Genomic DNA, 40,784 nt, shown 5'->3' on the forward strand with positions numbered 1-40,784 from the left:
TCGACGCTGGCGAGGGTGACGATCGACCCGCGCTCACCGTCCACTCGCGGTTGTTCGATCATCTTCGCCACCGCGGCAGCAGCTACAACGCCGCCAAGGGTGGCGTCGTGTTGCTCACCAAGAACATCGCCGTCGATTACGGCCCGAGCGGCATCCGCGCGAACGCAATCTGCCCCGGCTTCATCGACACCCCGATGCTGCAGAGCGTGATGGGATTCGACGGTATGGAAGCTCCGCTGCGTTCCATCACCGAGGAGCACGCTCTACAGCGGCGCGGCCGAGCCGATGAGATCGCCGCCGTCGCAGCGTTTCTCGTCTCCACCGACGCGTCCTTTGTCACGGGCCAGGCGATCGCGGTCGACGGCGGCTACACCGCCGGTCGCGACCACGGGGTGGTCAAGCTGTTCGGCTTTCCCGAATGAACCTCACGGGTTGATCGTCAGCTCGCCGACCTGTCGGCCCCACACGTACTCGATGAACAACGGCTGACCCAGTTCGACATGGTTGTACGGCGCGATGCTCGCGCCGGTGTCCATCACCAGATACGGCGCCGGGAACAGGTCGCGGCTGACGTCCTGCCAGCAGCCCGGCCGGCCTTCCGGTCCGCCGGTGGCGTTGACCCGCGGCAGATTGTCGGGATAAATGTACGGGTTGCCGGCGCCGGCCAGGACACCACCGCCTCCGGTCAGCGAATATCCGTTGCCGCCCAACGTTTTCGCGACCCGGGGCTGCACCTGGTTGAAGTTCTGGATCGTGCAGAACAACGCGGGACTGTGGTAGTCGAGCAGCTTGGACGTCGGAACCAGGTCGGCAGCACCGCGCACCAGATACGGGCCGCCACGTTCGAAGGTGTCGGCTCCGGCGTCGGCGAAGCCCAGGGCGCCCATCAACGCGGCGTCCAGGTCGGTGCGGTGCTCGTTGAACGTACGGGTGGTCGTCACCGCGTTCCGCAGACCGTCCCAGAGGTCTTTCGACCCGTCGGCGTACACGTCGGCCAGATCGGCGAGCAGCGTGGTGTCGGAGCGGATCTGCGGCATCCGGGCGTTGAGGTCGTCGAGGATGGCGTTGCCGTTCGTCAGCGACTCGCCGAAACGGCCGCCCAGCCCAGTGAGAGCCTCGGCGGTGGCGGCCAGCGTCTGATTGAGCTTGATCGGGTCGACCTGCTCGGTGAGCGCGAGGACCGTCTCGAACACCGTGTTGAACTCGGTCGTCACCGCTGACGCGTCGATCACGGCTCGACTCGAGATATGTTGGGGCGAAGCATCTTCCGGCGAGGTGAACGAAATGTACTTGTTGCCGAACACCGTCGTGGCGCGGATCTCGGCGGTGACGTTGGCCGGAATGCGGTCCAGATAGCGGGGATCGACCTCGAGCGTGAGTTCGGCCTGGCGGCCGTCGCCGGCGTCGACGTGGGCGATGCGGCTGACACGCCCGATCTGCACGCCGTTGTAGGTCACCTTCGCGCCCCGTTCGACGACCAGGCCGGCGCGCGACGCCAGCAAGGTCAACTGCGTCTTACGCGTCAGGTCGCCGCGGAACTGGAGGTAGATCAGACCGGTCGCGACGATCGCGCACACCAGGAGGACCGCGCCGGCCACCTTGTACGGCGGCTGATGGCGGTCGACGAACATTTTGAGACAGTAAGTTATGGCCGCCCGTCCTACTGCCGATCCGGTGAAGACCCGCGCCGCGGTCGCGGCGCTGGCCGGCTGGTTGCGCGACGAACGGCAACCTGCACCGTCCAGAACCGAACTCGCCGAGGCGGTTCGGTTGACGGCACGCACGCTCGCGGCGGCGGCTCCGGGCGCCAGCGTCGAGGTCCGCGTGCCGCCGTTCATCGCCGTGCAGTGCGTCGCCGGTCCGGCGCACCGGCGCGGCAACCCGCCGAATGTGGCGGAGACCGACGCGCGCACCTGGTTGTTGCTCGTCTCCGGGATGGTTTCGATGGACGACACCGTCTCCGACGGCCGGTTGACGCTGTCGGGGTCGCGCGCCGGAGAGATCGCAACCTGGCTGCCGCTGGTCGACCTCGACAGTTAGTTTCGCCACACTCTCCGAGCGGCGAAATGGACGCGCCCGCGGGATTGTTGTCCCGACCGGCGGCGACACCCTCGTCGCATTCGGTGATCGACCCGTGATGTACGTAGACTGGCAACCGTCTACCCATTCCGCCCTGGGAGCAGCCATACCGTGACCGGCCCGCAGACCGATCCAGAACCCCGTGAAGAGTGTGGTGTGTTCGGCGTGTGGGCGCCGGGCGAAGAGGTCGCCAAGCTCACCTATTACGGCCTGTACGCACTTCAGCACCGTGGTCAGGAGGCCGCCGGCATCGCCGTCGCCGACGGCTCGCAGGTGCTGGTGTTCAAGGACCTCGGCCTGGTCAGCCAGGTCTTCGACGAGCAGACGCTGGCGGCCATGCAGGGCCACGTCGCGATCGGGCACTGCCGGTACTCGACGACCGGGTCGACGACGTGGGAGAACGCGCAGCCGGTGTTCCGCAACACGTCGGCGGGTACCGGGGTCGCGCTCGGGCACAACGGAAACCTTGTCAACGCCGCCGAACTGGCCGCCCGCGCCCGCGAAGCCGGGCTGCTGGGCACCAGGGGTGCCTTGGCGGCGACCACCGACTCCGACATCCTCGGCGCTCTGCTCGCCCACGGCGCGGCGGACGCGACCCTCGAGCAGGCCGCACTCGAACTGCTGCCGACCGTGCGCGGCGCGTTCTGCCTGACGTGGATGGACGAGAACACGCTCTACGCGGCGCGTGACCCGTACGGGGTGCGCCCGCTGGCGCTGGGGCGGTTGGACCGCGGCTGGGTCGTCGCCTCGGAGACCGCGGCCCTCGACATCGTCGGCGCCTCGTTCGTCCGAGACATCGAGCCCGGCGAACTGCTGGCCATCGACGCCGACGGCGTGCGCTCCACCCGGTTCGCCAGCCCGGAACCCAAAGGCTGCGTCTTCGAATACGTCTATCTGGCCCGGCCGGACAGCACCCTGGCCGGCCGTTCGGTGCACGCGGCGCGCGTCGACATCGGCCGCCGACTGGCCCGGGAGATGCCGGTCGACGCCGACCTGGTGATCGGCGTTCCGGAGTCCGGCACACCCGCCGCGGTGGGTTACGCGCAGGAGTCCGGCATTCCCTACGGCCAGGGGTTGATGAAGAACGCCTACGTCGGGCGCACGTTCATCCAGCCGTCGCAGACCATTCGCCAACTCGGTATCCGGCTCAAGCTCAACCCGCTCAAGGACGTGATCCGCGGCAAGCGCCTGATCGTCGTGGACGACTCGATCGTGCGGGGCAATACCCAACGCGCACTGATCCGGATGCTGCGGGAGGCCGGCGCCGTGGAGGTGCACGTCCGCATCGCGTCGCCGCCGGTCAAGTGGCCCTGCTTTTACGGCATCGACTTCGCCACCCCGGCCGAGCTGATCGCCAACGCCGTCGAGGACCAGGGCGAGATGCTCGAGGCGGTGCGGCACGCCATCGGCGCCGACACCCTCGGCTACATCTCGCAGCAGGGCATGATCGCCGCGACCGAGCAGCCCGCGTCGCGGCTGTGCATCGCCTGCTTCGACGGCAACTACCCGATCGAGTTGCCTGGCGAATCGGCGTTGGGCAAGAACGTGATCGAGCACATGCTGGCGACCGCCGCCAAGTCCGGTATCCCGCTGCAGCCCGACAACGACAACGCATCCGCGCTGCGCAGGCCGTAACTACCGGCCGACGTGCGCCCAGTGCGGGTCCGCGGGTAGCGGTCCGTTGCGCAGCGCTTCTGACACCGCGTCGCGGTAGCTCCTCAGGCCGCGCTCTGGTCGCGCGATCACAGCGTCGATGTCGTGATCGGCCATGACCGCGTCGCATTCGAGGGATTCGACCAGCGGACGGGCCAGCGCGCCCGGAAGCGGCGTCACCAAGCCGACCCACCAACTCGCGAGAGCCGGTGTCAGCCAAGGGATTACGACGATCAAACGGCGACGCAGCCCCTTCACCTCGGCATAGGTCTGCATCGCGTCACCGTACTCGAGCACATCGGGTCCGCCGATGTCCCACGTGCGCGATGCCGGCACCGCAGCCGTGGCAGCCTCGGCGAGATAATGCACTGCGTCGTCGATCGCGATCGGCTGGATCTTGTTGTGCACCCACTTCGGCGTCGTCATCACCGGCAGCCGGTTGGTCAGATGCCTGATCATTTCGAACGACGCCGATCCCGAGCCGATCACGATCCCGGCCTGCAGCACGACGGTCTCGATGCCCGACTCGAGCAGGATCTCACCGACGTCGGTACGGGACTGCAGGTGAGCGGACAACTCCGCGTCCGGCGGGTGCAAGCCGCTCAGATACACCAACCGCTTGACGTGTGCGTCGCGTGCGGCGGCGACGACGTTGCGAGCCGAGCGGGCCTCTTCCTCGACGAAGTCGGGCGAGCTGCCCATCGAGTGCACCAGGTAGTAGACGACGTCCATGCCGTCGAACGCGCTGCGCAGTGAGTCCACGTCACCCAGATCACCGGCCACCACCTCGACGCGGTCACGCCATGGCACGTCGTCGAGCTTGTCGGGATCGCGCGCCAGCGCACGCACGGCGTGGCCGCGGTCGAGCAGGGCGGGCACCAACCGGCCGCCGATATAACCGGTCGCCCCCGTCACCAGGCAGCGGATCTCGTCAGTCACGGGGGCGGGATCGCCGCTTTTGTGGTCAGGCAAACCCGCAGCCGGGATCGGGGGCGTCGACGGCCAGCGGCGTACCCGCCGGCTTGATGTAGAGGACCCACATCACCAGCGGAACCGGACCCAGGTTGCGGCCGATGTGCACGTTGTCCGGACCGCTCGCCTCCGTGATCGGCGCGCCGGCAGGGTAGATGCCGTCGGGCGCGCAGTTGCGGGCCGCGTCGTGGGTGAGCGTGCCCGCGCGGATCAGCCCGTACACCGGGCCCTCGTGGTAGTGCCATCCGGTGCTGCCGCCGGGCGCGATCGTGATCTCGCGGGTGATGTAGTCCACTCCGTCGACCGACGACTGCGAGATGGTGCGCGCCTCCACGCCACCGGCCGACGTGGCGGACGCTCCGGCGGCACCGAACAGCGTCGCCGCCGGCAACGTGATCGCGAGCAATGCCGAGAGGGAGCAGCGAACCGCTGTCATGACCGGTCACGTTGTCATATCGGCGGGATTCGCGTGGCGTTCCGACTCGGATACACGAGGCGGAAGGCGGTTACCGCGGCGCGGGAAACACCGGTAGCCTTTATCGCGATGACCGAACGCGCCGAACCCGTCGGCATGTCCTATGCGTCAGCCGGGGTCGACATCGAAGCCGGCGACCGGGCCGTCGAACTCCTCAAACCGCTCGCCGAGAAGGCCACCAGGCCCGAGGTGCGCGGCGGTATCGGCGGCTTCGCCGGATTGTTCGCGCTGCGCGGCGGCTACCGCGAACCGGTGCTGGCGTCCTCGACCGACGGCGTCGGCACGAAACTGGCGGTCGCCCAGGCCATGGACAAACACGACACGGTCGGCATCGACCTGGTCGCGATGGTCGTCGACGACCTCGTGGTGTGCGGCGCCGAACCCCTGTTCCTGCAGGACTACATCGCGGTCGGCCGCACGGTGCCCGAACGGATCGGCGAGCTGGTGGCCGGTATCGCCAACGGCTGCCTGCAGGCCGGTTGTGCGCTGCTCGGCGGTGAGACGGCCGAGCACCCGGGCCTGATGGCGCCGGACCACTACGACATCTCGGCGACCGGGGTGGGCGTGGTGGAGGCGGACGACGTGCTCGGCCCCGATCGGGTCAGGCCGGGTGACGTGTTGATCGCGATGGCCTCGACGGGTCTGCACTCGAACGGCTACTCGCTGGCCCGCAAGGTACTGCTGGAGATCGACCGGATGAACCTCGCCGGTTACGTCGAGGAGTTCGGCCGGACCCTCGGCGAAGAGCTGCTCGAACCCACCCGCATCTACGCCAAGGACTGCTTGGCGCTGGCCGCCGAAACGCAGGTCCGCACCTTCTGCCACGTCACGGGAGGGGGGCTGGCCGGCAACCTCGAGCGCGTGATCCCGCACGGCCTGGTCGCCGAACTCGACCGCGGGACGTGGACTCCGGCACCGGTTTTCGCGATGATCGCGCAGCGCGGACGGGTCGATCGCGTCGAGATGGAGAAGACGTTCAACATGGGTGTCGGCATGGTCGCGGTCGTCGCGCCCGAGGACACCGACCGCGCGCTGGCGATCCTGACCGCCCGGCATCTGAACTGCTGGACGCTGGGCACCGTCAAGAAGGGCGGCAAAGACAGCCCCCGAGCCAGGCTCGTGGGGCTGCATCCGCGCTTTTAACTGATCAGCGGCGCCAGTCGTCCTCGTCGGCCCAGTCGTCGGCCACCGGGTCGGCGCCGGTCAGGTCGTCGTCGGAAGCGCCCGACAGCTCGCGCTGAAGCCGCTCGAAATCGGTCTGCGGTGAGCTGTACTTGAGCTCACGAGCAACCTTGGTCTGCTTTGCCTTTGCCCGGCCGCGGCCCATGGGGGGACCCCCTCGCGCAATAACGGAGCGGCCCGATGTGCAGGCGGCTCCGATCTGATCTGTCTTTTATCGTCCTGCCGACACTTTACCGTGCCTGGCTGCGGTGCGCTGCCAGGCCCTCGGCGATCAGCGGTTTCCGCCCCGCAGTTGTTCGACCGCGCGCCGCCCGGCACCTGCGACGTCGGGTGGCGGCATCGAGTCCGCGTCGATGGCGGCCGGCATCCCCGCGACGGTCAGTTCCGTGTCTGCCGGCAGCCCCCGCTTCAGCAGCGCCAGCGCGACAGGGCCTTCGTCGACGTGATCGACCACGGTGCCGAGGCGTCCGACGGTCCGGCCGCCCGCGAGCACCGGCTCACCGGTCGCCGGCCGGTCCGCCGAACCGTCGAGGTGCAGCAGCACCAGCATCCGCGGCGGCTTACCCAGGTTGTGCACCCGCGCGACCGTCTCCTGGCCGCGGTAGCAACCCTTGTCCAGGTGCACGGCTGGGCCGATCCAGCCGACCTCGTGCGGAATCGTGCGCTCGTCGGTGTCCACGCCGAGCCGCGGCCGAAGCGCGGCCACCCGATGGGCCTCGTACGCCCACATCCCGGCGGGTCGCACGCCGGCGTCGCGCAGCCGCTTCAGCCAGCGGTCCACCTGATCGCGGGGGACGACGAGGTCGAGTTCGACTGCAAGACTGCGGAGTCGGCGCACGAAGCCGCCGTCGGGAAGTGCGACGGCTGTGTTCTCGGCCGGCAGGGAGCCGACGCCGAGCGTTTCACGCACGGGATCGTCACACGACGCCGGTCCGAGGAGTGACAACACCGCCAGCTCCGCGGGTTCCACCGCAACGTCGGACCAGAAGACCATCTTGCGCAGGTAGCTCAGCAGCGCCTCGCCGCGCGCCGCTTCCGTGTCGAGGTAGGTGACCCCGCCGAGTTCGGTTTGCACCCAGTGATCTTCGACACGACCCTGCCCGTCGAGGCTCAGATTCTCGGTGACCGCGCCGTCGGGCAGATCGCTGACATGCTGGGTGGTCAAGCTGTGCAGCCAGGTCCTGCGGTCGGCGCCCGTGACCGTGAGCACGGCTCGGTGCGAGCGGTCCACGACGACGGCCGCGTCCGTCGCCGCGCGCTGCTCACCGAGCGGATCGCCGTAATGCCAGACGGCCCCGGCGTCCGGTCCGGTGTCGGGAGCAGGGACGGCCGGCCCAGAGAATGTCACAGGTCAACTCTACGTTCGGCAGCGCCGCGCGCCGCGGCTACGCTGTGGGCCCATGGCTGGCGAACCCGGGGTCGTGGTGACGCTCGACGGGCAGTTGCACGATCCGGCGGCGCCGCTGCTGCACGCCGACGACCTCGCGGCGGTTCGCGGTGACGGCGTCTTCGAGACCTTGCTGATCCGCGACGGCCGGCCCTGCCTGCTCGAAGCGCACCTGTCCCGGCTCAGCCAGTCGGCCAGGATGACCGATCTGCCCGCACCTGATCTGCCCGCGTGGCGGACGGCGGTGTCTGTCGCGGTCTCCGAATGGACCGCGCGTACGAGCGACGAGGGCGTGCTGCGGCTGGTGTACAGCCGGGGGCGCGAGAGCGGGTCGCCCCCCACGGCGTACGCCACCGTCGGTGCGTTGGCCCCGCGGGTGGCCGAGGTGCGGCGCCATGGGCTCGCGGCGCTGACGCTGGCTCGCGGACTGCCCGCCGAGGGCACCGCCGAGATGCCGTGGCTGCTGGCCGGCGCGAAAACACTCTCGTATGCGGTCAACATGGCCGCGCTGCGGCATGCCGAGCGGCACGGCGCGGGCGACGTCATCTTCGTCGGCTCCGACGGTTTCGTGCTCGAGGGGCCGCGTTCGACGGTGGTGATCGCCGCCGAGTCCGAGCCGGGCGCCGGTGACCTCGCGCTGTTCACCCCGCCGCCCTGGTTACCGATTCTGCGCGGGACCACACAGCAGGCCCTGTTCGAAGTGGCGCGCGACAAGGGCTACGACTGCGACTACCGAACGTTGCGGCCCGCGGATCTGCTTACCGCTCAAGGGGTTTGGCTGGTGTCAAGCATCACCCTCGCCGCGCGCGTGCACACGCTCGACGGCCGGGCGCTCCCGCCGAGCCCGTTGGCCACGGAGTTCGCCGAACTCGTCGACGCCGCGATCCTCAGCGATCGCTGAGCGCTTAATCGGTTGTCGCCGTGTGCATGCGCGGGTACCGTCGCTCGTACACAGGAGAGGAGGTGGTCCGAGATTTTGAGTGACTTATGGACTTGTGAGGTGGCTGCGAGCTAGCAGCGCCAGGGGAATGAGCTGACGGCTCTTCGCGTCCTGCGCGCGCTGGCGAATTCCCCGCAGTCACCCGGCCCCCGAGCCCCTCGGTCTTGTCCGCCAGGAACACACGGCTCGGGGGCCGCCCCATCTCTCGCGGTGCTCAATTGGCGGGTCCAGGCGCGAACGACGCGCAGGCCTGCATGGCCTCGTGCCACGCGGCGGGATCGACACCGGGTGGCGGCCCGCCGCCGGGGCCCGGCGTGGCCGGAACCCCGTGCTCGGTAAGGCAGTGCGCCAACGATCCGTGGCCCGTCGACGTCGTGGTCTGCGGCTCTCCCGGTGGGTTGGAGCCCTCAGACGCGCACGCCGACAGCAGCGCGGCCGCGGCGACGGCCACGGCGAACTCGAATGCGCGCATCAGCCGACGAACCTCGACAACCGCGCCGACAGGTGCGGGACCAGACCGCCGTCCGCGTCGACCCGCTCCTCGACGTACGCGAGATCGCCGCCTTCGACGATGCCGTACAGCCGTTTGGCACCGCCGACCAGCATCCCGGACTTGCTGCGCGCCAACGCGTCGGTGACCAGTTCCCACGATGACTGGGTCAGTGGCCGGCCGTAGAACAGTTCGATGTAGCCCGCCGAATGGGCGAGCAGGAGCTCGATGGCCTGGGACTCGGACGGATCCGCCGGGTCGTTGATGAATCTCCAGAAGCCCGACTCGCGCAGCGACGGTTGGTCGAAGTCGCCGGATTCGGTCAGCCGCCAGGAGCGCGCTTCCCAGATCAGGTAGTCCCCGCCGTCATGGGAGACCACGATCTGCTGGCCGAAGCGATAGTCGCCGTCGGTCCCGCGGCCCTCACCCTCACCGCGCCAGACGCCGACCAGCGGCAGCAGGGCCAGCAGGGCGTCGCTGAGATTGACCCCCTCGCGGAGGTTGGCGGTGTCCGACGGGGCGGGCAGATCGCCGAAGACCGGGATGTTTCGCGCGGCGGTCGTCTTGGCGCGTTCGGCTGCGGCCGCTACTGCGTCATCGCCCGACGTCACGACTCGTCGGTCACCAGTCGGTACAGCGCGTACAACGCGAACCAGGTGATCACCACGACGGCTGCCACCAGCAGGATTTCGTAGAACAACACCACGGGCAGGAGTCTAGTCGCCGCCCGTCGCCCTGGCGCGCCGGCCTTGGCCGTGCAGGTCCTAGGCGACCTTGACGTCGACCTCGTGGATGCCGGCTCCGGACGGCGCAACGACGGCGTCGCCGTTGCCGACCTTCGACAGCGCGCGCAGCGTCCACGTGCCGGGCGCCGCGAAGAACCGGAAGTCGCCGGTGGCCGACGCGACCACCTCGGCGGTGAACTCATCAGAGCTGTCCAGCAGCCGCACGAATGCGCCGCCGACCGCCTGGCCCGACCCGTCCACGACGCGGCCGGTGATCACCGTCTCCTTCTCCAGGTCGACGCTGGCGGGCAAACTCAGGCCTTGTTTGGGGGCAGAGCACATATCAACTTCCCAACTCGATCGGGGCACCCACGAGGGAGCCGTATTCGGTCCAACTGCCGTCGTAGTTCTTGACGTTCTGGTGTCCCAGCAATTCCTGCAACACGAACCAGGTGTGCGACGAACGCTCGCCGATGCGGCAGTACGCGATCGTCTCCTTCTGGCCGTCCAGCCCGGCGTCGGCGTACAACTTGGCGAGAGCCTCGTCGGACTTGAACGTGCCGTCGTCGTTGGCCGCCTTGCTCCACGGGACGTTGATGGCGCCGGGGATGTGCCCGGGGCGCTGGCTCTGCTCCTGGGGCAGATGCGCAGGCGCCAGGATCTTGCCCGAGAACTCGTCCGGCGACCTGACGTCGACGAGGTTCTTGGCGTTGATCGCGGCGATCACCTCGTCACGGAAGGCGCGGATGCTGTTGTCGGGCGCCTTGGCGGTGTAGCTGGTCGCCGGACGCGCGACGGTCTCTGTCGACAGCGGACGCCCGTCGAGCTCCCACTTCTTGCGGCCGCCGTCGAGCAGCTTCACGTTCTGGTGCCCGTACAGCTTGAAGTACCAGTAGGCGTAGGCGGCGAACCAGTTGTTGTTGCCGCCGTAGAGGACCACCGTGTCGTCGTTGGCGATGCCGCGCTCGCTGAGCAGCTTCGAGAACTGTTGCTGATCAACGAAATCCCGGCGCACGGGATCTTGCAGGTCGGTCTTCCAGTCGATCTTGACAGCGCCCTCGATGTGGCCGTCGTCGTAGGCGCTGGTGTCCTCGTCGACCTCGACGAAAACGGTGTTCGGCGCGTTGAGATTGCTCTCGGCCCAGTCAGCTGTGACCAGGACGTCGGAGCGTGCCATGGAGGAGATCCTTTCGTTTGCTTCGGTGTCGAAGTTCTATGCGGTTGACGGAGCGCTCGCGTTCCGTCGGAAACGTGCGACGAGCGGGTAGAGCTGGCAGCCCAGGCAGATGCCGAAGGCCGCGTTGAGGAAGGCCGCGACGAGCGCGAAGCCCGTGGCGATGAGGCCGAGCAGCGCAAGGCCGGTGGCAAACCCCGCGAGACCGGCTACCGCGAAGACGAAGCCGACGAGCTGCGCGAACTTCAGCGGCGCGACGGGCTCCTTCTCGGTGACGGGTCCGAGCCGCGGCGCGATCAGCCGGCCGAAGATCAGCCCGTAGGGATGCGAGCGCGGGCCGCGCCACGCGCCGATGGCGAACACCACCGCCTGCACGCCCAGCAGCGCTGCGGCGGCGACCGGGCTTAGCGGCCACGCCAGCAGCGTTGCCACGAGCACCCCGGTGGTCAGCCAGGCGGCGAACCGCGGACCACGCACGTCCACCTGATCGGGTGTCTGGATTGTCGTTGTCGGCATACCTGTGCTCCTGTTGCTGTCGAAAGGCTGGGGAAGGGATTGACCACAGAGGTCGCTCCCGAGTGCGGCGCGAACGAAGGCGCGGCTACTCAGCAGCTACAACAACAACAGCAGGAACCCGCGACGCGGCACAGGTCGACTGCGCGGCGCTTGGTGAGCATCGGCTCGAGGCGGGCGGACACGCCGGACAGCTTACCAATGGACACGGCGATCAAGCCAACAGCGGTGCAAGAGCCGAGCGCAGGTCAGCGGCCTTCGGAACGCCGTGGGTCCGGTATCTCGGCCGGCCGTCCCTGTCGAACACGATCGTGGTGGGAAGCGACAGCACCGAAAGCCGGCGCGCAGCGGCCGGGTTGGCATCCATGTCGATCTCGACGTGCGCGACCGCCGGCAACTCGGCGCACACCTCGTCGACGACCCGGCGCACCGCTGCGCAGGGGCCGCACCACGGCGCCGAGAAGTGCAGCACCGTCGGTCCGGTGGACGACAGGCCGAGGTCGCTGGTGTCGACGTTTGCCGCGGCCTCACCTGCCGTGCGCAGCCCCGCCCGCAGGGCGAGCAGCCGGCTGATCACATAGGCCACGCCGAACGCCGCGACGAGCACGGTGACCACCAAAACCCACGATGAGCTCATGACAGATTGAACCCGTCGAGGGGGACGGTTACTCCCTCGGCGATCCCTTCGATGATGATGTCGGAGCCGCGGGCGCCCTGCGCTGTGGGTGTCAGTCCGAACGGCAGCTGCTGCCCGGGCAGGCTCGCGCTGAACGCGGCGAGTACCGCGTCCTTCTTGTCGTCGGGCACTTCCTGGTCGGCGGTGTTCGGGCCTGTCAGCACGCCGGTGGCCGCCATCACCAACGTCGTGTGGTCCGGCCCGGCCACTTCGAGGTCCACCGCGATACTCACCCTGCTGTGAAAATCCGCCTTCGTGGGTGTCCCGGTGAACACCACGCCCCGGTTGCTCGAGATACCCGATTCCGTGGTGCCGCCGGTGGCGTCGTTGCTCTCTCGCGTCGGAGCCTCGACCAGCAGGTCGGTGATGCCCATGAACCGGCCCAGGTGCGTCGAGTCGATGATGATGCGGCTCTCGGCCTTGCCGACCGGGAGTTTGGCGTCCGGCCCGATCAGCCAGGAGTTGTCCGGGAGATCGACCTGGTGGAGCGTGGCCTCCAGCGATGCCTTCCCGACGACCGGGTGGTCCACGCCGGCGGCCCGTATCTCGACCTCGGCGTAGTGGTGGTCGACGGCCTGGGTGACGAAGGGGAATCCGAGGATGGCCACCGACGGGTCGTGGTGCAGGCCGGCGGCGCTGCGCACGCTTCTGGCCAGCCGGTATTCGGCGTAGATCGCCGCACCGAAGTCCGCGCCGACCGCGCAGACCGCGACGACGAGCACCGTCGCGACCACCCCGATCAGCAGCTTGCGCACCCGCACATTCTGGCGCACTGCCACCGCGCCGGTGCGTTCGGCGCAGCTGACGGGCAGGTTGCGCGCTATCGTTAGAGCACTATCGGCCGAGTAACGGCCAGATGGCGAGCATGAATCTGGGAAGTCACCGACCGACAGAGTTGTCCAGGCGAGGTCCCTGTGGCTGTTGGAGGGCCAGTTGGATCTGTTGCTACTGACCGTCGACCCGCACCCGGAGACCGTGCTGCCCGCGTTGTCGCTGCTCGCGCACACCGTGCGGACCGCCCCGACCGAGGTGTCTTCGCTACTCGAGGCCGGCAGTGCCGACGTGGCGATCGTGGACGCGCGCACCGACCTCGCGGCCGCCCGCGGCCTGTGCCGGCTGCTCGGCACGACCGGTACCTCGGTGCCCGTGGTGGCCGTGGTGAACGAAGGCGGCCTGGTGGCGGTGAACGTCGAGTGGGGTCTGGACGAGATCCTGCTGCCTGGCACCGGCCCCGCGGAGATCGACGCGCGACTGCGGCTGCTCGTCGGCCGCCGCGGCGGGGCAGCCAATCAGGAGAACGCCGGCAAGATCAGCCTCGGCGAGCTGGTGATTGACGAGGGCACCTACACCGCTCGGCTTCGAGGCCGGCCCCTCGACCTCACCTACAAGGAGTTCGAGCTGCTCAAGTATCTGGCGCAGCACGCGGGCCGGGTGTTCACCCGCGCGCAGCTGCTGCAGGAGGTGTGGGGCTACGACTTCTTCGGCGGCACCCGCACGGTCGACGTGCACGTGCGACGGTTGCGCGCCAAGCTCGGCCCGGAATACGAGTCGCTGATCGGCACGGTGCGCAACGTCGGCTACAAGGCGGTCCGCCCGGCGCGCGGTCGCCCGTCCGTCCCCGGCGCCGACGTGCCCGACGACGTCGACGGTGCGGACTACGAAACGCCTGCCGCAATTCCCGAAGCACTCGCCGACCCGTTGCGCAGTTCGTGACGGAATTCGTCTGGCGCACTGGCCTTTCCAGCGACGAACAGGGTCGCATCGAGGACGTGGTCCGAACTGGGACTGCCGCGGATGGCGTCGCTCCCGTCGGCGAGCAGGTGCTGCGCGAACTCGCGCACGACCGGACCAGACACCTGCTGGCGCGCGACGGTGAGGACGTCGTCGGCTACTTGAACCTCGCCCTCGGCGAGGCTTCGGCGATGGCCGAACTCGTTGTGCACCCGCGTTTCCGGCGTCGCGGAATCGGTTCGGCACTGGTGCGAGCGGGGTTGGCCGAAGGTGGCGACGCGACCCGGGTGTGGGCGCACGGCAACCTGGAACCGGCTCGCGCCACCGCAGAATCACTGGGGCTGGCTGTGGTGCGGGAACTGCTGCAGATGCGGCGTCCGCTGACCGACCTGCCGCCGACGCCGGTGCCGGACGGAATTCGCATCACGACCTACTCGGGTCCTGCCGACGATGCCGAGCTGTTGCGCGTCAACAACGCCGCATTCGCCTGGCACCCCGAGCAGGGCGGGTGGACCGAAACAGAGATCGCCGAGCGCCGAGGCGAAGCGTGGTTCGACCCCGAGGGACTGTTTTTGGCCGTCGACGAAGACACCGACGAGGTGCTCGGGTTCCACTGGACGAAAATCCACGGCGCCGACCTCGGAGAGGTGTACGTGGTCGGCGTCGACCCGGCGGCCCAGGGCCGCGGCCTCGGCGCGGTGCTGACGTTGACCGGCCTGCACCACCTCGCCGAACGGCTGTCGCAGAGCCCACGCCCGGTCGTGATGCTCTACGTCGAGTCCGACAACTCGGCGGCGGTGAAGACCTACCAGAAGCTCGGCTTCGAAGTCTTCTCCGTGGATGCCGCGTACGCGACGCACTGAGCGTGTTCACCCGGCGTTCACCTGCGATGCGGAGAGTGTCCACACCCGCCGAATACGTTGCCAGGGAATTCGCAGCCGTCCATAACCGGAAAGTGGGATACGTGAAGCTCAGCCTCGGCAAAACACTCGCCACCACCTTGTCGATCACCGCGTTGACGTTGACGGCGTGCGGTAGCGACAACAACGTCGCCACGCCCGCCCCCGGTGGCAACGGGTCGGCGTCATCGGCCGAATGCGGAGGCAAGAATTCGGTCACCGCCGAGGGGTCGACGGCCCAGCAGAACGCGATCGCCGAGTTCAACAAGGTCTGGAGCCAGCAGTGCGCGGGCAAGAACCTGTCGTACAACCCGACGGGGTCGGGAGCGGGCCGCGAGCAGTTCATCGCCAAGCAGGTCGACTTCGCCGGCTCGGACTCGGCGCTCAAGGGCGACCAGATCAAGAAGGCCGCCGAGCGCTGCGGCGGCAACCCGGCATGGAACCTGCCGCTCGTCTTCGGGCCGGTCGCGTTGGCCTACAACCTGAAGGGCGTCGACAAACTGGTGCTCAACGCCGACGTGCTCGCCAAGATCTTCCAGGGCCAGCTGACCAAGTGGAACGATCCTGCGATAGCTGCGCTCAACGCCGGCACCAACCTGCCGGACACCGCCATCACCCCGATATACCGGTCGGACTCCTCGGGCACCACCGACAACTTCCAGAAGTACCTGGCGACAGCTGCCCCGCAGAGCTGGACCAAGGGCGACGGCAGCGAGTTCCAGGGCGGCGCGGGTGAGGGCGCGCAGAAGTCGGCGGGTGTCGTGCAGGCGGTGCGGGCCACAGACGGCGCGATCGGCTACGTGGAGAAGGGCTTCGCCGAGCAGGCAGGCACCCCGTTCGCCCAAATCGACAGTGGTGCAGGCGCAGTCGAGCTGACCGACGACTCGGCGAAAAAAGCGATCGACGCCGCGAAGTTCGCCGCCGAGGGCAACGACCTGACGCTGGACCTCAACTCGCTGTACGGGACGAAGGAGCCGGGCGCCTATCCGTTGGTGCTCGCCACCTATGAGATCGTCTGCTCGAAGGGTTATGACCCGCAAACCGCCGCGGCGGTCAAGTCGTTCCTGACCGTCGCCGCCAACGACGGGCAGCAGAACCTCTCGCCCGCGGGTTATGTGCCGCTGCCGGACCGCTTCAAGGAGCGCCTGCTGACGTCCGTCGAGGCGATTGCCTAGTTTCGTGGCGCGCCGGTGCGGATACGGTGAGGATGGGTCCTGGGACCGATGACCGATAGGCTCGAAGTGACAATCCCCAATCCGGCCGACGCGGGATCGGGTGAAGCGCTTGCTTCACCCTTTCCCGAGCCGACGCCGATTTCGACCAACCCTACGAGGAACGCCAAAGAGCGTGTCGGCGACCGCATCTTCCGCGTACTGGCGCAGAGTTCCGGTGCCTTCATCGTCGCGCTGATCGCGGCGATCGGCGCCTTCTTGCTGTGGCGGGCGGTTCCGGCGCTGGCCCGCAACCAGGAGAACTTCTTCCTCTACGGCGGCAACTGGATCACCACCGACACCTCGGCGATGCATTTCGGCATCCTCGACCTGCTGCAGGTGACGGTGTTCGTATCGGTGTTCGCGCTGCTTCTGGCCATGCCGGTGGCGCTGGGGATTGCGATCTTCTTGACGCAGTACGCCCCTCGGCGGGTGGGGGGGCCGCTGGCGTACATGGTGGACCTGCTCGCCGCGGTGCCGTCGATCATCTACGGCGTCTGGGGGCTCTACGTCCTGGCGCCGGTGCTCAAGCCGATTGCCTTGTGGCTGAACGAGAATCTCGGCTGGCTGTTCCTGTTCAAGACCGGAACGGCGTCGGTGGCCGGCGGCGGCACGATCTTCACCGCCGGAATCGTGCTGGCCGTGATGATCCTGCCGATCATCACGGCGGTCACCCGTGAGGTGTTCGTCCAGACACCGCGCGGTCAGATCGAGGCGGCGCTGGCGCTGGGCGCGACCCGGTGGGAGGTGGTGCGCACGACGGTGCTGCCGTTCGGTGTCTCGGGCTACATCAGCGGTGCGATGCTCGGGCTCGGCCGTGCACTCGGCGAGACCATCGCGCTGCTCATCATCCTGCGTGGCACACAGCAGGCGTTCGGTTGGTCGCTGTTCGACGGTGGGTACACATTCGCCAGCCTGATCGCCGCCACCGCAAGCGAATTCAACGATCAGTACAAGGCGGGCGCCTACATCGCGGCCGGCCTGGTGCTGTTCATCCTGACGTTCGTGGTGAACTCGCTGGCGCGGGCCGCGGTCGCCGGGAAGGCACCGAAATGACCACGACGCTGGACCGCCCGGTCAAGGCGACGACCTTTCAGGGGGTCGGCCTGCGGCGCAAAGTGACGAACAACGTCGCAACGATTCTCGTCACGCTGTCCGTGCTGATCGCCCTCGTACCGCTGCTGTGGGTGCTGTATTCGGTTGTCGCCAAGGGCTTCAAAGCGCTGACATCGCCGGTGTGGTTCACCAATTCGCAAGCCGCCATGACGGCCTTCGCGGCCGGCGGTGGTGCGTACCACGCGATCGTGGGCACCTTGTTGCAGGGCCTGGTGTGCGCGGTCATCTCGATTCCGATCGGGGTGTTCGTCGGCATCTACCTCGTCGAGTACGGCGGCGGAACGCGATTCGCGAAGTTGACGACGTTCATGGTCGACATCCTCACCGGTGTTCCGTCGATCGTCGCCGCGCTGTTCATCTACGCGCTGTGGGTTGCGACGCTCGGATTCGGCCGGTCAGGTTTCGCGGTGTCGCTGTCGCTGGTGCTGCTGATGATCCCGGTCATCGTGCGCGCCACCGAAGAGATGCTGCGCATCGTCCCGATGGACCTGCGAGAAGCCAGTTACGCGCTCGGCGTGCCGAAGTGGAAAACCATTGCCCGCATTGTCATTCCGACCGCCTTGTCCGGCATCGTCACCGGCATCATGCTGGCGCTGGCGCGCGTCATGGGCGAGACCGCTCCGCTGCTGGTCCTGGTCGGCTATGCGCAGGCCATGAACTTCGACATGTTCAACGGCTTCATGGGTTCGCTGCCCGGCATGATGTACGACCAGACCTCGGCGGGTGCGGGCGCCAATCCGGTTCCCACCGACCGCTTGTGGGGCGCGGCACTGACCCTGATCCTGCTGATCGCCATTCTCAACGTGGGGGCGCGGTTGCTCGCGAGACTCTTTGCCCCCAAGAAGGTTTAGGAGCTTCGATGGCCAAGCGATTGGACCTCAAGGACGTCAACATCTTCTACGGCTCGTTCCACGCCGTCGCCGACGTCTCACTGGCCGTCCCGCCCCGGAACGTCACCGCTTTCATCGGTCCGTCGGGATGCGGCAAGTCAACGGTGTTGCGGACCCTGAACCGCATGCACGAGGTGATCCCCGGCGCGCGGGTCGAGGGCTCGGTGCTGCTGGACGGTGAGGACATCTACGGCGCCGGGGTGGACCCTGTCGGCGTGCGCAAGACGGTCGGCATGGTTTTCCAGCGGCCGAATCCGTTCCCCACGATGTCGATTCGCGACAACGTGGTGGCCGGGCTCAAACTGCAGGGCGTGCGCAACAAGAAGACCCTCGACGAGGTGGCCGAGCGGTCGCTGCGGGGGGCCAATCTGTGGAACGAGGTCAAAGACCGGCTGGACCGGCCGGGCGGCGGGTTGTCCGGAGGTCAGCAACAGCGGCTGTGCATCGCCCGCGCGATCGCCGTGCAACCCGATGTCCTGCTGATGGACGAGCCGTGCTCTGCCCTCGATCCCATCTCCACGCTGGCGATCGAGGATTTGATCGCGACGCTCAAGCAGGAGTTCACGATCGTCATCGTCACGCACAACATGCAGCAGGCCGCGCGGGTGAGTGATCAGACGGCATTCTTCAACCTCGAGGCGACGGGCAAGCCGGGCCGGCTCATCGAGATCGACGACACCGAGAAGATCTTCTCCAACCCGTCGCAGAAGGCGACGGAGGATTACATCTCCGGTCGCTTCGGCTGACCTTTCGAGTTAGCGTCGCGAGTTAGCGCGGGGCGGGGATTTCCTCTTCGGTCGGGTGCTTACCGGTGACCTGGAAGATCACTCGTCGCGCGACCTCCACGGCATGGTCGGCGAACCGCTCGTAGAAGCGGCCGAGCAGTGTCACGTCGACGGCGGCGGCCACCCCGTGCTTCCACTCCTTGTCCATCAACACGGTGAACAAATGGCGGTGCAGGTCGTCCATCGCGTCGTCTTCTTCGCCGATCCGGGCCGCCTTCTCCGGGTCGCGGGTCACCAGGACCTCCTGGGCGCTATTACCCAATTCGACTGCGAGCCTTCCCATTTCGGCGAAGTATCCGTTCACCTCTTCTGGCAGGGCATGTTGGGGATGGCGGCGACGGGCGATCTTGGCGACGTGCAGGGCCAGCGCACCCATGCGGTCGACGTCGGCGACGATCTGGATCGAGCCCACGATGGCGCGCAGGTCCCCCGCGACCGGCGCTTGCAGCGCGAGCAGCACGAAGGCCGCCTCCTCGGCGCGCGCGCTCATCGTCGCGATCTGTTCGTGGTCGGTGATCACCTGTTCGGCGAGCACCAGATCCGCCTGCAGCAGGGCCTGGGTCGCCCGTTCCATCGCCGCTCCGGCCAGCCCGCACATCTCGCCCAGCTGACCGGTCAGCGCATCCAACTGCTCGTGGTACGCAGTACGCATGTCTCCACCCTACGGGCAATGCCGCCCGAACGGCATGAGGCGACGAATGAACGAAGGGTGAACCCCACCTGCCCAAACGCTGGGACGACGAGGGTTACTCGCAGCGGGTGTCCGCGGCGTTGGTGACCGCGAGATCGTCCGGAAGCTCGGTCGGGGAGCTGTGCGTTCCGCGTACGACGTGCACCTGCACCGGCGATCCGCTGGGCGGCGGCGCGTTGACCGTGTGGAAGTCGCTTCCGAGCACGACGCGCACGGTGTCGCCCATGCCAGAGATCCGCTCGATCGTCGGGTTGGCGAAGGACGAGGCCACCGTCGCCGCGGCTTCCTCGTTGCCGGGCGAGAAGAACACCGTCGTCGAGTTCAGCTGACCCTGGTAGTCGTCGGGGCTGGTGACCTTGAACCCGTGACTCTGCAGTTCGGTGGCCGCGGTCGCCGCCAGGCCGCTCTGTCCGGTCGAGTTCGACACCCGAACCGTGATGTCGGCGGGATTGGTGGTGATCGCGTCGACCACTTCGCTCGACGGTGCGGAGTCGTGTGTCGACTGCGCGGCCTCGGGTTGGGCGTTCGTCGTCGACTCGGGAGTTCCCGGCACCGGCGTGTTGTCGGCGTTCTTCTCCTTGGGCAGCGGGTCGTCGTTGATGATGGCGTCGAAGATCGCCCGGGTGTCCTGCTCGCGCAGGTGCTCGTTGCCGTACTCGTCCATGTAGCCGGTGGTCGGGACGGTGAGGAATGTGATCCGGCCCGCGGCGATGCCCTGGATCGATTGGCCCAGTGTCACCAGGTCTTTGGTGTTCATGTTGTCGACGTAGCTGTCGTTGATGAACATGTTGACGACGTTGTTCAGCTTGGACAGCGAGAAGAACACTTCCTTGGAGATCATCGAGCGCAGCAACGAGGACAGGAACAGCTGCTGACGTTTGATGCGGCCGTAGTCGCCGTTCGTTTCGGTGGTCACCTGACGTGCGCGGACGTACTGCAGCGCCGTGTGGCCGTCGACGATCTGACGGCCCGCCTTGGGCAGCACAGTGCCGAGTTCGTAGTCCTGTAGCGGCGTGGTGCTACACACCTCGACCCCGCCGAGAGCGTCGACCATCTTGGCGAAGCCCGCGAAATCGACTGCCATGAAACGGTTTATCGACAAGCCGGACAGCTTCTGGATGACCTTGACCAGACACTTGGGGCCGCCGACGGCGTACGCCGAGTTCAGCTTGTACTCGGTGTAGACCTGCTCGGCCCCGTACATCGGAGACTCCGGATCGGTGATCGGCCCGTACTCGCCGGTGCGGGCGTCCCACGGCTCGCATTTCATCGGCTCGATCGCGAGGTCACGCGGAAACGACACGGCCACAACACGTTCGCGGTTGGCCGGGATGTTCACCAGCATCACGGTGTCCGACCGGGCGCCGGCCGCGTCCTCGGTGGTGCCCGCGCCCATGTCGCTGTTCTCGCCGATCCGGCTGTCGACGCCGACGATCAGGAAGTTCTCGTCACCGAATTGGGCGTTGGGGTCGACGATGTCGCGCGAATCCGGATCTAGCGCGGCGATCCGGTTCAGCATGTTGTTCTTCGCCGACTGCCACTGCCAAGCACCACCGGTCAGCGCGAGCGCGAGTACGGCGATCAGCGCTGCGAACGCGCGTCCGGCGATGAGCGTCCTGCGTCGCCGGGTGCGCGATTTCGTGCGCAGGCGTCCCATGGTCGAATGCGCCGCGGGCATCCTGCCTGGCCGCCGCACCAGGGCCAGGTCGGGCAGTTCCGGGCGTTCGCGCACGACCGGAAAGATCTCGGTGTCGTTATCGTCGGCCCAGTCGTCGGTCGAGTCGTCGCTCTCCCCCTCGACCTCGGCGTCGCTCTCGGCCGGCGGTGCGGCGGCTGGCTCAGCCGAGGCCGCTGATTCGTCTTCACGGCGTCGGCGGCGTCGCGGGGGCGGAATTGCGGCATCGCCCGACAGCTTGGCGATCAGGTCGGCAACGGTGACACCATCGGTGTGGTTTCCGGTGGACTCCGCTTCTACGGCATCCGCATCGGCATCGGCATCGGCCGGCGACGAGCGCGAAATACTTTTGCGCTCCCACGGCGCGGCACCCGCAGTCGGGCGCTGAGTTCGGGTAAGCCATTGGTTGTCCCCGTCGGTGGGGTCCGCAGGGCCAGGAGTGGCATCAGGGATGTCCCTGTCGCCGTCACTCATGTTCCTACCGGCCTCCGACTCCTACCGCGTGCAGCGAGGGGCGCGTGCTGTCACGCCGTTGACGCAGCTCTGGGCGGCTCCGCGAGGGGAGCTCCTTGCAAACGAGATTCTCATCGTACTGAGACATCCTGAGAGATGTGATGTCAGAGTCGTCTCAGGACGACCACGACTGGGAGACGGCCACGATCCTTTCACGGGCGGCTGGCATCGGGCTCAACCCCCGGAGTGCATGACCTCGGCGCCCGTCGGCACCGTGCAGTCGTCGGGATCGGTCAGCCAGCCCTCCGGCAGGGCAACCGAGGCCGCCGAGCCCTGACGGCCGCGAGGTCCGCTGGCAGCGTCGGGGAAGGGCACCGCGGGGTCGAACCTCTTCAGCAGCTCGTCGAGTTCGGTGAGGGACTTGACCAGCGCCAATGCCCGTCGCAGCTCGGCTCCGGCGGGGAACCCGTGCAGGTACCAGGCGACGTGCTTGCGGATGTCGCGCATGCCCTTGTCCTCGCCGAAGTGGGCCGCCAGCAACTCGCCGTGCCGCATAATGATGGACGCCACCTCGCCCAGCGTCGGTGGCGTCGGTGCGGGTGTTCCGTTGAACGCCGCCGACAACTCGGCGAACAACCACGGCCTGCCGAGACAGCCGCGGCCGATGACCACACCGTCGCATCCTGTGGCCGACATCATCGCCAGCGCATCCGCGGCTTCGAAGATGTCGCCGTTGCCGAGCACGGGCACGGCCGTCACGTGTTGTTTGAGCTCCGCGATCTGCTCCCAGTCGGCCTCGCCGGAATACCGCTGGGCCGCGGTGCGGGCGTGCAGCGCGACGGCGGCGGCACCTTCCTCGGCGGCGATGCGGCCGGCGTCGAGATGAGTGCGGTGGGCGTCGTCGATGCCGATGCGAAACTTGACCGTCACTGGAATGTCGGTGCCCGCTGTCGCGGACACCGCCGCGCGCACGATCTGCCCGAACAGCCTGCGCTTGTACGGCAGCGCCGCGCCGCCTCCGCGCCGCGTGACCTTGGGCACCGGGCAGCCGAAGTTCATGTCGATGTGGTCGGCGAGACCCTCGTCGGCGATCATCTTCGCTGCGGCGTAGGTGTTCTGCGGATCCACGGAGTACAGCTGCAGCGAGCGCGGGTTCTCGTCAGGCGCGAACGTCACCATGTGCATGGTCGCCGGATGCCGCTCGACCAGCGCCCGCGCCGTCACCATCTCGCAGACATAGAGGCCACTGACCGTGCCGGCCCTGGCCAGCTCGAGTTCGCGGCACAGCGTGCGGAACGCGACGTTCGTCACACCGGCCATCGGTGCCAGCACGACGGGGCTGCGCAGCCGCAGCGGCCCGATCGCCAGTTCGCGCGCCTCGGCCGGAGCCGTCATAGTGCTCGTCACGTCGAGCTGGCGGCCAGGACCTTCTTCGCGGAGAGCTTCTCGGCCTTGCGGGCCTCGCGCTCCAGCCGGCGCTGCTTGGAGACCTCGAACTTCTCGCAGGCCTCCTCGAGCTCCTCGACCAGCTTGCCGAGGTCGTCGCGCATCCGCGCGGCCTCACCGGTGAAGTCCTCACGCTCGAAGATCCGCCATTTCTTCAGCACCGGCATCACCACGTCATCGAGGTGGATGCGTGGGTCGTAGACGCCACCGACGGCGATGATCACGGCCTTGCGGCGGAACTCCGGAACGGTGAACCCGGGCATCTTGAAGTTGCGCAGCACCCGGTGCAGCGAGTGCATGGCCTGGTCCGGCGCGATCTCGAAGCCGGCCTCGGAGACGTCGCGGTAGAAGATCATGTGCAGGTTCTCGTCGGCCGAGACGCGGGCCAGCAGCTGGTCGGCGACGGTCTCGTTGCAGGCCTTGCCGGTGTTGCGGTGCGAGACGCGGGTGGCCAACTCCTGGAACGTCACGTAGATGACCGAGTCGAAGAGGCTCTCGGCGAAGAGGTCGCCCTGCTGGTTCTGGCCGGGGGAGAAGCCGCGGGTCACCTGCTCGACGCGAAGTTGTTCGAGCTGGACGGGGTCGATCGCGCGGGTGACGACGAGATAGTCGCGCAGGGCGATGCCGTGCCGGTTCTCTTCGGCGGTCCAGCGGTTGACCCACTGGCCCCAGGCACCGTCCATGCCGAAGTTCATCGCGATCTCGCGGTGGTAGGACGGCAGGTTGTCCTCGGTCAACAGGTTCTGCACCATGGCAACCTGGGCGACTTCGGACAGCTGCGATTCTTCGGGGTCCCAGTCCTTGCCGCCGAGGGCGTAGTAGTTCTTGCCGTCGGACCAGGGGATGTAGTCGTGCGGATTCCAGTCCTTGCGCATCGACAGATGCCGGTTGAGGTTCTTCTCCACCACCGGCTCGAGTTCTTGCAGCAGGTGCAGGTCGGTCAAGTTCTCGTGCATTGGTCCTCAGTCCTCCTCCCAGAAGGGAAGCCATCGGAATTATCTGTACCTGTTGGTTGCACTCAATATATCTGTGTCCCGCGGTGACATTCAAGTTCCGTCGCGAGTGTCACACGCGCCAAAGGCGCATGCGAAGCAGCGGTGGCGGTGCCTTCCCGGACGCCATACACTTCGAGCAGATCAGAGTCCGGACACGGAGGTTGGCGTCGCAGTGAAAAAGATCGTCTCCTACGCGTTCTTGTCGTCGGTGGGGATCGCCGCGGCATCGGTCGCTGTCTACGGGGCGGCACCCGCCGTCGCCGCGCCCGATGTCGTGGGGATGAAGTACTCCGACGCGCTCAAGGAGATCAAGGACAGCGGCGGGACGGCGAAGATCGCCTCCCGCGTGGGAGACAAGCTCGACCAGGGCGACTGCATCGTCACCAACATCTGGGACTCGTCGTTCCTGCGCATCAACACGGCCGACGACAACGAAATCTCGGTCGCGCTCAACTGCGCCGGCGAATACGCCACCGCGCAACATTCGGGTACCTCGGTCGCCGACCCGTTGGGCCGGGCGGCGAAGTCGAAGGCCGAAGAGGAAGCCCAGCAGCAGGAAGCGGAGGAACTCGCGAATCCTGCTGTGCCAGGCGAGTAATCGCGGGCTAGTAGCTCGACACGCGGGCGAGCAGCATCTCGACGCAGTAGTCGATGAACTGCTCGCGCGTGGCGACAAGAGTTCCGTTGAGGTAAGCGGTGAACAACGCCGTCAGCGCTCCGATCAGCCCGGTGGCGACCATCGTCGCCAGCGCGGGGTCGGTGATGCGGGTCAGCTTCCGCTGCAGCAGTTCGATGAAGCTGGGCATCCATTCGGCGCCGGAGCGGGTCAGCACCGGTTCGCTGGCAGGCGCGAGCAGCAGCACCCGGCCCCTGGTCGGGTCGTCGACCATCAGCGCGACGAACCGCTCGACCGCGTCGCGCGGCGTCTCTGCCGTCATCAGCGTCGACATCGCCCGCGCACACACGTCGTCGTAGACGGCGCGGACGAACTCGTCGCGGTCGGCGAAGCTCTCGTAGAAGTAGCGTTCGGTCAGCCCGGCGGTACGGCACGCAGCGCGAACGGTCAGGGACGGGCCCTCGGAGCTACCGAGGAGCTCGACTCCCGCGGCGATGAGTTCGTCGCGGCGCAGCACCTGGCGGTCCTGCAGCGGCACGCCGGACCACCGGCCCCGTCGTTGACCCGAAGCCACATTCCTCCTAAGCTCGCGGTGACAACGCTTGTAGTCAAAGTCTGATACAGATCCGGACGGAAGTACATCAGTGCCTCAAGATACGTCTGCGACGTGCCCGGTGAACAGCACGCCGGAGGTGGCGGCCGGCTGCCCCGTGACATCCGGCGGCTACGACGCCCCACCCCTGCCGCTCGGTCCTGACTCGCTGACGTGGAAGTACTTCGGCCAGTGGACGGGCCTGTTCCAGGGCACGTGGGCCGGGTCGATGCAGAACATGCACCCGCAGCTGGGCGCAGCGGTGCAGGAGCACTCCATCTTCTTCCTCGAGCGGATCCCTCGGTTGCTGCGGTCGATCTACCCGATCGGGGGAGTCGTGTTCGACGGCGACCGCGCACCGAAGACGGGCGCGGAGGTGCGCGACTACCACATCGGGATCAAGGGCGTCGACGAGCAGGGCCGGCGGTACAGCGCGCTGAACCCCGACGTCTTCTACTGGGCCCACGCGACGTTCTTCAAGTCGACCCTGCTGGCCGCCGAGAAGTTCGGCGGCGGACTCACCGAGGCTGACAAGCGCCAGTTGTTCGACGAGCACATCGCCTGGTACCGGATGTACGGGGTGAGCATGCGGCCGGTGCCCGAGAGCTGGGAGGAATTCCAGCAGTATTGGGATCACATGTGCCGCAACGTCTTAGAGAACAACTGGGCGGCGCGCGAGGTGATGGACTTGTCCACCATGCCCAAGCACCCGTCGCTGTCCTGGATTCCGGACTGGATGTGGGCGCTGAATCTGAAAGTGATGCAACGCTTTCTGACATTCATGACGGTGGCCCTCTACGACCCGCCGGTGCGCGAGCTGATGGGCTACACATGGTCACCTCGTCAGGAATGGCTGCATCGGCGCCTCTGCGACGTCATCACTCTCGCCAACAAGAAGCTGCCCAAACGCATGCTGATGCACCCGCGCAAGCGGTCGGCGGTCGACCGGGCGACAGGTCGGCTGCCCGCGGACGCGCCTCTGGTGGAGACACCCGCGCGCAATCTGCCGCCGGTCGAGTACCGCGGCCAGCCGCAGTTCTACTGCCCGAACGTGTAGAACACGCTGCCGAGGACCGCTGCAGCCCTTACTATTCGCCGGACCCTCGACAGAAAGTTGGCCGACGTGACCTGGCAAGTGGTTGCAGTGATCCTGCTGATCGTCGTCACGATCGTCGCGGTTCTGGTACGGGCCACGTCGAAGAACCCGGTCGGCCGGACACGTGCGACGCGGGTGGCGGTTGTCGCCGGAGGGCTGGCGATCCTGGTACTGATCCTCGGCTCGACGACGATCGTGTCGGCCCGGAACGTCGGTGTCGTCACGACGTTCGGCCGGCCCAGCGGCACGCTCGGCAACGGGCTGCATTTGAAGGCGCCCTGGCAGTCGGTGACCGAGATGGACGGCACCATCCAGATCGACAACCACACCGGCGAGCAGGCGACGACAGTGCGATTGGGCAACAACTCGACGGCAAACGTCGACAACAGCGTCCGATGGCGGATCCAGCCGTCCGCGGCCGACGAATTGTTCCTCGACTACCTGCAGTTCGAGAATGTCCGCGACAACCTGGTGACCCGCGAACTACGGGCGGCGCTCAACGAGGTCTTCGCCGACTTCGATCCGCTCGCGCCGGAGAACGTCGAGGGCGCCAACGTGCAGGCGTTGGGCGACGAGGTCGCCGACAAACTGCGCGCGAAGGTCGGCGGCCAGATCGAAATCCTGAACGTGATTGTGCCGCTGGTCAATTACGACCAAGCCACCCAGGACCGCATCAATGCGCTGAATGTCGAGAAGGCGAACACCAGGATCGCCGAACAACGGGCCAAGACCGCCCAGGCCGAGGCGCGCGCCAACGAAATCCTCGCGGGCTCCGTCGCCGACAATCCCAACGTGTTGGTGAGCAAGTGTCTCGACTCGGCGCGCGAGGCGGGTATCAGCCCGCTGGGCTGCTGGCCGAGCAGCGGCGTGGTGCCGACCGTGCCGACGCGGTAGATGGTGCCCCCACCAGGGCTCGAACCTGGGACCTGCGGATTAAAAGTCCGTAGCTCTACCAACTGAGCTATAGGGGCGCGAACGACAGGATACTGGGTGGCTAGTGGTGGCCTCGTTTGAGGATTGCAGTGTCGGTGCCCTAAGCTATCGAAGCTCCCAACGTCATCGCGTTGCGAGTACCCCGGAGAGATTCGGCTGGCCCCCTTCGTCTAGCGGCCTAGGACGCCGCCCTTTCAAGGCGGTAGCGCGGGTTCGAATCCCGTAGGGGGTACACGTGACGACCCGTACGATGGGACGCACGCAAGGCCCTGTGGCGCAGTTGGTTAGCGCGCCGCCCTGTCACGGCGGAGGTCGCGGGTTCGAGTCCCGTCAGGGTCGCCATCACGGCGAGGCATCCGGGTTGTGAGGCCCCTGCCTTCCGGCCAGGTAGCTCAGTTGGTACGAGCGTCCGCCTGAAAAGCGGAAGGTCGCCGGTTCGATCCCGGCCCTGGCCACAAGCACAACGGAGTCCAGTCGGATATTCAGCATCATGCCGACTTTGACGGCGCCCGGCACGTACACAACTCGCGCCGCTGATTACTCGATCACCGCCTTGTCCTAACCCCAGTAGGCGGGTGTGCGGTCATCTTCGCCTGAAGGGGAACAACGCCAACGGACCGCCGACATCCGTATTAAGAGCACCAGAGCGGAGACGTCGTCGCGGATAGGCGGGCTCGGAAGGGACGGCCTCTCACCGACCGGCTCTGTTCGACAGCCGGATCGCTGAGAACTGGTATCCAGTCGTCGCGAGGCCATCGCGGTCAAGATCGTCAACGCGACGGCGCCCCCGGTGGCACGCGACGGTGACTGCGTTGTGCCAGTTCGTCGGTGCTCACCAACTCGAGCATCGGACGGTCGGGCGCACAGAGCATTGTGACCACGAATCGGCACCGGATGTCGTCGCGGTTGTTGGCGTCCGAATAGTGGATCACGTCGCCCCCGGGCTCCCAGAATGCCTCGCCTGCCCGGAGCACTCGCGGTGTTTCGCCTTCGAGCTCGAAGAGCACTTCGCCTTCGAGGACGAAACCGAAGGCGGGTCCGCCGGGATGCCGATGCGGCGGGGCGCCTGCGCTACCTGGCGGGTAAGTGACGGTTACCGTCGTCGCGTGGGCCCGCTGCGGCAGGAGGGGAGGTGTCACCTCTTGGATGACGGTGAGTGCGCTTTCCCACTGGGCGTCGTATGCGGCGGTCATGTGTCATGTCCTTTCAGCGTCACCGATTACGCGGTGACGGCGTTGCGTTCGGTTGGAGCGAGGTGTGCGAGTTCCGCACGTAGCCGCTGCCTGCCGCGGAAGACTCTCGACATGACCGTGCCAGCCGGGATGTCGAGCAGTGCCGCGGTCTCGGCGTAGGTGTGCCCCAGCACGTCGGCGTAGTACAGCGCCATTCGGGTGCCATGGGGCAGAGATGCGAGGGCAGCGTGAAGGTCGTCGCTGGCCATCGTGTCGAGCACTTGGGCCTCGGCGGACCGGTGCCTCATCGAGGCGCGCGCTAGGTCCGCGACGCCGGCAACGTCCTCGGCGACTTCGTTTGGCCGACGTTGTCGGTAGCGGTGCCCGCTCACCCAGCGGTTGTGCATGATCCGTAACAACCAGGCTTTGAGGTTCGTCCCCGGCTCGAAAGAAGCGAATCCTGCGTATGCGTGCAGAAGGGTGTCCTGCACCAAGTCCTCGGCGTCCGCGTCGCAGGTGGTCAACCGTCGCGCCCGCCGACTCAACACGCCGACGAGGGGCACCGCATCGCGGGCAAAGCGGTCGGCGAGTCCGCGATCGGCGTCGGTCGGCGCGATCGGCGCCGACGTGGATGCGGTGACGGCTCTCAGGCCGATGCCGTGGGTCTTCATGGTTTGGTCCTTGTCGAGGCGTCGAGTTGATTGCTGCTCTCGACACTTCCGCGCCACGCGCCGTGGCGGACCCTTGACAGTCCGTAGTCGGATTCGTCAGCGCTCAGTACACGTGGTCGCGTGTACGCAGCTGGCGGCGCGAGCTGATACCCAACTTGACGAAAACTTTGCGCAGGTGCCACTCCACGGTGTGGGTGCTGATGAACAGTTGGGCGCCGATCTCCTGATTAGTCAACCCATCGCCTGCCAATTTCGCGATCTGCGCTTCCTGAGCCGTCAGCGGATCGCCCGACGTCGTCGGCTGCTTGCGGACCTTGTCGCCCGTGGCGACCAATGCGCGGCGCGCTCGCGCGGCGAAGCCGTGAGCACCCATGCCGGTGAACGATTCGTGAGCGGCGCCGAGTTGCGTGCGAGCGTCTGCCCGCCGATGGTTTCGGCGCAGCCACTCGCCGTACGAGAGCCGCGTCCGTGCGACGTGGAATCCGATATGTGCTCGTTCTAGGCCTTCGACCGCTTCGACGAAGTTTGCCTCGGTATCGCCAGCCGCGACGAGGGCACGCGCCGCAGCCGCCATGCCCAACCCCCAATCGGTGCCGCTACTGCCCGCGCGCGCCACCAGTCCTTTGAGGGCCCCTGCGGCGACCTGGCGGTCATCGAGATGCGTTGCAGCGTCGATCAATTCGAACAATGCCCAACCGTGGAACCCGAGGTCCTCGTACTCGCAGCACTCGCGTGCGGCGGCCAGCGCCTCCCTATGCCGTCCGATGCCGTTGAACAGCACCGCCGTGGTGAATCGAGCCACGCCGATCAGCCGGCCCTCACCCTTCGCGAGACCGTCCGCGGCGGCCGCCTTCAGCAGGCCGATGGCCTCGACGTCGCCGCGCCAGGCGGCCAGCGTCAGCGAGTGGTACTTCACCGGCGCTTGACCTGTTGACGCGGTCAGCTCGGTCACCTCGGCGATGAGGGTTTCGGCAGCAGCTAGTTCGCCGGTGTAGACGTGGACGCCGGCGCGGTACACGAGTGCGGGTGGGAGGGCCGCCAGGGCGCCAGCGGCGCGTGCACGTGTGACCGTTTCGGTGGCGATGTGCTGAAGCACGGCGTCGTCCCAGAGTTCATGCGCGGCGGACTCCTGGGCGATCGGATACGGCCAGTGCAGCGTCGTGGCGTCGGCGCTGGATGAATGGGTGTTCCACCGGTCCAGCGCGGCACGTAGGTGCTCGGACCCACGGCCCGGCCCGTCGAGGATCCTGGTGGTCAGGCCGCTCAACAACAGGTCGACCGGGCGGCTGGGAGCCGTGACGTCCGCGAGGGCGGCGCGGCCTGCGCGTGCAATGTCCGCCAGCTGGCCAGGCCTGCCCAACCGGCCGGCGTACATGCTTGCAGTTAATGCCTCCAGGTAGGTTTCGCGCGCCAGCTCATCATCGAGGCCGTCGAGTGCCTGGGCTGCTTCCAGCAGTCCCGCGGCCGCCTCCGTGGTGCGCAGGGCTCCGCTTTCGCCAGCGCGGCTGCGAAGGAACTCCATCTGGGCCCGCATCCTTCCCACCCGCGCGCGGTCCAGCTGCGTCAGTGGCGACATTTCTGCCAGGGCGAGCAGTTCGCGGGCCGCATCTGGCGCCGCGGCATCCCGCTTGGCCTGCGCTGCCGCGATCGCCCTCTTCCCGCGCATGCCGGCATCGGCCGTGAGTACCGCTGCCCTCTCCAGGAAGGCCGCCGCGGCGGCGACGCCGCCCCTGGACTGTGCACGACCGGCGGACGCTTCCAGTTCCGTGGCAACCGTCTCGTCGGGCCCCGCCGCGGCGAGCGCTGCGTGCCAGGCGCGTCGATCGGGGTCGGCGTCCGGATCGGTGGCGGCCGCCAGAGTGGCGTGTATGGCTCGGCGCTCGTCCAAGTCGGCGGCGCGGTAGGCGGCTGATCGCATCAACGGGTGGGCGAAGCGTAGCCGGGGACCGAGCTCCACGATGCCTTCGGCCTCCGCCGCTGCGAGCGCGTCGACCGGGATGCCCAACCGGGCGGCTGCACGCAAGAACAGCGCCGAATTGCCCACCGGCTCAGCAGCGGCGAGAAGCAGCAGCCTTCGGGTAGCGGTCGGTAGCGCGCGCACGCGGTCGGTGAAGCCACGCTCGATGGCGGCTGGCGACGAGCGCTTGCCCGAGATCCAGAACCCGCCGGCAAGCTCTGCCGCCGAGACACTGCGCGGCACGTCGAGGATCGCCAGCGGAACACCGCGAGTCTCGGCGACGATTCGGTCACGCACCAGCGGGTCCAGAGCAGCGATCGTGACCGAATCCAACAACGCCCTGGCCTCATCCTCGGACAGACCCTTGACGACCAGCTCTGGCAGACCAGTCAGCCCGTCGGGTCGCTCGCGCACCGCGAAGAGGAACGCTGCCGGCTCGGCTACCAGCCGTCGCGCGACGAAGCCCAGAATCTGCACCGACACCTCGTCGAGCCAGTGGGCGTCGTCAATGACGCAGAGAAGCGGCCCGTCTGTGGTGGCAGCCGACACAAGGCTGAGCACCGCCAAGCCGACCAGAAAACGGTCTGGCGTTGGACCCGTGCCGCGTCCGAACGCGACGTGCAGCGCGTCGCGCTGAGGTGCGGGTAACTGGTCGGCGAAGCCGATGATGGGCGAACACAACTGCTGGAGGCCCGCGAAGGCTAGTTCCATCTCGGACTCGATGCCGGACACCTGCGACACCCGAAAGTCGTCGGCCGCCTCGACGACGCACTCGAGCAATGCCGTCTTTCCGACGCCCGCCTCTCCCCGCAGAACAAGCGCCCGACCGGCACCGGATCTGGCATCGGCGATCAGGTTGCGCAACACGGCGGTTTCAGTTGCACGACCGCGCAGGCGTTGCACCGGACCCTGTATCGCCATGTCCCACCGCCGTCCCGAAGTCTCGGGACTACCGTACCGACGGTCGGCCTCCCACCGAGGATGTCAGCAGTGACGAGCTGACTCAGCCGGTGGCCGCGGAGGCGATGAGCCAGTCTTCGAAATGCCGCGTCCCAAGCCAGGCCCCTTCTGCGGGCACTAAGACGTCCTCGGCGATTGCGGTGCCCCAATACGTGGCCGTGGAATCCGAGACGACGGCGCGGGGGTCGCCATCCGCGGTAAGTGCGGTGCGCACGAGCTCGGGCATCCGATACCGCTGTGGGCCAGCGGCTTCCACGATTCCTCTGGTTGGTGGGCCGACGGCGACCGATGCCACGAACTCGGCGACATCGGCGGCTGCGATGGGCTGGATGAACGCGGGCGGCAGCCGCACTGACCCGTCGACGGTCGCGGAATCTGCGATGGTCGCGACGAACTCGAAGAACTGAGTGGCGTGCACGATCGAGTGAGGTATCGCACCCGTCGCGAGAAGTTGCTCCTGCATCAGCTTCGCCGCGAAGTAGCCGCTTCGTTCTGCTAGCTGGGCCGTGCCTACCACCGACAAGGCGACGTGGTGGCTGACTCCGGCGGCAGCTTCGGCAGCCAGCAGGTTGGTGGTGGATGCCTCGAAGAACGCTCGCGCGGAGTCGTCGAGGACGGGTGAGTTCGACACGTCGACAACGGTCGAGGCACCGTCGAGCACGTCCGCCAAACCCCGTCCGGACACCGTGTCGACACCGGTACTCGGGGCCGCAGCGATCGCTTGGTGACCGCGATCGATCAAGTGCCGCACCACGATCGAGCCCACCCGGCCGGTTCCACCTACGACAACGATCTTCACGTCGCGCTCCTTTCAAGCTGTTGATGTCCTTTACTCCAGGGAACGACATGTGCCTCGGGGATTCATCCATGGATGACCCGGGTGACTGAGCGGCGTTCCGCCGGTTGGCGGCCCGATCCGAGGCCGTCGTCGGATTGATAGTTGAACGGGAGAAGGTCATGAGCGTCGTCGACGAATCACGCTCCGTGCAGGTAGTGCCCGACGAGTTGGTCCCGTCGCGTTACGCGGTTCGGGTAGGTGACATCGAGGTGCTGATCATCAGCGACGGGGTCCTACCCATCACCGCCAAGACGATGGCGACCAACGCCGACAAAACAGAGTTTGGGCAATGGCTCGACGAGAGGTTTCTGCCACACGAAGTACTCGACTGGCCGTTGAATGTCGTCGTGGTGCGAGCTGGTGACAGGACGATCCTCGTCGATGCCGGCCTCGGTGTGGAGTTCCCGGACTTCCCGCGCGCAGGGCAGACGGTCCACCGGCTCGAGGCCGCCGGCATCGATCCGTCGGCCGTCACCGACGTGGTGCTCACCCACATGCACATGGATCACGTGGGCGGGTTGCTGACTCGTGGCTTGAAGGAGCGACTCCGCCCCGACCTCCGAATCCACGCAGCTTCCAGGGAGGCCGAGTTCTGGGAGGCGCCCGATTTCTCGCAGACCGACATGCCCGCGCCCGTGCCGGATGCCTTGCGGTCGATCGCCGCACGCTTCCTGGCCGAATACCGAGGCCAGCTGCGCACGTTCGAGACCGACTACGAGGTGGCACCGGGTGTGCTCGTCACCCGCACCGGTGGTCACACTCCAGGCCACAGCGTCGTGAAAGTGGCCTCGGGTGGTGAGCGACTGACATTCGCGGGCGACGCGGTTTTCGCGCCAGGTTTCGACAACCCGAACTGGCAGAACGGCTTCGAACACGACCCAGCGGAAGCGGCTCGGGTGCGTGTCGAGCTGCTGCGCGAGCTGGCATCGACCGGTGAGTCTCTGGTGGCCACCCACTTGCCGTTCCCGTCGGTGTGTCGTGTGGCGCTGGCAGGTAACGCGTTCCGGTGCGTCCCTTCCGCGTGGGACTACTGATCGCGAGGACGCCGCCGTACGGGTTCGCGGGTGGGGCGGCGGTCCGTGAGGACGGACAGGGCGGTGGGGCGAACATTTCTACCGCCACTGTCGATGTAGTTGAGGTACCGATGCACGTTGTGGGCACCCCACGCGGACGCCATCACCTTTTGCCTTCTTCGGTACCACCACGTACCGTACGTCGGTACCTCGGTGTACCGAGGGCTCCAGGAAGGTGGCTTCATGGCCGAAGCGACGACGGACCCGGTGCGGCTTCCGCCCGGCCCCCGGCTCCCCAAGGCGGCAGTCGGACTGGCTTTCCTCACCGTGCGCCACCGTGCGCTCACCGCGATCGGCCGCAGGTACGGCGGTGCATTCACCGTCGAGTTGCCGGTCTTCGGTCCAGCTCTCGTGATCAGCGAACGAAGCCTCGTCAAGGATCTGTTCACCACGAACAGCGACCTGGTCGCCCGAGCCTCCAATCTGGGGCAGGTGCTGGGACCGGGGTCCACGTTCAGCCTCGACGGCGCCGAGCATCGGGAACGACGCAAGCTGCTCGTGCCGCCGTTTCACGGCAAGCGCATGGCCGGTTACGAGGCGATCGTCGAAGAAGAGGTCCTGCGCGAGGTCGCCACCTGGCCAGAAGGCCGCGAGTTCGAAACGCTGCCCTCGATGATGCGCATCACGCTCAACGCGATCCTGCGCACCGTCTTCGGCGCGGAGGGCGCCGCGCTGGACGAACTTCGCGAACTACTGCCACCGATGGTCCCGCTCGCCTCCCGGATGGCCGTGCTGCCCAAGGTCCTTCGGCGTGACCTAGGGCCGTGGAGCCCGTGGGGCCGCGTGACGCGGGCGCGGCGGCGTTACGACGAGATCATCGCCGGCCTCATCTCCGACGCCCGTGCCGACCCAGAGTTCGAGCAGCGTACCGACGTCCTTGCTCTGCTGCTACACGCCCGATACGAGGACGGCTCGCCGATCTCCGACGGCCACATCGCCGACGAACTGCTCACCCTCCTTGCCGCCGGTCACGAGACGACCGCGACCACGTTGGCCTGGGCGATCGAACGCCTGCGCAGGCACCCGCGCCTGCTGTCCCGGCTGACCGCCGAGGTCGACGCGGGCGGGACCGAGCTGACGCAGGCCACGGTCTGGGAGGTGCAGCGCACCCGGCCGGTGATCGAGGCGACCCTACGTGTCACGCGAGACCGTATCCGGTTGGGCGAGTGGGTGGTTCCGCAACGCCATACGATCATCGTCAGCATCGGCATGTCGCACGCGTCGCCGCAGAACTTCACCGACCCGGGCACATTCAATCCCGACCGGTTCCTCGGCGCCAATCCGGACACCCACACGTGGATTCCCTACGGCGGCGGCATCCGCCGCTGTATCGGCGCGGCATTCGCGAACATGGAGATGAACGTGACGCTACGAACTCTGCTGCGCGAGTTCGAGTTCGGCACGACGTATGCCCGCGGCGAGCGCCGGCATTCCCGCGGCGTCGCGACAGCGCCCGCGCGCGGCGGACGCGCCATCGTGTTCCGTCGGCCCAAGGCCGCGCAGAAGGCGGCCACCAGCGAGTCGGAGAGGGTGTCGGCATGACAGACCAGGAGACCATCGTCGACGTTGGGCGCGGCATCGAGTTGTGCTACCGGCAGACCGGTGACCCGTCCGGCGCCCCTGTGCTCCTCATCGCCGGGCTGGGGCAGCAGTTGCATTCGTGGCCAGACGATTTCGTCGCCGCCCTGGTCGCGCGCGGCTTCCTGGTGACGCGCTTCGACAACCGCGACGCCGGCCGGTCGACGCACATCAGACAGCGGCCGCCCAACCCCGTCGCGATGTTTCGCGGCCGCAACTCCTACCACCTGGGCGACATGGCACGCGACACCGTCGGGCTGATGGACGCGCTCGGCCACGACGACGCCCACCTTGTCGGCATCTCGATGGGCGGCATGATCGCCCAGACCGTCGCCGCACACCACCCGGGCCGCGTTCGCACTCTGACGTCGATCATGTCGACGACCGGCGCGCGCCGACTCGGCAGGCCCGCGGTGTCGACCTGGCGTCGCATGCTGACCGCACGACCGCCCCGCACCCGCGCCGAGGCGATGGACAACGCGGTGAACATGTTCCGCCACATCGGTTCGCACGGTTATCCCTTCGACGAGCGGGCGGTCCGTGAGGCGGCGGCCATCGCGTGGGACCGCGATCCGACCAACGGCGGTATCGTGCGCCAGCTGGCCGGCATCTTCGCCTCCGGCGACCGGTCCGCCGAACTCGCCCACATCGACGTGCCGACCCTGGTCATCCACGGAGACCGGGACCGCATGGTCAACCCGACCGGCGGGGCGGCCACCGCCAAGGCGATACCCGGCGCACGCCTGGAAACCATCACCGGCCTCGGTCACGACCTACCCACCGGCGCATGGGACCGCGTCATAGACCTCGTCACCGACCACGCAACACTGAAGGAGCGAGCATGAGCAAGCAGCGCAGGACGATCAGCGGCCGCACCGCAGTCATCACCGGAGCGGCATCCGGCATCGGACGCGCTCTGGCCCAACGGCTTTCCGCGCACAGCTGCCCGGTCGCCATCGCCGACGTCGACGAGCAGGGCCTCAAGGAGACCGAGGCCTCGCTGCACGGCCCGACATTGCTGCGGGTGCTCGACGTGCGCGACGCCGAGGCGCAACTCGACTTTGCCGGCGAGGTCCGCGAGTGGGCGCCGCAGCCGATCGGCGCGGTGTTCAACAACGCGGGCGTCGCAGTCGCCTCGCGCGTGCTCGACGCGGTCGTCGAGGACGATGCCTGGTTGTGGGACATCAACTTCGGTGGTGTCGTCAACGGCACGAGGGCGTTCCTGCCTATTCTCGTCGAGCAGGACGAGGGCGTCATCGTCAACACCTCCAGCGTCTTCGGCCTTGTCGGCATGCCTACCCAGAGCGCTTACTGCGCAGCCAAATTCGCAGTCCGCGGCTTCACCGACTCGTTGCGCCAGGAATTGCGCGGAACCGGCGTGTCGGCGGTCAACGTGCACCCCGGCGGCATCAACACCAACATCGTCCGCAACGCCCGCTACCGCAAGGATCCCGACGGTCGCGGCCGCACCCAGGAACAGATGGCCCAGGAGTTCGCGGCGATTACGATGACCCAGCCCGACAAGGCCGCGGCGATCATCCACCGCGGCGTGGAAGCCGGAAAGGTCCGCATCCTCGTGGGCCCGGACGCCTACCTCTTCGATACCCTCGGGCGGATCGCGCCGACGCGCTACTACGACGTCCTCGGAGGGCTGCAGTCGTTCCTGCGCAAGCGCGCGAGCCGCTAGGCGGTTCGGATGGCGCGGTCGAGCAGGCCCGCGTCGTGCGCGCAGAACAGGAACAGGTCGGGCTCGCCGCGCCGGTACAGCTCTGTGAGGCGCGCATGGTTTTCCGTGACCTTCTTGCGGTCGAACGCCGCGAACTTCTCGAAAACGCGAAGCAGCCTGGGAACTCGGCCTTCGCCGTCGATGGTGCCCGGATGATAGTAGGCGTCCCCGCAATGCAGTAGCCAGCGGTTGCCGGCGTCGACGGCGACACAGGCATGGCCGCGGGTGTGGCCGGGCAGGGACACCAATACGATTCCGGTTGATATCTCGGTCAATTCCTTGGCGGCGGCGAAACCGCGCCACCGTTCGCCGTCGGGACTGTGTTCGACGATCTTCGGCCCGTGTGCCCACTGCGCGGGCCGGAACCGGAACTTTTCCTCGCGGCTCGGCGCTCGCATCGCTCCGAGCGCTTCGGCTGCGGTGCAATGGATCTTCGCCTCGGGAAAGTCCGAAATCCCGCCGATGTGGTCGACGTCGAAATGCGTGACGACGATGTGCCGGACGTCCTCGCGGCGAAAACCCAACCGCTGCACCTGCTTCACGGCGGACTGGTCGGGGTCGAGGACAGGGCGGGTGATCCAGCGGGTCGGGCCGATGCGCGCTGCCGGAGCGGCGCAGTCGTCGAGCCCGTACCCGCTGTCGACGAGCACCAGGCCGTTGTCCGTCTCGACGAGCAGCACATGGCAGACCAGTGGCGGGACGACTTTCGGATGCATGGACCCGCAGTTGAGATGGTGGACCTTCATGCGGTGTCACCGGCGAGCAGCTCCGCGCGGCCGATCTGGCTGACCAGACTGGCCGAGTCGAAGTAGATCCGCTCGTTGACGATCCGGTCGTCTTCGAAGAAGAAGATCGCGGCGACCGGAACCCGAAACGCCCTACCGGTCGGCGGTAATCCGTAGAACTCGCCGAGATTCGTTCCCAGCAGATCGAATTCGACGATCACCGCATCGTCGGACACGTGGAAGCGGACGTTGTCGTGGCGTTGATCCGGAAACGCGGTGCGCGTGGTCCGGTAGTAGGCCATCACCTCGTCGTCACCGTCGAACACCTGGCCGGTGGCCATGATCTCGTAGTGCGGACGGCCCCCCGACTCGTTCTTGAACGTGGCCAGGGTGGCGTCGAACTCCTTGGTGACCTCGGTGTCCATGTGCACCCGGATCACGTCGAGCCGGCGTTGCCGCAGCGCGTCGCTGATCATGCACGCACTGTACGGCCGCGCGGGCCGTCAGGCCGCAGATTGGACCGGCGCCTCCACGTGCTGGTGCCGACGCTGCCGCTCGAGCGTTGCGAAGTAGAAGGCAAAAGCGAACACGCAACTGGTGAACAGGCTGGAAACGAAGAACAGCCACGGTCGACGGATTCCGCGTCGGCGCCCATCGACGATCGTGAACAGTGGCAGCAGGATCACGTTGATGATCGTGTAGTCGAGCACCTGCGAACTCGATGCCGGATTGGCGTATCCCAGCGCGATGAACTCTGACCAGTTGGGCTGACCGATCGTCGGGTTGGGCGCGAATTCGTACACATAGCGAATGTTGAAGTACCAGCACAGCGGAAGCGATGCGATACCGATAGCCCAGTAGGCGGTTTCCAGGGCCGAAAGCTTCGGACCCGTCGGGACTCGCGTGAATATCGCCGGATTCGATCTGATGACGAATGCGATGACCACGATGCCGAGGACCGCGTGGACGATGAGGGACACCATAGCGGGAGTCTGGCCACTGACCGAAGTTTTGTCAATGTTGACATAACATCGCGCTTCCGGTCGGGTACCTTCGTGCACATGCCACGGCCAGCGCAAACCGCACGCAGCGAGCGCACCCGCGAGGCGCTGCGGCGAGCCGCGGTCGTCCGGTTCCTGGCCCAGGGGGTCGAGGACACCTCTGCCGAACAGATCGCCGCGGACGCCGGCGTCACGCTTCGGACCTTCTACCGGCATTTCGCGTCCAAGCACGATCTGCTCTTCGCTGACTACGCCGGCTTGGAGTGGTTCCGGGAGGCGCTGGCGGCCCGAAACCCCGAAGAGTCGATCATCGAGTCGGTGCATTCGGCGATCATGGCTCGCCCGTATGACGATTGGGCCGTCGCGCAGACCGCTGCACTGCGCGCCCAGGAACTTGAGCCCGGCCGGGTCGTGCGGCATATCCGCCAGGTCGAAGCCGACTTCGCCGAGGCCATCGGTGAGCACCTGACGGCGAACCTGGCGCCGGGCGCCGGAAGTCAGCAGCGGATGCGGATCGCCGTGACCGCACGTTGCATCGCGGCCGCGGTGTTCGGCGCGATGGAGATGTGGATGCTCGGCGAGCAGCGGTCGCTGCCGGAGCTGTCCCGGCTCACACGCGAGGCGCTCGACATCCTCGCCGCCGGTATCGATTGACCAAGTTTCGTCATCATTGACAAAACTACGCACCCCGTGCCAGCCTCAGCCGATGAGCGACTTCGACGCGATCGTCATCGGCGCCGGCCACAACGGGTTGACCGCCGCCACCCTGCTGCAGAGACACGGACTGAACACCGTCTGCCTGGACGCCAAGCTCTATGCCGGCGGCATGGCCTCCACGGTTGAACTGTTCGACGGCTTCAGGTTCGAGATCGCGGGTTCGGTGCAGATCCCCACCTCTGCGGTCGTCAGCCGTGAACTCGGACTAGACGCGCTGCCCACCGTCGACCTCGACGTGATGTCGGTGTCACTGCGCGGCGTCGGCGACGAACCGCTGGTCTATTACACCGACCCGATGAAGTTGCTCGCCCACATCAACGAAGTGCACGGCGCCGAAGCGGTGAACGGGATGGCCGGCCTGATGGCCTGGTGCCAGGCGCCGACCCGCGCGCTCGGCCGGTTCGACGCGGGCCGGCCGCCGAAGACGCTCGACGAGACGTACGCCTGTGCCACAACGGAATTCGAACGCGCCGCGATCACCGACCTGCTGTTCGGCTCGGTGACCGACGTGCTGGACCGCTTCCTGCCCGACAAGGAGAAGCACGGCGCGCTGCGCGGCATGCTGTCACTGCTGGCGTGCAACACCACCTACCGGGGGCCGGCGACGCCGGGCACCGCGGCGGCGCTCGCGTACGGCTTCGCCGTTCCCGACGAGAACGCGCTGCTGGTCAAGAAACTTCGCGGCGGGATCGGCGCGCTGACCTCCCACCTCTGCGACGTGTTCACCGACGCCGGTGGCGAACTGCGGCTGCGGAGCAAGGTCGTCGAGGTCTGCGTCGCCGACGGGCGGGTGAACGGAGTGCGCCTCGAGGACGGCACCGATCCCACGTCGATGAGTCCGTTGACCGTCAGGTCGGGCGCGATGCCGGAGACGACTACCGGCGCGCTCAGCGGGGTGCCGTCCTCGAGGCGCACTCCGTTCACCCGCCCGTCGGCGACGCAGACCTCGACGACCTTGCTCCGCAGCCGCA

The 40,784-nt window shown here is 67.3% G+C and carries 45 protein-coding genes and 4 tRNA genes; 23 read left to right on the plus strand and 26 right to left on the minus strand.

The window, feature by feature from the left end; genetic code table 11:
- Positions 1 to 422 (plus strand): SDR family oxidoreductase (locus tag A5663_RS12335; RefSeq protein WP_231976766.1); only part of this gene is annotated, 422 nt, incomplete at its 5' end.
- A gap of 3 nt (positions 423 to 425) precedes the next feature.
- On the opposite strand, the gene A5663_RS12340 is transcribed toward A5663_RS12335, so the two are convergent.
- A complete protein-coding gene (locus A5663_RS12340) occupies positions 426 to 1,631 on the minus strand; it encodes an MCE family protein (RefSeq protein WP_068148859.1) in 1,206 nt (401 codons plus the stop codon).
- Positions 1,632 to 1,647: 16 nt separating this feature from the next.
- On the opposite strand from A5663_RS12340, the gene A5663_RS12345 reads away from it, so the two are divergent.
- Both A5663_RS12345 and purF read left to right on the plus strand, forming a co-directional pair.
- Positions 1,648 to 2,040: a sterol carrier family protein gene (locus A5663_RS12345; protein WP_068148863.1), complete on the plus strand. Its 393-nt coding sequence runs from the start codon at positions 1,648 to 1,650 to the stop codon at positions 2,038 to 2,040.
- A 150-nt stretch (positions 2,041 to 2,190) separates the two neighbouring features.
- On the plus strand, positions 2,191 to 3,714 hold the full coding sequence (purF, locus tag A5663_RS12350) for an amidophosphoribosyltransferase (protein WP_068148866.1): 1,524 nt from the start codon (positions 2,191 to 2,193) through the stop codon (positions 3,712 to 3,714).
- Here the strand turns inward: purF and A5663_RS12355 are convergent, their stop codons facing one another.
- Positions 3,715 to 4,671 (minus strand): NAD(P)H-binding protein, encoded by a 957-nt coding sequence (locus A5663_RS12355; protein ID WP_068148963.1) that lies wholly within the window; start codon positions 4,669 to 4,671, stop codon positions 3,715 to 3,717. It lies immediately after the preceding gene.
- 25 nt (positions 4,672 to 4,696) lie between these two features.
- A complete protein-coding gene (locus A5663_RS12360; protein WP_068148868.1) occupies positions 4,697 to 5,140 on the minus strand; it encodes a cupin in 444 nt (147 codons plus the stop codon).
- 108 nt (positions 5,141 to 5,248) lie between these two features.
- Here A5663_RS12360 and purM point away from each other — a divergent pair, with 108 nt between their 5' ends.
- Positions 5,249 to 6,322, plus strand: a complete 1,074-nt coding sequence (purM, locus tag A5663_RS12365; protein ID WP_068148871.1) for a phosphoribosylformylglycinamidine cyclo-ligase — start codon at positions 5,249 to 5,251, stop codon at positions 6,320 to 6,322.
- 4 nt (positions 6,323 to 6,326) lie between these two features.
- Here purM and A5663_RS12370 read toward each other — a convergent pair whose 3' ends face one another.
- Entirely contained in the window at positions 6,327 to 6,506 is a 180-nt protein-coding gene (locus tag A5663_RS12370; RefSeq protein ID WP_068148874.1) for a DUF3073 domain-containing protein, read from the minus strand.
- Positions 6,507 to 6,632: 126 nt separating this feature from the next.
- Positions 6,633 to 7,709 carry a folate-binding protein YgfZ gene (locus A5663_RS12375; RefSeq protein WP_068148876.1) on the minus strand — a complete coding sequence of 359 codons (1,077 nt, stop codon included), beginning with the start codon at positions 7,707 to 7,709 and terminating at the stop codon, positions 6,633 to 6,635.
- A gap of 52 nt (positions 7,710 to 7,761) precedes the next feature.
- Here A5663_RS12375 and A5663_RS12380 point away from each other — a divergent pair, with 52 nt between their 5' ends.
- On the plus strand, positions 7,762 to 8,649 hold the full coding sequence (locus A5663_RS12380) for an aminodeoxychorismate lyase (protein WP_068148879.1): 888 nt from the start codon (positions 7,762 to 7,764) through the stop codon (positions 8,647 to 8,649).
- Positions 8,650 to 8,902: 253 nt separating this feature from the next.
- Here A5663_RS12380 and A5663_RS12385 read toward each other — a convergent pair whose 3' ends face one another.
- From A5663_RS12385 to lmeA, 8 genes are all read right to left on the minus strand, one after another.
- Entirely contained in the window at positions 8,903 to 9,160 is a 258-nt protein-coding gene (locus A5663_RS12385; protein WP_068148882.1) for a hypothetical protein, read from the minus strand.
- Entirely contained in the window at positions 9,160 to 9,789 is a 630-nt protein-coding gene (locus A5663_RS12390) for an FABP family protein (RefSeq protein WP_068148885.1), read from the minus strand. Before A5663_RS12390 ends, A5663_RS12385 begins: the two co-directional genes overlap by 1 nt.
- 153 nt (positions 9,790 to 9,942) lie before the next feature.
- Positions 9,943 to 10,245: a DUF1416 domain-containing protein gene (locus A5663_RS12395; protein ID WP_068148887.1), complete on the minus strand. Its 303-nt coding sequence runs from the start codon at positions 10,243 to 10,245 to the stop codon at positions 9,943 to 9,945.
- Between the two features lies 1 nt (position 10,246).
- Entirely contained in the window at positions 10,247 to 11,080 is an 834-nt protein-coding gene (locus A5663_RS12400; protein ID WP_068148890.1) for a sulfurtransferase, read from the minus strand.
- Positions 11,081 to 11,116: 36 nt separating this feature from the next.
- Complete coding sequence (locus A5663_RS12405) at positions 11,117 to 11,593, minus strand: DUF4395 domain-containing protein (RefSeq protein ID WP_068148892.1); 477 nt, start codon at positions 11,591 to 11,593, stop codon at positions 11,117 to 11,119.
- An 89-nt stretch (positions 11,594 to 11,682) separates the two neighbouring features.
- The gene (locus A5663_RS23810; protein ID WP_353612086.1) at positions 11,683 to 11,799 is read right to left on the minus strand and encodes an Ms5788A family Cys-rich leader peptide; all 117 of its coding nucleotides are present in this window, start codon (positions 11,797 to 11,799) and stop codon (positions 11,683 to 11,685) included.
- A gap of 5 nt (positions 11,800 to 11,804) precedes the next feature.
- Positions 11,805 to 12,227 (minus strand): thioredoxin family protein, encoded by a 423-nt coding sequence (locus A5663_RS12410; RefSeq protein WP_068148895.1) that lies wholly within the window; start codon positions 12,225 to 12,227, stop codon positions 11,805 to 11,807.
- Positions 12,224 to 13,021 carry a mannan chain length control protein LmeA gene (gene lmeA, locus A5663_RS12415; RefSeq protein WP_068148966.1) on the minus strand — a complete coding sequence of 266 codons (798 nt, stop codon included), beginning with the start codon at positions 13,019 to 13,021 and terminating at the stop codon, positions 12,224 to 12,226. The genes A5663_RS12410 and lmeA overlap by 4 nt, the downstream gene beginning before the upstream one ends.
- Positions 13,022 to 13,199: 178 nt before the next feature.
- On the opposite strand from lmeA, the gene A5663_RS12420 reads away from it, so the two are divergent.
- The 6 genes from A5663_RS12420 (at position 13,200) to pstB (ending at position 18,859) form a co-directional block, all read left to right on the plus strand.
- The gene (locus tag A5663_RS12420; RefSeq protein ID WP_068148969.1) at positions 13,200 to 13,979 is read left to right on the plus strand and encodes a response regulator transcription factor; all 780 of its coding nucleotides are present in this window, start codon (positions 13,200 to 13,202) and stop codon (positions 13,977 to 13,979) included.
- On the plus strand, positions 13,976 to 14,860 hold the full coding sequence (gene mshD, locus A5663_RS12425) for a mycothiol synthase (protein WP_068148898.1): 885 nt from the start codon (positions 13,976 to 13,978) through the stop codon (positions 14,858 to 14,860). The genes A5663_RS12420 and mshD overlap by 4 nt, the downstream gene beginning before the upstream one ends.
- Positions 14,861 to 14,961: 101 nt before the next feature.
- Positions 14,962 to 16,071: a phosphate ABC transporter substrate-binding protein PstS gene (gene pstS, locus A5663_RS12430; protein WP_068148971.1), complete on the plus strand. Its 1,110-nt coding sequence runs from the start codon at positions 14,962 to 14,964 to the stop codon at positions 16,069 to 16,071.
- 48 nt (positions 16,072 to 16,119) lie between these two features.
- A complete protein-coding gene (pstC, locus tag A5663_RS12435; protein ID WP_068148901.1) occupies positions 16,120 to 17,163 on the plus strand; it encodes a phosphate ABC transporter permease subunit PstC in 1,044 nt (347 codons plus the stop codon).
- Positions 17,160 to 18,074, plus strand: coding sequence for a phosphate ABC transporter permease PstA (gene pstA, locus A5663_RS12440; protein ID WP_068148904.1), 915 nt, complete (start codon positions 17,160 to 17,162; stop codon positions 18,072 to 18,074). Before pstC ends, pstA begins: the two co-directional genes overlap by 4 nt.
- An 8-nt stretch (positions 18,075 to 18,082) precedes the next feature.
- Positions 18,083 to 18,859, plus strand: a complete 777-nt coding sequence (gene pstB, locus A5663_RS12445) for a phosphate ABC transporter ATP-binding protein PstB (RefSeq protein WP_068148907.1) — start codon at positions 18,083 to 18,085, stop codon at positions 18,857 to 18,859.
- Positions 18,860 to 18,881: 22 nt separating this feature from the next.
- Here pstB and phoU read toward each other — a convergent pair whose 3' ends face one another.
- The 4 genes from phoU to A5663_RS12465 form a co-directional block, all read right to left on the minus strand.
- The gene (gene phoU / locus A5663_RS12450; protein ID WP_068148915.1) at positions 18,882 to 19,550 is read right to left on the minus strand and encodes a phosphate signaling complex protein PhoU; all 669 of its coding nucleotides are present in this window, start codon (positions 19,548 to 19,550) and stop codon (positions 18,882 to 18,884) included.
- Between the two features lie 94 nt (positions 19,551 to 19,644).
- Positions 19,645 to 21,738, minus strand: a complete 2,094-nt coding sequence (locus A5663_RS12455) for an LCP family protein (protein WP_068148918.1) — start codon at positions 21,736 to 21,738, stop codon at positions 19,645 to 19,647.
- Positions 21,739 to 21,951: 213 nt separating this feature from the next.
- The gene (dusB, locus tag A5663_RS12460) at positions 21,952 to 23,112 is read right to left on the minus strand and encodes a tRNA dihydrouridine synthase DusB (protein WP_068148921.1); all 1,161 of its coding nucleotides are present in this window, start codon (positions 23,110 to 23,112) and stop codon (positions 21,952 to 21,954) included.
- Between the two features lie 8 nt (positions 23,113 to 23,120).
- A complete protein-coding gene (locus A5663_RS12465; RefSeq protein WP_068148923.1) occupies positions 23,121 to 24,119 on the minus strand; it encodes an acyl-ACP desaturase in 999 nt (332 codons plus the stop codon).
- A gap of 211 nt (positions 24,120 to 24,330) precedes the next feature.
- Between A5663_RS12465 and A5663_RS12470 the strand changes: the two genes are divergently transcribed.
- Positions 24,331 to 24,756 (plus strand): PASTA domain-containing protein, encoded by a 426-nt coding sequence (locus A5663_RS12470; protein WP_068148925.1) that lies wholly within the window; start codon positions 24,331 to 24,333, stop codon positions 24,754 to 24,756.
- A gap of 7 nt (positions 24,757 to 24,763) precedes the next feature.
- On the opposite strand, the gene A5663_RS12475 is transcribed toward A5663_RS12470, so the two are convergent.
- Entirely contained in the window at positions 24,764 to 25,348 is a 585-nt protein-coding gene (locus A5663_RS12475; RefSeq protein ID WP_068148928.1) for a TetR/AcrR family transcriptional regulator, read from the minus strand.
- 70 nt (positions 25,349 to 25,418) lie between these two features.
- On the opposite strand from A5663_RS12475, the gene A5663_RS12480 reads away from it, so the two are divergent.
- Both A5663_RS12480 and A5663_RS12485 read left to right on the plus strand, forming a co-directional pair.
- Entirely contained in the window at positions 25,419 to 26,423 is a 1,005-nt protein-coding gene (locus A5663_RS12480) for an oxygenase MpaB family protein (RefSeq protein WP_068148932.1), read from the plus strand.
- Between the two features lie 66 nt (positions 26,424 to 26,489).
- Positions 26,490 to 27,356, plus strand: coding sequence for an SPFH domain-containing protein (locus A5663_RS12485; protein ID WP_068148937.1), 867 nt, complete (start codon positions 26,490 to 26,492; stop codon positions 27,354 to 27,356).
- Between the two features lies 1 nt (position 27,357).
- Here the strand turns inward: A5663_RS12485 and A5663_RS12490 are convergent.
- Positions 27,358 to 27,433: transfer RNA gene (locus tag A5663_RS12490), tRNA-Lys, on the minus strand.
- Positions 27,434 to 27,554: 121 nt separating this feature from the next.
- Between A5663_RS12490 and A5663_RS12495 the strand changes: the two genes are divergently transcribed.
- The 3 genes from A5663_RS12495 (at position 27,555) to A5663_RS12505 (ending at position 27,850) form a co-directional block, all read left to right on the plus strand.
- A tRNA-Glu gene (locus A5663_RS12495) sits at positions 27,555 to 27,627 on the plus strand.
- 33 nt (positions 27,628 to 27,660) lie between these two features.
- Positions 27,661 to 27,737: transfer RNA gene (locus tag A5663_RS12500), tRNA-Asp, on the plus strand.
- Between the two features lie 39 nt (positions 27,738 to 27,776).
- Positions 27,777 to 27,850, plus strand: a tRNA-Phe gene (locus A5663_RS12505).
- A 315-nt stretch (positions 27,851 to 28,165) separates the two neighbouring features.
- Here A5663_RS12505 and A5663_RS12510 read toward each other — a convergent pair.
- The 4 genes from A5663_RS12510 to A5663_RS12525 form a co-directional block, all read right to left on the minus strand.
- Positions 28,166 to 28,588, minus strand: coding sequence for a cupin domain-containing protein (locus tag A5663_RS12510; protein WP_068148939.1), 423 nt, complete (start codon positions 28,586 to 28,588; stop codon positions 28,166 to 28,168).
- 26 nt (positions 28,589 to 28,614) lie between these two features.
- Positions 28,615 to 29,238 (minus strand): sigma-70 family RNA polymerase sigma factor, encoded by a 624-nt coding sequence (locus A5663_RS12515; protein WP_082974091.1) that lies wholly within the window; start codon positions 29,236 to 29,238, stop codon positions 28,615 to 28,617.
- Between the two features lie 103 nt (positions 29,239 to 29,341).
- Entirely contained in the window at positions 29,342 to 32,116 is a 2,775-nt protein-coding gene (locus tag A5663_RS12520; RefSeq protein WP_068148941.1) for a LuxR family transcriptional regulator, read from the minus strand.
- An 82-nt stretch (positions 32,117 to 32,198) separates the two neighbouring features.
- A complete protein-coding gene (locus A5663_RS12525; RefSeq protein WP_068148943.1) occupies positions 32,199 to 32,954 on the minus strand; it encodes an SDR family oxidoreductase in 756 nt (251 codons plus the stop codon).
- 158 nt (positions 32,955 to 33,112) lie between these two features.
- On the opposite strand from A5663_RS12525, the gene A5663_RS12530 reads away from it, so the two are divergent.
- The 4 genes from A5663_RS12530 to A5663_RS12545 all read left to right on the plus strand — a co-directional run bounded on the left by A5663_RS12530 (position 33,113) and on the right by A5663_RS12545 (position 37,331).
- Positions 33,113 to 34,027: an MBL fold metallo-hydrolase gene (locus tag A5663_RS12530; protein WP_068148945.1), complete on the plus strand. Its 915-nt coding sequence runs from the start codon at positions 33,113 to 33,115 to the stop codon at positions 34,025 to 34,027.
- Between the two features lie 222 nt (positions 34,028 to 34,249).
- Positions 34,250 to 35,608: a cytochrome P450 gene (locus A5663_RS12535; protein ID WP_068148947.1), complete on the plus strand. Its 1,359-nt coding sequence runs from the start codon at positions 34,250 to 34,252 to the stop codon at positions 35,606 to 35,608.
- The gene (locus tag A5663_RS12540; RefSeq protein WP_068148949.1) at positions 35,605 to 36,489 is read left to right on the plus strand and encodes an alpha/beta fold hydrolase; all 885 of its coding nucleotides are present in this window, start codon (positions 35,605 to 35,607) and stop codon (positions 36,487 to 36,489) included. Before A5663_RS12535 ends, A5663_RS12540 begins: the two co-directional genes overlap by 4 nt.
- Positions 36,486 to 37,331 carry an SDR family oxidoreductase gene (locus A5663_RS12545; RefSeq protein WP_068148953.1) on the plus strand — a complete coding sequence of 282 codons (846 nt, stop codon included), beginning with the start codon at positions 36,486 to 36,488 and terminating at the stop codon, positions 37,329 to 37,331. The genes A5663_RS12540 and A5663_RS12545 overlap by 4 nt, the downstream gene beginning before the upstream one ends.
- Here A5663_RS12545 and A5663_RS12550 read toward each other — a convergent pair.
- The 3 genes from A5663_RS12550 to A5663_RS12560 are packed head-to-tail and all read right to left on the minus strand — an operon-like array spanning position 37,328 to position 39,078.
- On the minus strand, positions 37,328 to 38,116 hold the full coding sequence (locus A5663_RS12550) for an MBL fold metallo-hydrolase (RefSeq protein ID WP_068148956.1): 789 nt from the start codon (positions 38,114 to 38,116) through the stop codon (positions 37,328 to 37,330). The genes A5663_RS12545 and A5663_RS12550 overlap by 4 nt on opposite strands.
- The gene (locus A5663_RS12555; protein ID WP_068148959.1) at positions 38,113 to 38,571 is read right to left on the minus strand and encodes an ester cyclase; all 459 of its coding nucleotides are present in this window, start codon (positions 38,569 to 38,571) and stop codon (positions 38,113 to 38,115) included. Before A5663_RS12555 ends, A5663_RS12550 begins: the two co-directional genes overlap by 4 nt.
- 27 nt (positions 38,572 to 38,598) lie before the next feature.
- A complete protein-coding gene (locus tag A5663_RS12560; protein WP_068148961.1) occupies positions 38,599 to 39,078 on the minus strand; it encodes a DUF2834 domain-containing protein in 480 nt (159 codons plus the stop codon).
- A gap of 78 nt (positions 39,079 to 39,156) precedes the next feature.
- On the opposite strand from A5663_RS12560, the gene A5663_RS12565 reads away from it, so the two are divergent.
- Both A5663_RS12565 and A5663_RS12570 read left to right on the plus strand, forming a co-directional pair.
- The gene (locus A5663_RS12565; RefSeq protein WP_068148977.1) at positions 39,157 to 39,750 is read left to right on the plus strand and encodes a TetR/AcrR family transcriptional regulator; all 594 of its coding nucleotides are present in this window, start codon (positions 39,157 to 39,159) and stop codon (positions 39,748 to 39,750) included.
- A gap of 52 nt (positions 39,751 to 39,802) precedes the next feature.
- The coding region (locus tag A5663_RS12570; RefSeq protein WP_156744457.1) for an NAD(P)/FAD-dependent oxidoreductase at positions 39,803 to 40,784 on the plus strand (982 nt) is incomplete at its 3' end.

This window comes from Mycobacterium sp. E740, from assembly GCF_001672895.1.
GTDB lineage: Bacteria > Actinomycetota > Actinomycetes > Mycobacteriales > Mycobacteriaceae > Mycobacterium.

Coding starts and splice junctions, on each gene's coding strand:
- A5663_RS12515 (WP_082974091.1), bottom strand. CDS start 29,238: ATGAAGACCCACGGCATCGGCCTGAGAGCCGTCACCGCATCCACGTCG.
- A5663_RS12465 (WP_068148923.1), bottom strand. CDS start 24,119: ATGCACGAGAACTTGACCGACCTGCACCTGCTGCAAGAACTCGAGCCG.
- A5663_RS12555 (WP_068148959.1), bottom strand. CDS start 38,571: ATGATCAGCGACGCGCTGCGGCAACGCCGGCTCGACGTGATCCGGGTG.
- A5663_RS12560 (WP_068148961.1), bottom strand. CDS start 39,078: ATGGTGTCCCTCATCGTCCACGCGGTCCTCGGCATCGTGGTCATCGCA.
- A5663_RS12400 (WP_068148890.1), bottom strand. CDS start 11,080: ATGGCACGCTCCGACGTCCTGGTCACAGCTGACTGGGCCGAGAGCAAT.
- A5663_RS12395 (WP_068148887.1), bottom strand. CDS start 10,245: ATGTGCTCTGCCCCCAAACAAGGCCTGAGTTTGCCCGCCAGCGTCGAC.
- pstC (WP_068148901.1), top strand. CDS start 16,120: ATGACCGATAGGCTCGAAGTGACAATCCCCAATCCGGCCGACGCGGGA.
- A5663_RS12545 (WP_068148953.1), top strand. CDS start 36,486: ATGAGCAAGCAGCGCAGGACGATCAGCGGCCGCACCGCAGTCATCACC.
- pstB (WP_068148907.1), top strand. CDS start 18,083: ATGGCCAAGCGATTGGACCTCAAGGACGTCAACATCTTCTACGGCTCG.
- A5663_RS12510 (WP_068148939.1), bottom strand. CDS start 28,588: ATGACCGCCGCATACGACGCCCAGTGGGAAAGCGCACTCACCGTCATC.
- phoU (WP_068148915.1), bottom strand. CDS start 19,550: ATGCGTACTGCGTACCACGAGCAGTTGGATGCGCTGACCGGTCAGCTG.
- purM (WP_068148871.1), top strand. CDS start 5,249: ATGACCGAACGCGCCGAACCCGTCGGCATGTCCTATGCGTCAGCCGGG.
- A5663_RS12410 (WP_068148895.1), bottom strand. CDS start 12,227: ATGAGCTCATCGTGGGTTTTGGTGGTCACCGTGCTCGTCGCGGCGTTC.
- A5663_RS12340 (WP_068148859.1), bottom strand. CDS start 1,631: ATGTTCGTCGACCGCCATCAGCCGCCGTACAAGGTGGCCGGCGCGGTC.
- A5663_RS12370 (WP_068148874.1), bottom strand. CDS start 6,506: ATGGGCCGCGGCCGGGCAAAGGCAAAGCAGACCAAGGTTGCTCGTGAG.
- A5663_RS12520 (WP_068148941.1), bottom strand. CDS start 32,116: ATGGCGATACAGGGTCCGGTGCAACGCCTGCGCGGTCGTGCAACTGAA.
- A5663_RS12565 (WP_068148977.1), top strand. CDS start 39,157: ATGCCACGGCCAGCGCAAACCGCACGCAGCGAGCGCACCCGCGAGGCG.
- A5663_RS12535 (WP_068148947.1), top strand. CDS start 34,250: ATGGCCGAAGCGACGACGGACCCGGTGCGGCTTCCGCCCGGCCCCCGG.
- A5663_RS12530 (WP_068148945.1), top strand. CDS start 33,113: ATGAGCGTCGTCGACGAATCACGCTCCGTGCAGGTAGTGCCCGACGAG.
- pstA (WP_068148904.1), top strand. CDS start 17,160: ATGACCACGACGCTGGACCGCCCGGTCAAGGCGACGACCTTTCAGGGG.
- A5663_RS12380 (WP_068148879.1), top strand. CDS start 7,762: ATGGCTGGCGAACCCGGGGTCGTGGTGACGCTCGACGGGCAGTTGCAC.
- A5663_RS12405 (WP_068148892.1), bottom strand. CDS start 11,593: ATGCCGACAACGACAATCCAGACACCCGATCAGGTGGACGTGCGTGGT.
- A5663_RS12360 (WP_068148868.1), bottom strand. CDS start 5,140: ATGACAGCGGTTCGCTGCTCCCTCTCGGCATTGCTCGCGATCACGTTG.
- A5663_RS12455 (WP_068148918.1), bottom strand. CDS start 21,738: ATGAGTGACGGCGACAGGGACATCCCTGATGCCACTCCTGGCCCTGCG.
- A5663_RS12385 (WP_068148882.1), bottom strand. CDS start 9,160: ATGCGCGCATTCGAGTTCGCCGTGGCCGTCGCCGCGGCCGCGCTGCTG.
- A5663_RS12345 (WP_068148863.1), top strand. CDS start 1,648: ATGGCCGCCCGTCCTACTGCCGATCCGGTGAAGACCCGCGCCGCGGTC.
- A5663_RS12550 (WP_068148956.1), bottom strand. CDS start 38,116: ATGAAGGTCCACCATCTCAACTGCGGGTCCATGCATCCGAAAGTCGTC.
- A5663_RS12540 (WP_068148949.1), top strand. CDS start 35,605: ATGACAGACCAGGAGACCATCGTCGACGTTGGGCGCGGCATCGAGTTG.
- dusB (WP_068148921.1), bottom strand. CDS start 23,112: ATGACGGCTCCGGCCGAGGCGCGCGAACTGGCGATCGGGCCGCTGCGG.